Annotated in this window: 53 protein-coding genes and 3 pseudogenes (2 of these 56 running past the window's edge); 27 read left to right on the forward strand and 29 right to left on the reverse strand. The window is 70.8% G+C overall.

The features are described from left to right. A protein-coding gene (locus ACODT5_RS01835; RefSeq protein ID WP_422517390.1) for a response regulator transcription factor crosses the window boundary here: on the forward strand, positions 1-211 show its 3' portion. The gene continues 458 nt to the left of window position 1, outside the view; 211 of the gene's 669 nt are visible here — the last part of the coding sequence; the start codon falls outside the window, past its left edge; the stop codon is at positions 209-211. A gap of 107 nt (positions 212-318) precedes the next feature. Here the strand turns inward: ACODT5_RS01835 and ACODT5_RS01840 are convergent, their stop codons facing one another. Both ACODT5_RS01840 and ACODT5_RS01845 read right to left on the reverse strand, forming a co-directional pair. Beyond that, entirely contained in the window at positions 319-1005 is a 687-nt protein-coding gene (locus ACODT5_RS01840) for a peptidoglycan-binding domain-containing protein (protein ID WP_422517391.1), read from the reverse strand. A gap of 43 nt (positions 1006-1048) precedes the next feature. Further along, positions 1049-1738, reverse strand: coding sequence for a response regulator transcription factor (locus ACODT5_RS01845; RefSeq protein ID WP_422517392.1), 690 nt, complete (start codon positions 1736-1738; stop codon positions 1049-1051). 305 nt (positions 1739-2043) lie between these two features. Between ACODT5_RS01845 and ACODT5_RS01850 the strand changes: the two genes are divergently transcribed. From ACODT5_RS01850 to ACODT5_RS01870, 5 genes are read left to right on the forward strand one after another with little or no spacing between them, the layout of a single operon-like run. Further along, on the forward strand, positions 2044-4641 hold the full coding sequence (locus ACODT5_RS01850) for a sensor histidine kinase (RefSeq protein WP_422517393.1): 2598 nt from the start codon (positions 2044-2046) through the stop codon (positions 4639-4641). Then, the gene (locus ACODT5_RS01855) at positions 4638-5111 is read left to right on the forward strand and encodes a roadblock/LC7 domain-containing protein (RefSeq protein WP_422517394.1); all 474 of its coding nucleotides are present in this window, start codon (positions 4638-4640) and stop codon (positions 5109-5111) included. Before ACODT5_RS01850 ends, ACODT5_RS01855 begins: the two co-directional genes overlap by 4 nt. Next, positions 5092-5472 (forward strand): DUF742 domain-containing protein, encoded by a 381-nt coding sequence (locus tag ACODT5_RS01860; RefSeq protein ID WP_422517395.1) that lies wholly within the window; start codon positions 5092-5094, stop codon positions 5470-5472. Before ACODT5_RS01855 ends, ACODT5_RS01860 begins: the two co-directional genes overlap by 20 nt. Positions 5473-5488: 16 nt before the next feature. Next, positions 5489-6100: a GTP-binding protein gene (locus tag ACODT5_RS01865; protein ID WP_422517396.1), complete on the forward strand. Its 612-nt coding sequence runs from the start codon at positions 5489-5491 to the stop codon at positions 6098-6100. A 35-nt stretch (positions 6101-6135) separates the two neighbouring features. Next, a complete protein-coding gene (locus tag ACODT5_RS01870) occupies positions 6136-6564 on the forward strand; it encodes a roadblock/LC7 domain-containing protein (protein ID WP_422517397.1) in 429 nt (142 codons plus the stop codon). Between the two features lie 92 nt (positions 6565-6656). On the opposite strand, the pseudogene ACODT5_RS01875 reads toward ACODT5_RS01870, so the two are convergent. From ACODT5_RS01875 to ACODT5_RS01885, 3 genes and pseudogenes are all read right to left on the reverse strand, one after another. Beyond that, a pseudogene (locus ACODT5_RS01875) lies at positions 6657-7446 on the reverse strand (IS5 family transposase). 219 nt (positions 7447-7665) lie between these two features. Further along, complete coding sequence (locus ACODT5_RS01880; protein ID WP_422517398.1) at positions 7666-8943, reverse strand: D-alanyl-D-alanine carboxypeptidase family protein; 1278 nt, start codon at positions 8941-8943, stop codon at positions 7666-7668. 121 nt (positions 8944-9064) lie between these two features. Further along, on the reverse strand, positions 9065-10063 hold the full coding sequence (locus tag ACODT5_RS01885) for an alpha/beta hydrolase (protein ID WP_422517399.1): 999 nt from the start codon (positions 10061-10063) through the stop codon (positions 9065-9067). A 172-nt stretch (positions 10064-10235) separates the two neighbouring features. Between ACODT5_RS01885 and ACODT5_RS01890 the strand changes: the two genes are divergently transcribed. Next, complete coding sequence (locus ACODT5_RS01890) at positions 10236-10709, forward strand: Crp/Fnr family transcriptional regulator (protein WP_422517400.1); 474 nt, start codon at positions 10236-10238, stop codon at positions 10707-10709. 43 nt (positions 10710-10752) lie between these two features. On the opposite strand, the gene ACODT5_RS01895 is transcribed toward ACODT5_RS01890, so the two are convergent. The 5 genes from ACODT5_RS01895 to ACODT5_RS01915 all read right to left on the reverse strand — a co-directional run bounded on the left by ACODT5_RS01895 (position 10753) and on the right by ACODT5_RS01915 (position 14401). After that, positions 10753-11751, reverse strand: coding sequence for an ABC transporter substrate-binding protein (locus ACODT5_RS01895; RefSeq protein ID WP_422517401.1), 999 nt, complete (start codon positions 11749-11751; stop codon positions 10753-10755). A 52-nt stretch (positions 11752-11803) separates the two neighbouring features. Then, the gene (locus ACODT5_RS01900; RefSeq protein WP_422517402.1) at positions 11804-12682 is read right to left on the reverse strand and encodes an ABC transporter permease; all 879 of its coding nucleotides are present in this window, start codon (positions 12680-12682) and stop codon (positions 11804-11806) included. Beyond that, a complete protein-coding gene (locus tag ACODT5_RS01905; protein WP_422517403.1) occupies positions 12679-13617 on the reverse strand; it encodes an ABC transporter ATP-binding protein in 939 nt (312 codons plus the stop codon). Before ACODT5_RS01905 ends, ACODT5_RS01900 begins: the two co-directional genes overlap by 4 nt. A 132-nt stretch (positions 13618-13749) precedes the next feature. Continuing rightward, positions 13750-13944: a peptidoglycan-binding domain-containing protein gene (locus ACODT5_RS01910; protein WP_422517404.1), complete on the reverse strand. Its 195-nt coding sequence runs from the start codon at positions 13942-13944 to the stop codon at positions 13750-13752. Positions 13945-13957: 13 nt separating this feature from the next. Next, the gene (locus ACODT5_RS01915; protein WP_422517405.1) at positions 13958-14401 is read right to left on the reverse strand and encodes a hypothetical protein; all 444 of its coding nucleotides are present in this window, start codon (positions 14399-14401) and stop codon (positions 13958-13960) included. Positions 14402-15143: 742 nt separating this feature from the next. Between ACODT5_RS01915 and ACODT5_RS01920 the strand changes: the two are divergent. Next, positions 15144-15635: pseudogene (locus tag ACODT5_RS01920) on the forward strand (histidine kinase); the annotation flags it as partial. 477 nt (positions 15636-16112) lie between these two features. Here ACODT5_RS01920 and ACODT5_RS01925 read toward each other — a convergent pair. Next, complete coding sequence (locus tag ACODT5_RS01925; protein ID WP_422517623.1) at positions 16113-16787, reverse strand: response regulator; 675 nt, start codon at positions 16785-16787, stop codon at positions 16113-16115. Positions 16788-16878: 91 nt separating this feature from the next. Between ACODT5_RS01925 and ACODT5_RS01930 the strand changes: the two genes are divergently transcribed. The 5 genes from ACODT5_RS01930 (at position 16879) to ACODT5_RS01950 (ending at position 22256) form a co-directional block, all read left to right on the forward strand. Next, positions 16879-17508 carry a LuxR C-terminal-related transcriptional regulator gene (locus ACODT5_RS01930; RefSeq protein ID WP_422517406.1) on the forward strand — a complete coding sequence of 210 codons (630 nt, stop codon included), beginning with the start codon at positions 16879-16881 and terminating at the stop codon, positions 17506-17508. Positions 17509-17702: 194 nt separating this feature from the next. Beyond that, a complete protein-coding gene (locus tag ACODT5_RS01935; protein WP_422517407.1) occupies positions 17703-18281 on the forward strand; it encodes a GTP-binding protein in 579 nt (192 codons plus the stop codon). Positions 18282-18481: 200 nt separating this feature from the next. Continuing rightward, a complete protein-coding gene (locus ACODT5_RS01940) occupies positions 18482-20359 on the forward strand; it encodes a sensor histidine kinase (protein WP_422517408.1) in 1878 nt (625 codons plus the stop codon). Between the two features lie 5 nt (positions 20360-20364). After that, positions 20365-21585, forward strand: a complete 1221-nt coding sequence (locus tag ACODT5_RS01945; protein WP_422517409.1) for a sensor histidine kinase — start codon at positions 20365-20367, stop codon at positions 21583-21585. Continuing rightward, a complete protein-coding gene (locus ACODT5_RS01950) occupies positions 21582-22256 on the forward strand; it encodes a response regulator (RefSeq protein ID WP_422517410.1) in 675 nt (224 codons plus the stop codon). Before ACODT5_RS01945 ends, ACODT5_RS01950 begins: the two co-directional genes overlap by 4 nt. A 30-nt stretch (positions 22257-22286) precedes the next feature. Here the strand turns inward: ACODT5_RS01950 and ACODT5_RS01955 are convergent, their stop codons facing one another. Both ACODT5_RS01955 and ACODT5_RS01960 read right to left on the reverse strand, forming a co-directional pair. Next, on the reverse strand, positions 22287-23684 hold the full coding sequence (locus ACODT5_RS01955; RefSeq protein ID WP_422517411.1) for a sensor histidine kinase: 1398 nt from the start codon (positions 23682-23684) through the stop codon (positions 22287-22289). Beyond that, positions 23681-24415: a response regulator transcription factor gene (locus tag ACODT5_RS01960; protein WP_422517412.1), complete on the reverse strand. Its 735-nt coding sequence runs from the start codon at positions 24413-24415 to the stop codon at positions 23681-23683. Before ACODT5_RS01960 ends, ACODT5_RS01955 begins: the two co-directional genes overlap by 4 nt. Before the next feature lie 247 nt (positions 24416-24662). On the opposite strand from ACODT5_RS01960, the gene ACODT5_RS01965 reads away from it, so the two are divergent. Next, complete coding sequence (locus ACODT5_RS01965) at positions 24663-25142, forward strand: hypothetical protein (protein WP_422517413.1); 480 nt, start codon at positions 24663-24665, stop codon at positions 25140-25142. Here the strand turns inward: ACODT5_RS01965 and ACODT5_RS01970 are convergent. The 5 genes from ACODT5_RS01970 to ACODT5_RS01990 all read right to left on the reverse strand — a co-directional run bounded on the left by ACODT5_RS01970 (position 25123) and on the right by ACODT5_RS01990 (position 29886). Then, complete coding sequence (locus tag ACODT5_RS01970; protein WP_422517414.1) at positions 25123-25734, reverse strand: DciA family protein; 612 nt, start codon at positions 25732-25734, stop codon at positions 25123-25125. The genes ACODT5_RS01965 and ACODT5_RS01970 overlap by 20 nt on opposite strands. Further along, positions 25731-27050 (reverse strand): helix-turn-helix domain-containing protein, encoded by a 1320-nt coding sequence (locus ACODT5_RS01975; protein WP_422517415.1) that lies wholly within the window; start codon positions 27048-27050, stop codon positions 25731-25733. The genes ACODT5_RS01970 and ACODT5_RS01975 overlap by 4 nt, the downstream gene beginning before the upstream one ends. Before the next feature lie 432 nt (positions 27051-27482). Then, entirely contained in the window at positions 27483-27956 is a 474-nt protein-coding gene (locus ACODT5_RS01980) for a hypothetical protein (protein WP_422517416.1), read from the reverse strand. 309 nt (positions 27957-28265) lie between these two features. Further along, on the reverse strand, positions 28266-29024 hold the full coding sequence (locus tag ACODT5_RS01985) for a hypothetical protein (protein ID WP_422517417.1): 759 nt from the start codon (positions 29022-29024) through the stop codon (positions 28266-28268). Further along, positions 29017-29886 carry a ParA family protein gene (locus tag ACODT5_RS01990; RefSeq protein WP_422517418.1) on the reverse strand — a complete coding sequence of 290 codons (870 nt, stop codon included), beginning with the start codon at positions 29884-29886 and terminating at the stop codon, positions 29017-29019. The genes ACODT5_RS01985 and ACODT5_RS01990 overlap by 8 nt, the downstream gene beginning before the upstream one ends. Positions 29887-30634: 748 nt before the next feature. On the opposite strand from ACODT5_RS01990, the gene ACODT5_RS01995 reads away from it, so the two are divergent. Continuing rightward, on the forward strand, positions 30635-31093 hold the full coding sequence (locus tag ACODT5_RS01995; protein ID WP_422517419.1) for a GntR family transcriptional regulator: 459 nt from the start codon (positions 30635-30637) through the stop codon (positions 31091-31093). Positions 31094-31108: 15 nt separating this feature from the next. On the opposite strand, the gene ACODT5_RS02000 is transcribed toward ACODT5_RS01995, so the two are convergent. Next, on the reverse strand, positions 31109-31552 hold the full coding sequence (locus ACODT5_RS02000) for a formyltransferase family protein (RefSeq protein ID WP_422517624.1): 444 nt from the start codon (positions 31550-31552) through the stop codon (positions 31109-31111). 87 nt (positions 31553-31639) lie between these two features. Further along, positions 31640-32383, reverse strand: coding sequence for an IS6 family transposase (locus ACODT5_RS02005; protein WP_422517420.1), 744 nt, complete (start codon positions 32381-32383; stop codon positions 31640-31642). A 316-nt stretch (positions 32384-32699) separates the two neighbouring features. Between ACODT5_RS02005 and ACODT5_RS02010 the strand changes: the two genes are divergently transcribed. From ACODT5_RS02010 to ACODT5_RS02020, 3 genes are all read left to right on the forward strand, one after another. Next, complete coding sequence (locus tag ACODT5_RS02010) at positions 32700-33227, forward strand: hypothetical protein (RefSeq protein WP_422517421.1); 528 nt, start codon at positions 32700-32702, stop codon at positions 33225-33227. After that, the gene (locus ACODT5_RS02015; protein WP_422517422.1) at positions 33224-34177 is read left to right on the forward strand and encodes a hypothetical protein; all 954 of its coding nucleotides are present in this window, start codon (positions 33224-33226) and stop codon (positions 34175-34177) included. The genes ACODT5_RS02010 and ACODT5_RS02015 overlap by 4 nt, the downstream gene beginning before the upstream one ends. Positions 34178-35037: 860 nt before the next feature. Further along, a complete protein-coding gene (locus ACODT5_RS02020; protein WP_422517423.1) occupies positions 35038-35700 on the forward strand; it encodes a hypothetical protein in 663 nt (220 codons plus the stop codon). Between the two features lie 525 nt (positions 35701-36225). Here ACODT5_RS02020 and ACODT5_RS02025 read toward each other — a convergent pair. After that, positions 36226-37590: an IS701 family transposase gene (locus tag ACODT5_RS02025; protein WP_422517424.1), complete on the reverse strand. Its 1365-nt coding sequence runs from the start codon at positions 37588-37590 to the stop codon at positions 36226-36228. Positions 37591-37713: 123 nt separating this feature from the next. Here ACODT5_RS02025 and ACODT5_RS02030 point away from each other — a divergent pair, with 123 nt between their 5' ends. Further along, the gene (locus ACODT5_RS02030) at positions 37714-39141 is read left to right on the forward strand and encodes an IS1380 family transposase (RefSeq protein WP_422517425.1); all 1428 of its coding nucleotides are present in this window, start codon (positions 37714-37716) and stop codon (positions 39139-39141) included. A gap of 298 nt (positions 39142-39439) precedes the next feature. Next, positions 39440-40453, forward strand: a complete 1014-nt coding sequence (locus tag ACODT5_RS02035) for an IS4 family transposase (protein ID WP_422517625.1) — start codon at positions 39440-39442, stop codon at positions 40451-40453. Here the strand turns inward: ACODT5_RS02035 and ACODT5_RS02040 are convergent. Continuing rightward, positions 40427-41920: an IS701 family transposase gene (locus tag ACODT5_RS02040; RefSeq protein WP_422517426.1), complete on the reverse strand. Its 1494-nt coding sequence runs from the start codon at positions 41918-41920 to the stop codon at positions 40427-40429. The two genes, ACODT5_RS02035 and ACODT5_RS02040, sit on opposite strands and share 27 nt — an antisense overlap. A 106-nt stretch (positions 41921-42026) precedes the next feature. Between ACODT5_RS02040 and ACODT5_RS02045 the strand changes: the two genes are divergently transcribed. Together ACODT5_RS02045 and ACODT5_RS02050 are read left to right on the forward strand one after the other, a co-directional pair. After that, the gene (locus tag ACODT5_RS02045) at positions 42027-42590 is read left to right on the forward strand and encodes a hypothetical protein (protein ID WP_422517427.1); all 564 of its coding nucleotides are present in this window, start codon (positions 42027-42029) and stop codon (positions 42588-42590) included. A gap of 56 nt (positions 42591-42646) precedes the next feature. Further along, positions 42647-43420 carry an IS5 family transposase gene (locus ACODT5_RS02050; protein WP_422517428.1) on the forward strand — a complete coding sequence of 258 codons (774 nt, stop codon included), beginning with the start codon at positions 42647-42649 and terminating at the stop codon, positions 43418-43420. On the opposite strand, the gene ACODT5_RS02055 is transcribed toward ACODT5_RS02050, so the two are convergent. From ACODT5_RS02055 to ACODT5_RS02075, 5 genes and pseudogenes are all read right to left on the reverse strand, one after another. After that, positions 43401-43544 carry a hypothetical protein gene (locus ACODT5_RS02055; RefSeq protein ID WP_422517429.1) on the reverse strand — a complete coding sequence of 48 codons (144 nt, stop codon included), beginning with the start codon at positions 43542-43544 and terminating at the stop codon, positions 43401-43403. The two genes, ACODT5_RS02050 and ACODT5_RS02055, sit on opposite strands and share 20 nt — an antisense overlap. Then, positions 43544-43954, reverse strand: a complete 411-nt coding sequence (locus ACODT5_RS02060; protein ID WP_422517430.1) for a hypothetical protein — start codon at positions 43952-43954, stop codon at positions 43544-43546. Before ACODT5_RS02060 ends, ACODT5_RS02055 begins: the two co-directional genes overlap by 1 nt. 173 nt (positions 43955-44127) lie before the next feature. Beyond that, a complete protein-coding gene (locus ACODT5_RS02065; protein WP_422517142.1) occupies positions 44128-45660 on the reverse strand; it encodes an ISL3 family transposase in 1533 nt (510 codons plus the stop codon). Between the two features lie 149 nt (positions 45661-45809). After that, on the reverse strand, positions 45810-47303 hold the full coding sequence (locus ACODT5_RS02070) for an IS701 family transposase (RefSeq protein WP_422517426.1): 1494 nt from the start codon (positions 47301-47303) through the stop codon (positions 45810-45812). Between the two features lie 65 nt (positions 47304-47368). Further along, positions 47369-47980, reverse strand: a pseudogene (locus ACODT5_RS02075) (IS6 family transposase); the annotation flags it as partial. A 173-nt stretch (positions 47981-48153) separates the two neighbouring features. On the opposite strand from ACODT5_RS02075, the gene ACODT5_RS02080 reads away from it, so the two are divergent. Then, positions 48154-48492 (forward strand): hypothetical protein, encoded by a 339-nt coding sequence (locus ACODT5_RS02080; RefSeq protein ID WP_422517431.1) that lies wholly within the window; start codon positions 48154-48156, stop codon positions 48490-48492. Positions 48493-48671: 179 nt separating this feature from the next. Here ACODT5_RS02080 and ACODT5_RS02085 read toward each other — a convergent pair whose 3' ends face one another. After that, entirely contained in the window at positions 48672-49430 is a 759-nt protein-coding gene (locus ACODT5_RS02085; RefSeq protein WP_422517432.1) for a hypothetical protein, read from the reverse strand. Positions 49431-49515: 85 nt separating this feature from the next. Next, the gene (locus ACODT5_RS02090) at positions 49516-50022 is read right to left on the reverse strand and encodes a hypothetical protein (RefSeq protein WP_422517433.1); all 507 of its coding nucleotides are present in this window, start codon (positions 50020-50022) and stop codon (positions 49516-49518) included. 508 nt (positions 50023-50530) lie between these two features. Here ACODT5_RS02090 and ACODT5_RS02095 point away from each other — a divergent pair. From ACODT5_RS02095 to ACODT5_RS02110, 4 genes are all read left to right on the forward strand, one after another. After that, positions 50531-51928 carry a condensation domain-containing protein gene (locus ACODT5_RS02095; protein WP_422517434.1) on the forward strand — a complete coding sequence of 466 codons (1398 nt, stop codon included), beginning with the start codon at positions 50531-50533 and terminating at the stop codon, positions 51926-51928. Positions 51929-52021: 93 nt separating this feature from the next. Then, entirely contained in the window at positions 52022-55315 is a 3294-nt protein-coding gene (locus tag ACODT5_RS02100; protein WP_422517435.1) for a non-ribosomal peptide synthetase, read from the forward strand. Then, complete coding sequence (locus tag ACODT5_RS02105) at positions 55312-56514, forward strand: acyl-CoA dehydrogenase family protein (RefSeq protein ID WP_422517436.1); 1203 nt, start codon at positions 55312-55314, stop codon at positions 56512-56514. The genes ACODT5_RS02100 and ACODT5_RS02105 overlap by 4 nt, the downstream gene beginning before the upstream one ends. Beyond that, positions 56511-56775 carry the start of a non-ribosomal peptide synthetase gene (locus tag ACODT5_RS02110; RefSeq protein ID WP_422517437.1) on the forward strand. It continues 1751 nt past the right edge of the window, so only the first 265 of its 2016 coding nucleotides appear in the window; the start codon lies at positions 56511-56513; its stop codon lies beyond the right edge, outside the window. Before ACODT5_RS02105 ends, ACODT5_RS02110 begins: the two co-directional genes overlap by 4 nt.

The raw sequence follows: 56775 nt of genomic DNA on the forward strand, positions 1-56775 counted from the left end.
CGCGGAGCTGCTGGGCAGGCTGAACGACTCCGAGCGCCATGTCCTGGCTCTGGTCGGCGCGGGTCTGAGCAACGCTCAGATCGCGGACCGGCTCTTCCTGTCCGTCTCCAGCATCAAGGCGCGCGTCTCCCGCCTGCTGCAGAAACTGGAACTGGACAACCGCACGCGGGCAGCGGTCCTCGCGCACGAGCTGGACCTGCTGGGGGACTGAGCCCCCGGGGGACCCGGCCTTCCGGGCGGCGGGGCTCTCCGGGGCGGCGGGGCTCTCCGGGGCGGCGGGGGCTCTCCGGGGCGGCCGGGCCCTCCGGGGCGGCGGCGTCAGCCCAGGCCGAACGCCGCCCGGGTGTGCGGGCCGTAGACGCCCGAGGGGTCGCCCGTCAGACCGCGGTCGCTCTGCAGCTGCACGACACCGCGCCGGGTCCGGTCGTCGTACTCGCCGCTGACCTCGACGTACGTGAACCCCTGCCCGTACAGCCGCTGCTGGAGCGTGCGCACCTCGGCGCCCCGGTCGCCCGGACGCAGGGTGTCGTCGGACGGCGTCGGGGTGGGCGGACCGGGCGGCACGGGCCGGTCCGGGGAGTGCGAGCCCGGGTCGGTGCCCGGGCGGCCGCCGTCCCCGTCGGGGCTCGCGCCCTGCGGCGTGGAACCGTCGCGGTTCGCCCCGTTGGGGCTGCCCTGCGGGGTCGGGCTCCCGCCGGGGCCCGTCAAAGGCGAGCCGGCGCCGGGGGACGCGGAGCCCGGGCCGTGCCCACCGGCCGATCCCGACGCACCGGCGGGGCCGAGGTCTTGGCGCACCGGCCCATCGGGGGCGCCCGCGCCCCGGTCCGCCGCCGCCAGCCCGCCGCCGCCGCTCGCCAGGAAGAGCGCACCGCCGCCGAGTACCGCCAGGGCACCGGCCGCGCAGAGCGGAACGCGCCAGCGGGCCAGCCGGGAGCGGCGCCGCCGACTGGCGAGCCCGCCGACGTCCAGCGTCATCGTCGCCGGATCCTCAGACCGGTCGGCCATCGCCCACCACCGCCCTTTGTCCCTACATATATAAGTACATACGTTAGGGCAGGATACTCATGAGCCCACCCCGCCCCGCCAGCCCGGTCTCGTTCGCCACCAGGGCCGCCTGCGTCCGGTTGTCCAGGTGCAGTTTGCTCAGCAGGCGCGAGACGTACGTCTTCACGCTCGCCCGGGACAGGTGGAGTTCCTCGGCTATCTGCGCGTTCTCGAAGCCGTGCCCCAGCAGTTGCAGCACGTGCCGTTCGCTGGGGTTGAGCAGCCGGACGCGGTGGTGCGCGCGGGCGAATTGCGCCTGGCAGACAGACGGCCGTTCCATGAGCCCGCCGAAGACCTCGGGGGCGATGGCGCAGCCGTCGGCCAGGACGTGACACAGCACGGCGCCCAGCAGCCCGGCGTCCAGGTCGCGGGTGACGAACCCCCGGGCGCCCGCGTCCAGCGCCTCGTCGAGCCCCTCGTGTCCGCCCCCGGTGAGCAGGACGACCTTGGGCGGGCGCGGCAGGAGACCGCCGAGCCGGTCGGCGCGCAGCCCCAGGGTGCGGGCCAGGGCGAGGTCCATGACGACGAGTTCGGGCTCCGTGCTGCGCAGCAGCCGGGTCACCTCGGCGGGGGTGGCGGCTTCGGCGACCACCTCGAACCGGCCCAGCTCCTCCTCCAGGACGTGACGCAGCCCGGCACGGAACGTCGGCTCGGCATCGGCGATGAGAACGGTGCGCCGATTCTCCTGCTGCATTGGGTCCACCGATGCTCCGCGAAATTCCGCCGTCAAGTTCATGATCACATTGTCACCCGTGTCGACTTAGGATCTGCGTAACGAATTCTTAAATAGACTTAAGCATCGTCAGATTGCTTTCCCCGATGCAAATTGACAATGATTGACGAATCACCCGGATGGAGAACGGTTCCAGCCTTCTTCATATTCGGGACTTTGGTCCCGCACCAAAAGGGCCAAAGGCAGGTGTCCCGTGCCGTTGCATGCGCAAGCCTCAACACGACGTGAAGTGCGGCATCCGTCCTCCCTCCGAAACCAGGTCTCCCGTGATCCCAGCAGGCACCCGGCCACCTCTGCCCTGGCGCAAGCGCGTGCTCGCCGACCTCCGCGTACCGACCCGCATGCTGATCGTCGTCCTCGTCCCGCTGCTGGCGGCCATGGGCTTCGCCGGGCTACGCATCAAGGACGCGCTGGACGTCGCCGATACCTACGCGGGCACCGAGCGGATCGCGGAGACCAGCCGCACCGGCACCTCGCTGATCACGGCGCTCGCCCGGGAGCGGGACCTGGCCGTCGACCCCCGGGCACGCGCCGACGAGGCCGGCACCAAGGGCCCCGACCAGAAGGGCCGCGACGAAACCGACGCCAGGGCCCGCCAGTTCCTCAAGGAACTCGACGCACTGCCCGAGCACTCCGGCATGGAACGCCAGCGCAAGGTGACCAGCGCGGGCGTGGATTCCCTCCTCGGCCTGCGCAAGCTCGCCGATGCGGGCGCCACCGACCCCGCCGAGGTCGAGCACGGGTACGGCGGGGTCATCGTCTCGATCGCCAGCCTCTACAACCAGGTCGGCGGGATCGGCGAGCAGGCCCGCGGCGCGGGCTGGACCCTCTACACGATCGCCCTGAACACGGCGATGGTCACCAGCCAGCGGTCCGTGCTGGCCAGCGCGGGGCAGCCCGGCACGCTGAGCACCGGTCAGCAGGGCAACATCGTTGCCGCCCAGCTCGTGCGCGACATCACCGGGATGGAGTTCGGGCTCTACGCGCAGCCGGAGGAGGCCGCCGCCTTCCAGCGGATCCTCGGCGCCGATCCGGCCCGCGCGCTGACGGCCGCCCTCCAGAAGCTGGGCAGCAGCGCCGCGACCAGCCAGGTGACCGTCGCCAAGGCACTGCCCAAGACCTGGGACGAGGACCTGACCCGGACCGGCGACGAGCTGACACAGTTGCAGGAGAAGGTCGAGCGGCGCGTGCTGGCGGAGGCGTCGGCGCAGAATGAGACCGCGTACGACCAAGTGGTGACCGACCTGGTGATCGCCGTGGTGGTCCTGCTGCTGGCCGCTCTGCTGGTGTTCGCCACCTCCCGGCACCTGGTGCGCGGCCTGGGCTGGCTGCGCCGGTCCGCGGTCTCGGTGGCCGACGAGCACCTGCCGGAGGTGACCCGGCACTTGAGCGCGGGCAGCGAGCTCCCGGCCGCCCTGGAGGGCAAGGTGCTGGCGCCGCGGACCCGCGACGAGATCGGTGACGTCGGCCGCGCCTTCGACCGGGTCTACCTGGAAGCGGTCGGCCTCGCCCGGCAGCAGGCCGCCATGCGCGAGGAGGTCAACCAGCTCTTCCAGAACCTCTCCCGCCGCAACCAGGGCCTGGTCCAGCGTCAGCTGGCCGTGATCACCGAGCTGGAGGGCGGCGAGCACGCCCCCGACGAGCTGGCCCGGCTGTTCCACCTGGACCACCTGGCGACCCAGATCCGCCGCAACAGCGAGAACCTGCTGGTGCTCGCGGGCGCGGAGATCACCGCCGAGCGGCGCGAGACGACCGAGCTGCTGGCCGTCGTCCGGACCGCGGCCTCGGAGATCGAGGAGTACCAGCGGGTGACCTACCGGGCGGTCCCGCCGCTCGGCGTGGTCGGCTACGCCGCCGACGACCTCGTCCACTTGGTCGCCGAACTGCTGGACAACGCGGCCTCCTTCTCCAGCCCCGACACCTGGGTCGTCGTCAGCGGCCAGCGGATGCCGGACGGGCGGCTGCTGCTGGAGATCCGGGACCAGGGCATCGGCATGAGCGCCGAGCAGCTGACCGAGGCGGAGGACGTGCTGCGGCAGCCCGCCGGACAGCGGAACAATCTGAGCGAGTCCATGGGCCTGTACGTGGTGGGCGCCCTGGCCCGCAAGCACGCGGTGGACGTCAGGCTGTACGCGAACACCCCAGCCGGGCTGATCGCCGCCCTGGTGCTGCCCGAGGCGCTGCTCGTCCGGCAGGCCCCGTCCGCCGTTCGGCCCGGGCCCGGCCGGGCGCCGGCGCCGGTGCGGCCTCCGGGCCGGGAGCGTCCCGTGATCCGCGGCTGGGCCGTGCCCACCCCCTGGACCCCCGGCGGGCCGACCGGCCCGGGCAGCGCCCGCGCCGCGAAGGCCGCCGCCGCCCCGCGCCCGAACCCGGGCGCGGGAGCCGACCATCCGACGCTGCCGATCCGCGCGCTGGGCGGCCCCGGCGTGGGCGGCCCGCTGCCCGCGCCCACGGACTCCGGTCCGGCGGCCCCCCGTACCCCGGCCGCGCCGCAGCACTCGGGCGTTCAGGGCGCCGGTGTCGTGCCGTCGGACGGCTCCGGCCGGGCGGTGCACGTCCCGGTACCGGTCTCGGTACCCGTACCCGCGCCCGGTCCGGAGAGCGGCCCGGCCCACGAATCGACCAGTGCGGGCCTGCCCGTACGTCAGCGCCGGTCGCGCGCCGGGAGCATCACGGCGCCCGGCACCCCCGCCGCCCCCGACCCGTCTCCAGCCGGCCGCCGGGGAGCCGCCGGTCCCGGTCCCGACCCAAGGGAGATCCGGCGCCGGATGAGCGGGCTGTACGAGGGCATCGCCCACGCCGGTCCGGCCGGGGCGGAGCGTTCCGCCGACGCCGGACCGCAGCAGGAGGAGGAGAGCAGATGAGTCCGTTCGCAATCGAGGCGGCCCCGGCCCGGGAGGCGCTCGCGCCCAAGGGTAGCGAGCGGGTACGGGAGTTCCGTTGGGTCCTCCAGAAGTTCCTGGGCGACCTGCCCGGCGTCTTCGACGTGGCCGTGGTCTCGGCCGACGGGATGCTGCTCGCCCGGGCCACCGCCCCGCAGTCGCCCGATCCGGATCTCGTCTCGCCCATCGCCAGCGGGCTCGCCGCGCTGGCGTACGCGGCGTCCGAGCTGCACGGTTCCGGCCCGGTGAGCCGCACGGTGCTGGAGATGCAGCACGGGGTGCTGGCCGTGGTCACCGTCTCGGACGGCTCGCTGCTGGCGGTGGCGGCCCACGCGGGCACCGACCGGGCCGTCCTCGGCTACGAGATGACCCGGCTGGTGCGCAGAGTCGGCCACGTCCTGACGCCCGAACTCCGCTCCACGCTGAGGGACCATGCCGCAGTCGCCGACTGACCCGGTCAGACCGCCCGCTCCCCCGCCACCGGCCCCCGCGCCGATCGCCCCCCGCCCGTACACCATCACGGCGGGCCGGACCGTGACCCGGCTGTCGCTGCCGCTGGAGGCCCTGGTGCAGACCATGCCCAGCCTCTGGCCGGGCACCGGGCACCCCGAGCACGACCGCATCCTGGAGCTGTGCGTCCGGCCCACCTCGGTGGCCGAGGTGTCCGCCCGGCTGCCCGTGCCGGTCGGGGTCGCCCGCGTCCTCCTGTCGGACCTGTCCGGCATGGGCCTGGTCTCGGTCACCGAACCCTCCGGTGACGAGCCGTCCACCGCGTTGATCGAAAGGGTCCTCAGTGGACTACACAGCATCTGACCAATACCAACGCCAATTGACGGCGACGGCGGACCCGACCGCCGCCCGGTCGGCCGCCAAGATCGTCGTGGCCGGTGGCTTCGGCGTCGGCAAGACCACCCTCATCGGCAGCATCTCCGAGATCGTGCCGCTGCGTACGGAGGCCGTCCTGACGGCCGCCTCCGAGTGCGTCGACGACCTCAGCAACACCCCCGCCAAGCGGACCACCACCGTGGCCATGGACTTCGGCCGGGTCACCCTGGAGGGCTCCCTCGCCCTCTACCTCTTCGGCACGCCCGGCCAGGATCGGTTCTGGTTCCTGTGGGACGACGTGGTCACGGGCGCGATCGGGGCGATCGTGCTGGCCGACAGCCGCCGGCTGGCCGACTCCTTCCCCGCGGTGGACTACTTCGAGGAGAACGGCGTCCCTTTCATCGTCGCGCTCAACGGCTTCGGCGGGCACCAGCCGTTCAGCCCCGGCCAGGTCCGGGGCGCGCTGCAGATCCGCGACGATGTCCCGGTGCTGCTGACCGACGCCCGCCAGCGCGACGCGGTGAAGGAACTGCTGATCCGGATGGTGGAGCACGCGCTGGAACGCCGGCTCGCCGTCCCCGTCGACCACGGCCCCGCCCTGGCCGCCACCGGCTGACCCCTCCCCCGCCCCCTCCTCCTGGAGCACCTCCCATGCAGTCAGCCAACCAGCGGGCCGCCGAGATCACCCGCGCCGTCCACGAGCGCTGCGCCAGCACCCCCGGCGTCGAACGGGCCGTCCTGCTGTCCGCGGGCGGGCTCGTGCTGTGCACGGACGAGGCGACCGACAAGGCCGACGCGGAACGGCTCGCCGCCCTCGCCGCGAGCCTGATGTCCCTGACCCGGGCCGCCTCGCACGCCTACGACAGCGGCTGGGTGGCCGCAGCCGTGATCACCATGCGCAACCACCACCTCTGCATGGCCCCCGTCGACGACCAGACCTCCCTCGTGGTCCTCGCCGACTCCGCCCTCGACACGGGCCAGATCACCTACACCGCCGCCCTGCTGGCGGCCGACGTGGCCTCCCTCCTGGACGACGGCGCCCGCGACCACCTGGGCCGCTTCTTCCTCCTGCCGGGCTGAGCCGGGGCGACCGGGTCGGTGCCGGGCCAGTCCACACGGGACCGATGAGAGTACGACACCGGGACCAACGGCCATAAGAGCTCGTAACACGATCATGCATCGGGCTTGTTGAGGCGTCGCCAGCAGATGAGGCTGCAGGCGAGGGAGGTGAAGGCGTCGTGGAGTTCGGTGCGGCGTTCCCAGCGGACGGCGAGTCGTTTGAACCGATGGAGCAGGGCGAAGGTCTGTTCCAACAGACCGTAACGGAGCTTGCCCATGCCCTTGATGTTCGGGGCGCCTTTACGGGAGATGACGGGCAGGATCCGGCGTTTACGCAGTTCATCGCGGTTGGAGTCGTAGCCCTTGTCCCCGAGCAGAGCCTCGGGATGTCGGCGGGGCCGGCCGCGACGACCTGCCACCGGTGGGATGCCCACGACCAGGGCGAGGGTCTGGGTGACGTCGGTGGTGTTCGCCGCAGTCGTGATGACTTTGAGCGGAGTGTCGCGTCCGTCACAGATCAGGTGGTGCTTGCTGCCCGTCTTCCGCCGGTCGACCGGCGACGGACCGGTGTCAGTGCCCCCTTTTTCGCGCGGATGTGGGAGCCGTCCACGCAGGCCCTGGACCAGTCGAGGCGGCCGGCCGCGTTCAACTCAGCCAGCAGGATGCGGTGCAGCTGGTCGAAGGCCCCGGCCTGCTGCCACCGCTCCAGCCTTCGCCAGCAGGTCTGGCCCGAGCCGAATCCCAGCTCAGGGGGCAGGAGTTGCCAGGCGATGTCGTTGCAGAGCACGTAAAAGATGCCTTGCAGGCACAGCCGGTCAGCTACCGGCCTCGGCCCTGCCGACCTCGTAGGCCAGGGCGGCACAGCAGCGGCTCGATACGTGCCCACAAGTCGTCGTACACGATCCACGGCCGAGTACCCACACCACCGCGAACGGCCGAATCGTCACACTGGTCACGGCCGACCAGCACATCTCACCAAGATCCTGTTACGAGCTCTTATGGCCGACCTCCCGAGAATCGCACCCAGGGGCCATTCCCCGTCGGTACCGGGGCCGAAGTCCCGCCCGTCGCGGACCTTGAGCTCCGTACCGACGGCCGCCGCAGGGCAGCGACCGCGGCCCTTCACCGCTTTTCGCGTCGCCGCCGCGCCAGCAGCAAGCCCGTGCCTCCCGCCACGGCCGCCACCCCGGCCTCGACCGCCGTCCAGCCGAGCGGGCCCGGGCCGGAGCCGGAGCCGACGGAGGCGGTGGCACCGGAGGCGGGCGGGGCCGCCGGGGCGTCGGGGCCCGGGGCGGCCGGGTCGAGGGTGCCGACCGGGGTGGCCTTGCCGGCCGCCGAGAAGCCCCAGTCGAGGAGTGCCCGCATCTCCGTGTAGATCTGGTCGCGCCGGTTCTCCTGGGGGTTCATCACGGTCACCACGACCGTGTGTCCGTCCCGCTGGGCCGCCTCGGCCAGGGTGTTCCCCGCGTTCGTGGTGTAGCCGTTCTTGCCGCCGATCAGGCCCGGGTACGTGGCCACCCCTTCGACACCGGACAGCATGCGGTTGGTGTTGGTGATGCCGAACGGCTTGTCCTTGGCGTCGGGCCCGCCGGGGAACTGCGCCGACGCGGTCGAGCAGTACTCCTTGAAGTCCTTGTCCTTCAGGCCCTGCCGCAGGAACAGCGCCAGGTCGTACGCCGAGGAGACCTGACCGGGGGCGTCGTAGCCGTCGGGGCTCCGTACGTGCGTGTCACCGGCTCCCAGCTCCGTGGCGCGCTTCTGCATGTCGGTGACGGTCTTGTCGACCCCGCCGTTCATCGCCGCGAGCACGTGCACCGCGTCGTTGCCCGAGCGCAGGAACACCCCGCGCCACAAGTCGGGCACCTGGTACGTCCCGCCGGGCACGATGCCGACCGCGCTGCTGCCCGCGCCCATCCCTCGGAGGTCTTCGGCGGTCACCTTGCGGCTCACGTCGCGCGGCACCGCGGGCAGCACCGTGTCCGCGAAGAGCATCTTCAAGGTGCTGGCCGGCGGGAGATGCCAGTGGGCGTTCTTCGCCGCGAGCACCTGGCCGGTGTCCGCGTCGGCCACCACCCAGGACAGCGCCGAGAGCCCTGCCGGGAGATTCGGCGCACCCGCGCCCACCTGGTCTCCGGGCAGCCCCAGCCGCTCCCCGCCCGCCTTCGACATCTCCGCGGGCGGCTCCTTCTTCGCCCCGGCCCAGGGCGCACCCTGCGCCGGCGACTTCCCCGGCGTCGGCGTGGGCCCGGCCGCCCGGGCGGGTACGACTCCCGCGCACGCCACGAACGCGGTGACTGCCAGCGCCGCCAGAGCACGCTGGGCCCGTGGCGGTACAGGCCGCCGGTTGGCCGGCGTCACGGAAGGCGCGGCTCCGGTCGGCTCCTCGGATATGGCCGTCATGGGCATGCCCCTTCCGTTCGATGGCCCCGATTCTTCAATGCACGCCGCTCGGGCAGATCGTTTCATCCGGCGAAGGTCCTGCGATCGACGGATCAGTCGGCGACGGATCACCGGTGGCGGGTCACTTGGCGGCGACCGGGCCGCGCATCAGGCCGCTCATCCACTTCAGGTCGCCGGTGAACAAGGTGTCCGTGTACTTGTACCCGTCGTGGCCGCCATCGAAGGACGTCACCCGGGTGTCTATCGGCCCCTTGGTGACGTCCTTGCGGAGCTTCTCGACCCCGGCGGTTTCCTGCTTCCCCTCCTTCGTGCCCATGAGGAAGGAGATGTGGACCTTGGGGCCGCCCTTCTTGATCAGCTGCTCGGCCAGCCAGGACGGGCTGTTCTCCTGCTTCTCCTTCGGGTGGCCGTTCCACAGCGGCGAGTCGGGTGCCGCGTCCGGCCCGCCCGCGATCGCCACGCTGAACCGGTCGGGATGCTGGAGCACCATCTTCATCCCCACGTACCCTCCGGAGGAGGAGCCGAAGAAGCCCCAGCCCTTCGGGTCGGCGTAGGTACGGAAGTTCTCCCGCACCAGGTCGGGCACGTCGTCCGATATCCAGGTGCCCATCTTGGGCCGTCCCGGTATGTCGCTGCCGTCGTAGTAGGTGTCCTTGTCGGCGTTCAGGACCGGCATGATCACGATGAACGGGAGGCTCTCGCCCTTGTCGGCGGCCGCCCCCATCCGCTCCTGTAGCTGGAACTCCTTGGAGAAGAAGTAGTTCGTCGGATAGCCCACGGCGCCCGGCAGCGCCATCAGGACCGGGAAGGCGCTGTTCTTGTACTCGGGCTGGCCGTACTGCTTCGGCACCCAGGCCCACACCCGGCCAGTGAAGCCGGACTTCGACCCCGTCAGGTCGGTGCGCACCACCCGGGTCCCGTCCGGCAGCTCCCGCTGCGTCGTCCACTCACGCGGACGGGTCGGCATCCGGACGTCGCCGGTGTTCTCCTTCGGCTTCGCGGACTGCCCGGAATCCTTCGGCGCGAAGGAGACGGGGTCGCCCGCACTGGAGCAGCCGGACAGCGCGGCGACGACGGACAGGACGAGAGCCGCGCAGAGCGTGGCGGGACGGTACTTCACTCGGGCTCCGGGGCAGACGGACGGATCTCGGACGGGCCTCGAACGGATCTCGCAGGTATAGATCGATACAGCGACATTTCGGTTCCCTCAAACCGGAGCGAATAGGGCCGAAGGCCTCTGGAGCGTCGGAGCGGTCCGTTCCACAATCGACCTCACACTCTGGGAGGTCACCATGCTTTCCTCATCCCTCACCCGGATCTCCGCGCTCGCGCCTGAGGACCGCGCCCGGCTCACCTCACTGAGCCACGAGACCGGATTCCCCGCAGGCACCCACCTGTTCAACGAGCGGCACCGCGCCGATCGGTTCTGGATCGTACGGACCGGCTCCGTCGCCCTCGACCTGCACGTGCCCGGCCGCCGGGCTGCCCCGATCGAGAGCCTCGGGCCCGGAGACCTGCTCGGGCTGTCCTGGCTGTACCGGCCGCACGCGTGGCAGCTGGGCGCGGAGGCCGCGACACCTGTGCGCGCGTGGGAGTTCGACGCGCGGGTCGTCCGGGCGGAGATGGACGCCGACCCGCAGTTCGGCGCGGCCGTCGGCCACTGGGTGGGCCAGGTGAGGGCCCACCGGATGCACACGGCCCGGGTCCGGCTGCTCGACCTTTACGGCCCGTACGGCAGCGGCAGCGCGGTGCGCACCCGGTTCTGACCACGGCGGGGAGCTGGGCGCGCGCCCGCGCACCCGCCTCCGGTCAGCCATCCTTCGCCGCGCTCGCGACCAGTTCGGCGGCCCCGCGCTGGGCGCCGTCGAGCAGGCCCGCCTTCGCGTAGGCCTGCTGCTGCGCGGCGATCTGGGCCCCGTCCGGCTTGAGGTCGGGGCTCCAGCCGTACGGGGAGGTGGCGCGCAGCACCGCGACGTCCTGGCCGGTGGCCTTGGCCAGGATGGCGAGGACGTCCTCGCGGGTGGCTCCGCCGTTCTGCAGGTCGGCCGAGGCCTTGCGCAGGGCGGTGAGGAACTTCCGGGCGGCGGGCGTGGCGTCGAAGCCGCCGCCGAAGACCGCGCCGCTCGCCGTCGTGCCCTGCGGCGGGATGGCGAGGGGGTGCCCGACGCCCTTCTCCTCCATGGCGGTGGTGAAGGGGGCTGGGGCCATCGCGGCGCTGACCGCGCCGTTGGCGAGGGCGCCCTGCATGTCGGGGATGGCGACGTTGACGACGGTGACGTCGTCGATGCCGAGCCCGGCCTGCCCGAGCGTGGCCGCCAGCTGGTAGCCACCGGCCGCTCCGGCGCCACCGGCCACGGCCACCTTGTGGCCGCGCAGATCCTCCGGCCTGGTCAGCTCGCCAGAGTCCACCAGCTTCTTCGCCACCTCCAGCGTGGTCGGTGAGGGGGAGGCGCCGGTGGAGGCACCCATGGAGGCGGCGATCTTCACGTCCAGGCCCTTGGCGGCGGCGTTGAACAGTCCGGCCGAGAATCCGGCCGCGACCACTTCGACCTTGCCCGCCCCGGCGAGCGGTACCGCGTCCTGGCCGGTCTTGACCTTCTGGAGCTGGACGTCGAGGCCCTCGTCCTTGAAGTACCCCTTCGCCTCGGCCACGTAGAGCGGGGCGAACAGGGTGGAGGGGACGTGGGCGACCCTCACCACCGGGGCGGCGGAGGACCCGGCGGACGGCGCACCGGCGCCCGCCGTGCAGGCGGTGCCGGCGGCGAGGGCGAGTACCGCGAGGGCGGCGGGGAGCAGACGGCGACGCACGGAGGCGGTCCTTCCTTACAGGGGGGGGCAGCGAGGGGGCGGGCGGTGGAGATCAGCGCGCGCCCGCGCGCCACGGCATGACCAGCCGTTCGGCGGCGAGCAGGAGCAGCGAGAAGGCGGTGCCGAGCAGGGCCACGGCGAGGATGCCCGCGTACATGCGCTCGGGCTGGAAGAGCGTCCAGGAGTTCCAGATGAGGTAGCCGAGCCCGCTCTCGGAGGCGACGAACTCGACAGCGACGACGACCACCACGCCGAGCCCGGCGGCCGTGCGCAGCCCCGTCATGATCACGGGCGCGGCGCCGGGCAGCAGCACGGCGCGGAGCAGCCGCAGGCCGCGGGCGCCGTAGGAGCGGGCGGTTTCCACCATGCGCGGGTCGATCTGGCTGACCCCGGCGAGGGTGTTGATCTGGAGGACGAAGAAGACGGTGATGGCGACCGAGAGCACCTTCGGGGTCTCGGAGAGCCCGAAGACGAGCAGGAGCAGCGGGAGCACCGCCACCTTCGGTACGGAGTACAGCGCGGTGAAGAGAGGGGTGAGGGCGGCGCGGACGTACCGGGAGACGCCCATGGCGAACCCGGCGGCGACGCCCGCGACGGCCCCGAGCGCGTATCCGGAGAACAGCCGGGTCACGGTGGCGCCCGCGTGGCCGCCGAGCTCGCCAGAGGCCACCAGGCCCGCCGCGCAGGCGGCGGTCCGGGAGGGGGCGGGGAAGAGCATCGGGTCGACGAGCGCCAGCCGGGCGGCGCACTCCCAGGCCGCCAGCAGCCCCACGGGCACGGCGGTGCCGAGCAGGACGGCCGTCCGGGCCCGGCGGCGTACCCTCCGGGTCTCGGCTGCTACGGCCTCGGCGGCGCCCGAGCCCCCGCCCCCGCCCCCGGCGGACAGCAGGGGTTCGGGAAGGCGTTCAGGCGCGGCTGCGGGGCGGCTCATCGCCGCGGTCCCGCGCTGGCGGCGTCCCGGCGACCCGCAGAACCGGGCACCTCAGAACCGGGCGCCTCGGGACGGTCCGCGCAGTCCTCGCGGGCCCGGCGTTCCGGACGGGGCGGCTGGTCCCCGCCCTGCCCCGGACTGGCCTGTTCGGCGGCGGTGCCGCTCAGGCTGCTCCACACCCGGGCCCGCAGCGCGGCAAACGCGGCCGTGTCCTGGACGCCGGACGGGCGCGGGCGGGGCAGCGGGACGGGGAAGGAGTCGACGAAGCCGCCGGGCCGTTCGGACATGACGAGCACCCGCTCGCCGAGCAGCAGGGCCTCGTCGAGGGAGTGGGTGACGAGCACGACGGTCTTCTTCTCCTCCTGCCAGAGCTCCAGCAGGTGTTCCTGCATCAGCCGACGGGTCTGCGGGTCGAGGGCGCCCAGCGGCTCGTCCATCAGCAGCAGCGGGCTGCCGGAGGCGTAGGCGCGGGCGACGGCCAGCCGTTGGCGCATGCCGCCGGACAACTGGTGAGGGTAGGCGTCGGCGAAGTCTGTGAGGCCGGTGCGGGCGAGCCAGTGCGCGGCCCGCTCCTCAGCGGCGCGGCGCCGCACCCCGGCCATGCGCAGGCCGAAGGCGGCGTTGGCGCGCACCGTCAGCCAGGGCAGCACTCCGCAGTCCTGGAAGACGAAGGCGGCGGCGGGCCGCCCGTCCCGCGAGCGGGCCGGGACGAGCAGGCCCGACGACGGGGTGACCAGGCCACCGAGCATCCGCAGCAGGGTCGACTTGCCGCAGCCGGAGGGCCCGACGACGCAGACGAACTCTCCTTCGTTGACGGTTAGGGAGACGTCGCGGAGCACGTGGACCGCCTCGCCGCCGGGGGTGACGAAGTAGTGGTCGACGTGCTCCGCCCGGAACACGGGTGGCGGGTCGGGGCGCGTCGCGGAGGCGTTCATCGCCGCAAGCTACCAACCGGACCGGGCGGTCTTCTTCCGTCTTTCGGCCCCACTGAGTCGCCGAAGGATGACGAACGGACCGGAGGAAAGGAAAGGAAAGAAAGGAAGGGAAGGGAAGGGAGATCGTCCGGCTCAGGGCGCGAGTCGTTCCAGGGAAGCGCGGGTGGCCGGGCCGTAGCGGCCGGGCGGATCGGCGGCGACGGCCGCAGCGACGGCGGACCACTGCTGGAACTTGCGCACCGCCGCCGTCGTGTCCTCGTCGTAGGACCCGAACCGGTGGCCGTGGTAGAGGCCGATGGAGTAGAGCTTGCGCTGCATCAGCGTCACCGACTGCCCCTCGTCACCCGGCCCGAGCGTGTCCGCCGTGGCACCGGAACCGGAGCCGGAGCTCTGCCCGCCCGTCGGCTCCCCCGCCGGTTCGGCGGTGGGCGACGGGTGGGCCGGGCCCGGCGTCCGGGTCGGCCCGGCGGACAGGTCGCTGTGCGCGGCCGGACCGGGGGCCGGAGACGGAGTCGCGGGCCCCGCGCCCTCGGTGGCGGCCCGGCGGGGCCCCGGCGCCCCGCCGGGCCGGGTCGGTGAGTGCGCGGAACCCGTCGCTGCCCACGGCGACGGCGATGAGGACGACGGCGACGACGATCGCGGCCGCGAGGACGACCGCGCGCAGTGGGAGCCGCGGCCGCGGGGGCCGGCGGCGGCTGGGCAGGCGGACGGTGTCGAGCACCAGCGGCGTCGTCCCGGCCCGCTCGTCCCGGGGCGCACCCCCTGGTCCCATGGGGGTTTCCATGGGACCAGTCTTGCCGAACCGCCCTTAGCGGTGATCCAAAAAAACCTTAAATATCCTTAAATCGGCACCGGGAAAAGGACATATGACGGAAGGTGAATATCCGGCCATCCTCAGTCGACATCCATGCGACGAAACACCGGTATCGTACGGACCAAAGAAGACACACTTCGGCCCGTGCGGGCCCGGCGGGTGAATTCCTGTCACTCCGCTACGCCGGGAAGACGAGAGGCCCCCGCCGTGGAGCACCCGAGCCGCAATCATTCCGCCCACCACTTCACCTACGGCTGGACGGGCGACACTCCCGTGTACGACCGTACCGTCGCTGACCTGGGCGATCCCAGGGTCGATTCGGTCGTTCCCGGAGAACTCCTCCTCACTTGGGAGGAACACCTTGGATATCTTCCGGTGCAGCCGTAAGGCCGCCCGCAAGACTTTCCACACGACCGGCACATCGGGACTTTGGTCCCGGCCGCGACGAGGCCAACGGCCCCTTTCTGTCCCGGCCCGGTCTGCTCTAATTCTGACAATGCCCAAGACCCCAGCCGGAATACGGTCCCTGCCGCGCGCGTGCCGCTACATCGCACCCTCGGTGGCCCTCTGGAGCGCTTGGAACTGGCTGGGCCACATGCCCGGCGGCCTCCTGTTCTCCGACCGGCCGGCCGTCGCGATGGCCCTGTGCTGTCTGCTCGTCGTCGGCATGGTCCGCTACGCGGGCCGTCCGGTCGTCTTCGCGACGCTCGCCATGGTCGGCCACCTGCTCGCCGACACCCCGGTGATCCTCTCCGTGGCCCTGTACGCGGCTGGGGTCCGGGTACAGGGCCGGCGCACTCTGGCCGCCCTCGCCGTGGCGGGAGCCCTGGTCTCGATCGCCACGCCGGTCATCGGCTACCTCTCCTTCGACGCGCGGCAGGCCCTCGTGGACCTCGCGCTCACCCTGGGACCGCTGTTCGCGGGGCGCGCGTGGGGCAACCACGAGCGGGCCGCCGCCGAGGCCCGGGAACGCGCCCGGGAGCTGGAGTGCGCCCAAGCCGCCCTGGTGGAGCGGGCGGAGGCGCGGGAGCGGTCCCGGGTCGCCCGCGACCTGCACGACATCGTCGCCCACCGAGTGAGCGACATCGTGCTGGCCGCCAACGCCCTCGACGCCACCTCCCGCGCCACCCTGACCCCGGCGGCGGCCCGCACCGTCGACCGGATCCGGGACAGCGGACAGCGCGCCCTGGAGGAGCTGCGCGAAGCGCTGCACCTGGTCCCGGCCGCCAACCTCGCCTGCCCGGCCGAGCGAGTCCCCGAGCTGGTCGCCCATGCCCGGCGGGGCGGCCTGGACGTGACGCTGCATCAGGAGGGGCACGCCGAGGTGCTGCCCACACCGCTCCAGCTGGCCGCGTACCGGGTGATCCAGGAGTCGCTGACGAACGTGACGAAGCACGCGGTGGGCGGGGCGGTGACGGTCCGGGTCGTCTGCGACGTCGAGGGGATACGGGTGGAGGTGCGCGACACCGGCGGCGTGCGGCTGCCCGACCGTACCCTGCCCAGCGGCGGCAACGGGCTGGCCGGGCTGGCCGAACGGGTGGGGCTGCTGGGGGGCACCTTCGCGGCCGGCCCGGACGGCGACGGCTTCGCGGTGACCGCCGCCGTCCCGCACCGCCCCGCGCGAACGCCAGCCGACCCGACCGACCCGTACAGCCAGACCGACCCGGCCCCCGGCCGCTCCTCACATCCCCTGCGGTCCGAGCCGGTTGACGAACCGGGCGAGCTGCACCCGGCTGGCCAGGCCCAGCTTCCCGAAGAGCCGGCCCACGTGGTTCTTGACCGTCGCTTCGGTGACGCCGAGCCGCTCGCCGATGGCCGCGTTGGTCAGACCGAGCGCGATCAGCCGCAGCACGGAACGCTCACGGTCCGTGAGCGTGGCCAGGAGTCCGAGGTCCTCCGCCGAGGCGGAGTCGTCCTCGCGCAGGGAGTCGAGCAGGGTCCGGGTCACCACGGGGTGGAGCACGGAGTGCCCGGCGCGGGCCGCCCGGATGCCCTCCAGCAGGTCGTCGACCGCCATGTCCTTCAGCAGGAAGCCGGACACCCCGAGGGCGAGGGCCTCGCGCACCCGGGAATCGTCGTGGAAGGCCGTCATGATGAGCACCCGCGGCGGCTCGGGCGCCGCCAGCAACCGCCGGGCGACGACGAGTCCGTCCTCGTCGGGCAGGACCAGGTCGACGAGGACGACGTCCGGCCGGGTCCGCGCCGCTTCGGCCGTGGCCGCCGCCGCGTCGCGGGCGACGGCCACCACCTCCATGTCCCCGGCGGAGCCAATGATCTGTTCCAGGCCCGCCGCGGTGATGACGTTGTCCTCGATGACCAGCACTCTGATCAGCAACAGCGGGCTCCCGACGATCACGGCGTACCGTCAACGTAACCCCCGGCCGCCCCGTACCGGCCCCCTCCTCCTTCCCCTTCCTCGCCCCTCCCCCCGTTCGGAGCAGCACGCGATGATCACGGTCCTGCCGGTCAGCGGCGATCACGAGCTGCGCGCGGTCCTGCGGCACGGTCTGCGACAGGCCGCCGACGTCAACCTGATCGGAGAGGCCTGGGACGAGACCACCGCCCGGGAGCGGATCCGCGTCCTGCTGCCGGACGTCGCGGTCGTGTACGCCGACGCGCGGATCGACGGGTTCGCCCTCACCCGGGAGCTGCGGCGCGTGCCGGGTACGCCGGAGGTCCTCCTCGTCGGCTCGCCGGGTCCGCGCATCGTGGCGGACGCGGTGGCGGCCGGTGCGTCAGGAGTGCTGGCCGTGAGCGCGCTGCACAAGGACCTCGCGCGGGCGGTACGGTACGTCGCGGCGGGGCAAGCGTTCTTCTCGGCGGAGATGACGGCGTACGTCGTCTCCCTCGTCGCCCACCGCCCGCGCGCAGTGCGGCGGCCCTCGGCGGCCGCACTGGAGTCACTGACGGACCGTCAGCACGAGGTGCTGGATCTGCTCGCCGCCGGTCTATCCAACGCGGCGATCGCCGACCGGCTGCACCTGCAGATGGGCACCGTGAAGACGCACGTCAGCGAGATCCTCACCCGCCTCGGCGCGCACAACCGGGTCGAGGCGGCCCGGATGCTCTTCCCCTGACCCCTCTTCACGTACCCGTACCCCGCAGCCAACGGCGACCTTCGGTGGATGCGCCTACACCTTTAGTCGATGAACGGCCCCCGGAGCGCTGCATACGCTGATACGGAGCTCACTCCCCCGCTACGGCGCCCGCTCCCCCAGCCGAATCCAACCCCGAAACCACCCGGAAACCCCCGCCCGGAAACCAGGCCCCCGTGACCCGATCGGCCCCGCTCACCTCCGCCAAGGTCGTCGTCGCCGGTGGATTCGGCGTCGGGAAGACCACCCTGATCGGCAGCGTCTCCGAGACCGTCCCCCTGCGCACCGAGGCCGTCATGACCTCGGCCGCGGCAGACGTGGACGACCTCGCGCGGCTGTCGGACAAGCGGACCACCACGGTGGCCGTGGACTTCGGGCGGGTGACTTTGGAAGACACCCTCGTGCTTTACCTCTTCGGGACTCCAGGACAGGACCGGTTCTGGTTCATGTGGGACGACGTCGTGCGGGAGTCGATCGGCGCGGTGGTCATCGCCGACAGCCGTCGGCTGGCCGACTGCTTTCCGGCCGTCGGCTACTTCGAGGAGAGCGGGGTGCCGTTCGTCGTCGCCCTGAACGGCTTCGACGGGCAGCATCCCTACCGGTCCGTGGAGGTCCGCGGTGCGCTCCGGCTGGCCCCGGAGGTGCCGATCCTGCCGATCGACGCCCGCCGCCGGACCGCCGTCGAGAACGCGCTGGTCCGTACCGTCGAGCATTCGCTGGCGGTCCGGCTCGCCGCCGTCGGCGACGGCCGATGACGGCGGGTGAGCGCTGGGGCCGGTCGGTCCCGGGGCTGTCCACTATCGGACCGGGGTTGACGCCGTTCGGCGTCGGCCGGCGGTCCGATCGGCTGCCACCCTGGGACGCGCCGCCGCCCGCACCACGTACCGAACGCATCACACGCGCGGCACCCGCACCACACCACGGCCGGACCCCGGGCCGGAAGACGTTGGGACCCATGAGCACCTACGCACTGCACCACAGGCGGCTGGGCACCCAGGTGGCGATCGTCCTCCTGCTCCCCCTCTGCCTGGCACTCGGGCTCGCGGTGACCGTCGTGCGGGACGCGGTGGAGCACCACCACGACACGGTCGTCACCGAACGCCGCGCCTACCTCGCGATGGCGGCCACGGCCGTCACCCGCGGCCTGGAAAACGAGCGCGGCGCGCTCGCCCTGGCCGGGGGAAAGGTCACCGACCAGGTCAACCGGCGCCGCCAGGAGACCGACGGGGCCATCGAGAAGTTCCACGAGGACGCCAAGCCCAGCGCTGCCGACCGCACCCTCGCACCCCGCCTCGCCCGCGCCCGCACGGCGCTGAACGGGCTGACCACCGCGCGCGCGGCCGACCTCACCCGGCCCGCCGGACTGCCGGAGGCGGTCGCCGCCTACCACGACGCCGTCGAAGCGCTAGGCTCCCTGGCCTTCGCCCCCGCGGACGGCACCACCCCGCAGGCCACCGACGCGGCCCGGGCCGTGCGCGCGCTGGCCGCGGGCACCGCCGCGCTGTCCGCGCAGCGCGCCCTGATCGACGGCGCACCCGACACGACCGCCCTGTCCGAGAAGGACATCGCCTTCCTCGCCCAGCAGGACGGCCAGCGGCGCTACGCGGCGCGGGAGTTCCGGGCTACCGCCGACGCCCTCGCCGGGCCCGGGCAGAGCGCCACCGCGATCGACGACGGCTGCCTGGCGGCGCCGCTCGCCCGCACCGCCGACGGCAAACGGCCCGCCCGCGCCGAGTGGGGCGGCTGCGCCACCCGCGTCCTGGACCGGATGCACGAGGTCTCCTCGTCCCTGCTGGAACAGTCGCTGCGAGCGGCGTCCGCCGCCCGGGCGCACGCCTGGGAGGCGCTGCTCACGCTCGTGGCGCTGGTGGCCTGCGCCGTACTGGTGTCCGCGGGCGTCGCGGTGCTCGTCGCGCGGCGCCTGGTGCGCCGCCTCCAGCGGCTGCGGCGGGCCGCGCTCAAGGCCCAGCACGAACTTCCCGCCCTGGTCGCCCGGGTGTCCCGCGCCCCCGACCCGGGCGCGCTGGCCCTCGACGTGACCCCGGTGGACCTCGGCGCCACCGACGAGGTCGGGGACGTGACCCGGGCCTTCGACGCCGTGGTGCGCGAAGCCGTCACGCAGACCTGCCGCCAGGTGGTGCTGCGCGCTGTCGTCCACGAGCGGCTCGCCGCCATGTCGCTGCGCTCGCACGTCCTGGTCCACCAGCAGTTGGACCTGCTCGGCCGCCTCCAGATGTCCGAACGGGACCCCGACGCGCTCGAATCCCTCTTCCGCCTCGACCACCTCGCCAACCGGATGCGGCGGCACGGGGAGAACATGCTGCTGCTCACCGGCGCCGCGCCGGGCCGCGGCCACGGCCGTGACGAACCGTTGGTCGACGTGTTGCGCGCCGCCGCCTCGGAGGTCGACGAGTACACCCGGGCGGTCGTGCGGCTGCCGGTGCCCGCCGTCGCCGTACCGGCCGAGGCGGTCAGCGTGCTGACGCACCTGCTGGCCGAGGTCATCGACAACGCCACCCGGTTCTCCCGGCCGGACCTGCCGGTCGACGTGTCCGCCGAGCAGCAGCCCGGGCAGGGGCTCGTCGTCCGGGTCCGCGACGAGGGCACCGGCATCCCCCGGGAGCGGCTCGACGCCCTCAACATGCTTCTCCAGGGCGCCCCGTCCGCCGACTGGATGGAGTCGGAGCAGATCGGGCTGCACGTCATCGGCAGGCTCGCCGCCCACCTCGGCGCCCGCGTCTGCCTCGACTCGTCGGGCCCGGGCACCACCGTCGCCGTCCACATGCCGGCCGGACTGACGGCGCCGGCCCCGGCAGACCGTCCACTGGAGTGACCCGCATGCCCGCCCACGTCTACCGCCTCGCCCAGAAGAGACTGCGCGCGCTCGGCCGCTGCGACACGCCCTCCCCCCGTCACGACACCCTCCAGGACGCCGCCCTGGCGGTGCTGGTGGGGGCGGCCAGCTGCCTGGCTCTGGGCGCCGTCCACGGGACCGGCCTGTTCCCCGGGTACTGGGCCAGCTCGGCGTGCGCGCTGGTGGCTGCCGGGAGCCTGCTGTGGCGGCGCACACGTCCCGAGCTGTGCGTGCCCGTCGCCCTCGCCGCGACCCTGGCGTCCGACGAGGGCACCGCGCTGATTGCCGCCGTGTACGCGACGGCGGTGTACGGGCGGCGCTGGCGCGGCGCCGTTGTCGGCGCGGCGGCCCTCGGCTACCTGTGCACGCGTCCGCTGGTCGGCGACTTCGTGGACGACGCGCGCTGGCAGGTGTACGTCACCGTCCTCAACTTCGTGGTGCCCGCGCTCTACGGTTTCCTCGTGCGCCGCCAGCGGGAGCTGAAGGAGCGGCTGCGGGAGCGGCTGGCGAGCGCGGAGTCCGCGACCGACAACGCGGCCCGGTTCGCCATCCTGGAGAAGCGCACCCAGCTCGCCTTCGAGATCCACGACACGGTCGGCCACCACGCCACCTACCTGGTGATGCGCGCGGGCGCCGCGCAGCGCAAGAAGGGGCTCACGCCCGAGGTGGCCGCGGAGTTCGGGGCAATCCAGGACGGTGCCATCACGGTGATGCAGGAGCTGCGCGGCGTCATCAACGTGCTGCGTGAGCCGGACGATCCGGACGAGCCGTTGCGCGGGCACCTGAGCTGCAACGAGTTCCTGGAGGGCCTCACCCGCAACATGCGGGCCATCGGCATGGACGCCTCGCACGCGGTCGAGGGCCGGCCGCGCGACCTGGGGCCGCGGGGCGAGTCCCTGCTCTACCGGGTCAGCCGGGAGGCGCTCACCAACGCCGCGAAGTACGCGCCGGGGGCGCCGGTCCGGGTCCGGCTGACGTACGGGCCGGGCACGGTCTCCCTCCGGGTCGTCAACGGGCGGACCTGCGAGCGGCCGGGCGCGTACGGCTCGGGCGGGCTGGGCCTGCGGGGGCTGGCCGAGGCCGTCAAGGCGGTCGGCGGCTGTTTCAACGCGGGGCCCGTGGCCGAGGGCGGGTACAGCATCCAGGCCGTGATCCCGCTGCCGGGGCAGCCCGAAATCTCCGAGAACGAAGGACGCACCTTGTGAGCATCCATGTGGTAATCGTGGACGACCAGGCGATCATCCGGTCTGGCCTGCGGATGATGATCGAATCGGGCGAGGGGTTCGACGTTGTCGGCGAGGCCGTCGACGGAGCCGACGCCATCATCCAGGTGAAGACCCACCGGCCGGACATCGTCCTCATGGACCTGCGGATGCCGCACGTCGACGGCCTCGCCGCGACGCGCAAACTGCTGGAACTGCCGGACCCGCCGCGCGTGCTGGTGCTCAGCACCTACAGCGCCGACGGCCAGGTTCTGGAGGCGCTGGAGGCCGGAGCGAGCGGATTCTTGCTCAAGGACCTGCGCTGCGAGGAGCTGTTCTCCGCCCTGAATGTGGTGGCCACCGGCGGCCACGTCTTCGCCCCCGAGATCCTGCGCAGCCTGGTGCGGCAGGCGATGCGCCGCGTCCCGGTGCGGGTCGACAGCGTCAACGCGAAGGTGGCCTCGCTGAGCGACAGCGAACGCAAGGTGCTGCGGCTCATCGGCATGGGGATGACGAACGAACAGATCGCGCGGGAGCTGCACCTGGCGGGGACGAGCGTGAAGACGTACGTCTCGCGGGCCTTGGCCAAGCTGAAGCTAGAGAACCGCACACAGGCCGCGGTGGTCGCCTACGGCATGGGCCTGACGACGGCGGCGGACGCCGCGGACCGGTAGCCCCGGCCACTCGGCCCGGGGTTGCGGTGGTCAGCGCGGCGCCACGGACACCGTGTGGCGGGCTACGGACCGGCGCCCGCCGCGCCGCGTGCGGGGGCGGCGGCGTGTCGGGCGGGGGGCGTGGCCGATCCGGACCCGGACCTCCGCGCCGCCGAGCACAGAGCGTCCGATGCTCACTTCCCCGCCGGTGGACTCGGCGAGCTTGCGCACGATGTCGAGGCCGAGGCCCGTGGAACCCGGCCGGCCGCCCTCGTTGCCGCGACGCAGCGCCGCCGCTGGATCGGCGATCCCGGGACCGGCGTCCGAGACGAGCACGATCAGCGCGTCGCCGCCGCGGTGCAGGTCGACGGAGAAGCCGGTGCCCTCGGGGGTGTGGCGGAAGACGTTGCCGAGCATCACGTCGAGTGCGGCAGCCAGATCGGCCCGGGCCACTGGTACAGCGGCGGGCTCGTCGGTGCCCGCGACGCGGACCGGGCGTCCTTCGTCCTCGGCCAGCGCAGCCCAGAAGTCGAGGCGTTCGCGCACCACGGCGGCGGCGTCGCAGCCGATGCCGGGGACGGGTCCGGTCCCGGTCCCGGTGCACGGGCGGTGTTCGCGGGCGGTGCGGATGATGGTGTCGACCTCGCTCTCCAGTTTCGCCACCGCTGCGCGCGTCTGCTCGGCCGGCTGGCCGCCGCCCAGCGAGGCCGCGTTCAGCCGCAGCGCCGTGAGCGGGGTGCGCAGGCGGTGCGAGAGGTCGGCGGCGAGTTCCCGTTCCGCCTCCAGCAGGCTGATTACCTGCTCGGCCATCAGGTTGAAGGCCTGGGCCGCGGTGCGTAGTTCCGTCGGGCCCTCCTCCGGGACCCGGGCATCCAACCGTCCCTCGCCCAGCGCGTGCGCGGCTTCGGCCAGCCGTTCGGCGGGGCGCACCATCCGGATGCCGAGCCGGTCGGCTACCACGGCCGAGCCCGCGACGAGCGCGAGGGCGACCCCGGCCAGGACCAGCCAGGCGGTGTGCACCCCACGGGTGAGGTCGCGCGCGGGCACGAACACCTCGACCACCGCCATCCGGGAGGCGCCGAGCGCGGTGGGCTGGAGGATCGCCCACCCGCCGGAGACCTCTACCCGCACCATGCGGCCCTGCTGCTCGGCGGCATCGACGTCCTGCGGCCGGACCCGGGTGCCACCGAGGTCTGCGACCGCGATGCCCGGGACATGCACGGACATCCGGCCTTCGGCCCCGGCCTCTGTGCTGGCCAGGGCTCGGGCGAGCTGCTCGCGTTCGGTGGTGATGGACAGCACCGGACCGATGGCGGCGCTCTGCCGTTCGGCGGCCGAGAACGCCCGGTCGCGGGCCATGTCGCGGACGGTCAGGGCGAGCGGGACGGCGAAGGCGGCGACGACCATAAGAGTGACCGCGAGGCACACTCGTACCAGAGCCCATTTCATGCGCTGTGGGCGCTCGTTCCGAAGCACGCCGTCGTTCCGGGCTCCTCCAGTTTGATGCCGACCCCGCGGACCGTGTGGAGGTAGCGGGGTCGTGCAGCGGTCTCGCCGAGCTTACGGCGCAACCAGGAGAGGTGGACGTCGATGGTCTGGTCGTCCCCGTAGGCCTGGTGCCAAACCTCCGACAGCAGGACCCGCCGGGGGACCACCGCACCCGGGCGGTGGGCGAGGAAGGCCAGCAGGTCGAACTCGCGCCGGGTCAGCTCCAGCATCTGGCCGCCGAGGGCCGCCCTCCGACGGATGGGGTCGATCCGCAGTTCGCCCACGGTGATGAGGGCCGGTTCCTCGACCTGGCCGTCTTCGGACGAGGACCGGCCGGCCCGGCGCAGGACGGCGGAGAGCCGCGCGGAGAGCTGTTCGACCGAGAACGGTTTCGTCAGGTAGTCGTCGGCGCCGCGGTTGAGCAGCCGCACGATTTCTGATTCGTCGTCACGGGCGGTAGCGATGATGACGGGAACGTCGGTTATTCCGCGCATCATTTTCAGGACTTCGGAGCCGTCGAGATCAGGCAGGCCGAGATCGAGGATGACGACGTCGATGTCCTGGGCGGTCACCTCACGCAATGCTTCGATTGCCGTTCCGACACTTCGCACCACGTGACCGGATTCAGTCAGATGACGGATGAGGGCCGAGCGCACGAACAGGTCGTCTTCGACTACGAGCACACATGCCATGGCCAGAAGTGTACGTCACGCATTCCTGGTCGCGAACGGCAGCAAAGCTTTGTCAATTTCGGCCCCGACAGCGCAGTTGACCCTGCTCGCGGTCTCCACTTCAGGGCCTCCGCAGTGATTCTCTTTGCGCCGCCCGGAGGGTGCTGGCTACGCTGTCGGAATGCAGAGAGGATTGCTTCGCAGATCCGTATGGCTGCTGGCCATGGGAACAGCCGTCGCGGTTTCCTGGTGGGGCATCCGAAGTGTCATGTCCGGGGCTGCCGACGATCCGCCGCAGGCACTGCTGATCACGGCTGGCTCGCCGTCTTCCGTACCGCCGGCGAAGTCCATGCCGTCCGCCGCCTCTCCCTCGCCGTCGCGCACCCCGGCCGCCTCGGGCTCCGCCGGTGCGAAACCCCCGGAGGGCCCCTCCCCGGATCCGGACGCCCGGCCGGGTGCGAGCGCCCGAACCCCGAGCGCTCCGCAGAGTCCGGGGGCTTCTCCCTCCCCCGCGGTGTCGCCGCCGATCAGCACGCAGTCCCGCGTCACCGAGGGCGGCACCGTCACGCTCGCACTCGGGAAGGACTCCGCCAACCTGGTCACGGCCACGCCCGCGCCCGGCTGGGCCGTGCAGCGCTGGGAGGAGGACAAGTGGATCCGAGTGACCTTCACCCGCGGCTCGAATGCGGTCTCCGTGTTTTGCACCTGGCACGATCACGCGCCACTCATCACCACCGATCCCGCCTGACTTGCCCGCCGGACCGGGCCCGCAGACCGGCCCGGTGCGCGGCCAGTGCCCTGCGGTAGCCCGCGGAGGGCTCGCCTCCACCATCCGGCGCGCGGCCTCCCTGTACGGGGCCATCGGGTACCGGGCTGTCCGGTACGGAGCCTCGCGGTACGGGCCCGGCCGGTTCCAGGACCCGTATCTCCCGCACTCGTTCGCCGCCCGGTGCTGTGGTAATCCGCCGCAGCAGTTCGTCCCCGAGCAGCCTGAGGTGCACGGCGTAAGCCGGGGCATCTGGCAACAGGTCCAGCCTGCCTTCCGCCTCGGCGAATCCCACAGCCCGTACGTGCCGGGCCAGTTCCGCTGCGATCTCGGGCCAGCGGGCGAGTATGTCGTCGGGTCCCCAGTTCGGGGCCCAGGCCCGCTCGGTCACCACGCTGCGCACCACTGCTCCCAGTGGCTCCGGGTCCCGTCCGGCTGCGGGGTCCCTGCCCCGCGGCGCGGTCCGGGCTCCCGGCTCACCGGCTGCCCGGGCCGCCGCGCGGGCGGCCTCCAGAGCAACCTGGGCGAGGTCGGTGGCGAAGCCGCGCGCGAAGGGATCGGCTGGGGCGGTCACGGCCGCCCGCCCCGGGGATCGGTGAGCGTCAGCAGCGAGGTGGCCCGCGCCAGCTCGAGCACGCGCCGCACGAGCGCCTCGCCGTACACCTCGGCGGCCCGCTCGCTGCCCCAGGCCCATACGGCGGAGCGCACCAGCGTGCTGTCGCCCAGCATGAACTCGGCCCAGGCCGTCTCGCGTAGCAGGGCCACTTCGGCGGGAGCGAGCGACTGCCGCCCGCAGCGCTGCCGTGCTGAGGGCGGGGCGGGGCGGAGTCCGATGAGTGGCCGGGGCGCCAGCGCCGCCTCGACCAGGTTCCGTACGGCGCGGGACCGCGGTGGGTTCGGGGCGGGCTGCCAGCTGCGGTGCCGACGCTCGGCGGCGGCCCGGGAGTCGCGCCAGTCCTCGACGGCCGCCGCCCGCTTGTGCGGGGTGTCGAGCAGGGATTCGGCCCCCTTGAGCAGGGTCGCCAGGAGTCCGGAGGGGCGCCGGACGTCGTTGGCCTCGCCACGGGCGTGCAGCCAGGCCAGGACCTCGTCGACGGTCCAGCCGGCGTCGGCGACGTGGCGCACGATCCAGGCGATCCGGGGAGTGGAACAGCCGCCCAGCCAGCCGACCCGGCGGATCAGTTCGGCCGCGAGCCGGAAGCGGCGCCCGACCTCGTTGAGTCGTCCTGGGGTGGTGGCGCTGCGGGGGGAACGCCCGCTGGCGAGTGCTGTCTCAGGGGGCAGGCGAGTATCACCGGTGGGGGAAGTACTTGGAGTAGCGACCCCCATTGGGGTGCAACGGGTGGTGGCCGGACGGCAGCGCGGGCGCCGGGCCGGACGGACGGCCTTGCGCCCCAGCGCGGCCATCTCGGCCCGCCCCGACTCCGCTATCCCAACCGGCCTGCGCCGGGCCCCGGAGCCGACGACGCGGACACCGAGTTCGCGGTCAAAGGCCGCAGGGACGATCCGGACGAACTCGCTCGCACGGCGGCCCTGGGACCGGACCCGGGTGCCCCGCTCGACGTAGGCGAGCAGACCTGCCTGACGGAGCATCTGGAGGTGGTACTGGATACTGCGCTCGCTCAATCCGAGCCGGCGCGAGAGGTGCCCGACCCCGGGACGGCAGGGGGAGAACCGGACGAGTTCGTTCGCGACCCGCACGGTGGTGTCGCCGAAGGCGGGTCCGTGGGTACGGCGGGGGCGGTAGTGCCCGCCGCCGGCGACCCAGTGCACGGCCTGCATCCAGCCGTAGCCGTCCGAGGCGATCCGGCCCGTCGTGGTCGACAGCCACTGCCCGGGTTCGGGTGTCCACAACAGGCCCTCCGCGCGGGCGGTCCCGGGCGCGCTCACCGGGCCGCTTCCCGGTGAGCAGCGGCCGTCAGACGCGCGGGGCGGTGGACCGTCCGCCCGGCTGACGATGACCGAAAGGTGGCATGCCGGACACGTCCTGATTGAAAAATGGCATGGCGGTGGTGCAAAATGATGAAGCCTTCTCGTACGACGAGAGCAGGGCGAAGCCGACTCTCGTACTTTCTCCTCGGGTGTTCGGCAGGAACGGTTCGAATGCCGAGACGACCGGGCGCAATCCGGTCGTCGGATTCCTTCGGAAGGCCTGCGAAGCCTTCCGAAGACCTGGGACGCCGGGCGGGTGACTGCGAACACCTCCACCACGGCGTTTCCCCAACGGCTGAGCCGTCGTAGGTCTACGTCATTTCGGCCTCCCCGTCACCAGAGGGGCCGAAATGACGTAGGGCCCCGTGAGCGGTACGACGATCCCCGCCCTCACCGCGCGGACCCGGAATTCCCGCCACGCCGCCGACGCGAGGCCAGTGCGGCCACCGCGTCGGGCAACTGGGACGCCCACAGCCCCACCGGGATGCGGAATGCGGAGCGCCCGCCCAGGTATTTGAGGTCGAAGGAGGCCCGCTGGTCGGGCGAGGTCACCAGGTGGACAGAGTCGTCCAGCACCCACAGCGCGGTTTCTGAGGTGGTGGTGGGGTCGGCCGCGGCCCGCCGGGCGGCGTCGACCGCCGACTGCTGCCACAACTCCAGTTCCTGGCGAGCGCTGCGCGGGCGACGCGTACCGGGCCAGACGATCTGGCAGACGAAGGCGTAGACGCGCAACGCCACGATGTCTTCCTCGAAATGCGGCTCACTGAGCACGCCCTGGTCCCGGGCCTTCCAGGCCCACGATTCGCTGAGCCCCGCGGCAGCAGCAACAGCACTGCTACTGAGCTTTCCACTGGGCAGGGACATAGGGCGGCACCTCCGTCACACGTCTGTTGGCCAGCGTGAACAGGATGATAACGCAGAAAGAGATGAACTCTCGCGTCACTAGAAGCGCGCATGCCAGGCCAATCCGCGGCACCTCTGGGAAGGCCTGAAAAATCATCACCAAGAGCGTCTAAATTAATTCCAGGATCTAATGCCACAAGGAATTACGATGCGCGGAGAACATCGATGGAACACTCGTTTGACAGATCGTTTGTAACAGCGTTGCAGTCATCGTTGCAGCCATGGGCAAATCACGGAAGGGGCGCACGCAAGGCCTCTCCCTTCCCCGGGTCAGCCCCTCGCGACGGGCCTCTGCAACGGGCCTTCTGCTTCCAGTGCGTCAAGGAAGATTTCGATCCCGGCGGAGACCACCTGCGTGCCACGCCGCCCGAAGTCCGCCTCCTGGAGCTGAATCTTTAGTCCGGAGGCCAGCGCGTACGTGTGCCGACCGACCCGGTATGTGGACGGCTGGGTCCGTTCCTGGTCCCAGAGGTGGCTGGTGCCGAATTCCTCGGCCATGGCGATGAGCGCGCCGACGTCACCCGGCATATGTCGCAGGGCTGCGTCCACATAGTGCCCGATGGCCAGGTGCGGGTTACCGGTGGTGCGTCGGTCGCGATTGACCCGTGCCTTGAGCCGGCCGAGTACCTCGGGCGCGATGCGGAAACCGTGCGCGCGCCACTGGGAGGAGCGGAGTTTGGCATCGGCGTAACTCGTGTGCACGGCGCCGTGCGCCCACGGCCCGGTCGGCCCGGCGACCGGTGCACCGAGCTCCGCGTCACCCGGTACGAACGGCACAGCGGCCAACGCGGGTGCGGCGGCCGCCGCACCCGCGGGCTCGCGCTCCGGGGCCGGCGCCGCGGCCCGGACCTGTTCTCCGGTCGGGGACGGGACGGGGGCGTGTTCGCCGGAGCCCAGGAACGAGCGTCCGGCCACCGCGTCCGCCCCGGCCAGCAAGTCCTTGACCAGGGAGCTGCCCTGGATCCGGAAGTAGGCCGGGGGGCGCCGCTTGCCCCGAGCCTCCCGGCCGGGAGGCGGCGTCTCAGACATGGGGCACATCGCCCTCGATGCGATGCGGCGTCTCCCACTCGTGCGGGGACTGCCCCATCCTGCGGAGGATCTGGACCATCAGCTCGCCGTACATCTTGCCGGGCGTGTGGCTGGCATAGCGGACAACGGCGGGAACACCGAAGGCGAACGAGTCGCTGATGCGGTTGTCCACGCGGATGTCCGTCCGAAAGGGAGCCAGGTCGGTGTCGAGCATGCCGTTACGGATGTTGACCTCCTGCATCTTCCACTTCGACGGCGGATTCGACCGGTTGATGATCGCTCCGAGGTACTGGGGGTCACACTCGCCTCCGGTGCGGTCCTTCACGTAGCGCACGGTGCCGCGGGTGGCCGCCGCCCCCTTGAGCGCCGGGTACTCGGGCACGCACACGGTGAGCACGTAGTCGGCGGCGGCCAGCGCGGTGGCCGACATCGACGTCACGGCGGGTGGGGTGTCGATCACCACGAAGTCGAATTCGGAGGCGACCTCCAGGAGCATCCGCCGCAGCACGGGGGTCGCCTGGTACCCCTTCTTATGGATCAGATCCTGGGCCGCCGTCATCGTGGACTCCTCGCAGGCCAGCAGGTGCAGCGAACCGGCCCCCTCGAAGTCGGCGAGCAGTTCGCTGCGGTCGAACCAGATGGCGGGCAGGTCCATGCGCATACCCTGGAGCCGGCCCTGGATGACCCAGCCCAGCGAGCGGGCGAGCTGGTCCTCGCTAGAGAGGTTCAGACCGAGCGCCGTGCCCGCCTGAGCCTGTGGATCGAGATCGACGACGAGGACCCGTTGCCCGGCCAGGGCCAAGCCCGCGCCCAGGTTGACGGTCGAGCTCGTCTTGCCGACGCCGCCCTTCTGCGTCGCCACGGAGATGATCTTCACAAACGCCCTCTGTGGTCGGCGGCGCGCTGCTTCGCACCCTTGTCACGAGACCGAGGCGGCGCCACATTTCCTGTCCGCTCTCTGGGATCACGCATGTTCCGCGCCTCGTTCGCTACGAATGGGTTCGTGATCTTCCAGTGTCACGGGAATAATAGAAGGACCATAACAGCAGCCGCTCACCTTCTCCGGCGGCAGGGGGCCTTCTCGTTAATTCGCAGTACGACCCGGGCAAACATTGGCCATATTCACGATATTCGCCCCGCCGGGCCAGTAAGAGGCGTCTGGCCCTTGCGGATCGGCGGCGGACCCGGTAGCACGCAGGACTCCGGGACCAAAGTACCGTCCTCTACGGGAACTTAGACCCTCGGCGAATTCTTTCCTCCCGGCACACATGCCGGACCTGCTGCCTTTCATGTGCCGCAGGTCCGTGCGCTCCGCCGTCCGGTCACCCCGTGCGCCTCCGGACTGTCGTCATGCGGCCAGAGCGGTCCACCAATGGCCCGAACTGCCCATACCGAAGGAAAGGCGCGAGTGTCCGAAAAAGGACACTGCGACTGAATACGCCGGGCCCATTCAGTATCAACTCAGGAATCCAGGACCTACGGCCCTTCCCAAGATCTCGAAACTGGCATCACCCTGTAAGGGAATTCCATCAGCTCGCCCGATTTCTGGGAGGACGAATAGTGTGCAACGAGCCCCCCGGCCGGCAGAACGGCACCAACGGGGCCGGCCGATGAGCGGCCCCGCAGTCGGCGCGCGGCGACGATCGGGACCGGGTCCCCGCTACCAGAGCGTCGCGGACGCTCTCCAGCAGTCGCGCGCCCCCGCCCCTACTGTCGGGGAGATCGCCCGCCTCTACGGGGTCTCCCTCACCACCGCGCAGTTCGCCCGGCGGGCACTGCACACCCGGCAGGGCGCCGCGCGCCGCCGGGTCGTCAGCATGCCCGCGGTGGTCCTGGCCCACGGCGACGGCCTGCTGTGGCACCGGGTCGCCGCCGACCTCCAGCGCCGGATCGGCTCCGGCCGGATCAGTCCGCAGATCCCACCGCGCGCGCGGCTGGCCGCCGAGTACGGGGTGAGCGTGCACACCGTGAACAGGGCCGTCGGCGAGCTTGTCTCGGAGGGCCTGCTGCACATCGCGCGGGGCGCAACCTGGGTGGCTCCGCATCACCGGGCACCGTACGAGCCCTGACGGGGGAACCGGCGGTCACCCGTCGCACGGCGCGTCGCCGCCGGCTGCCAGGGCCCGTACCGCCCTGGCCACCTCCGGCGTGTGCACGGCGAACGCCCCCAGGTCGGTGGCACGGGCGTATCCGGGACGGTGCCGGTACTCCCCCAGCCGGGCCAGCGCGGCGGCCCCGTAGTAGCTGTCCCCCGCACGGTCCGGGTCCGGTGGCACGGGCAGCAGTGGTACACCCTCGGCAACAGCGGGGAGTGTCTGTTCAAACAGCGCGTGGCAGGCCCGTATCCCGCGCAGCATGACCTGGTGGAAGCGATCCTCGGGCCCGATAGTGAAACGGCGCTCGGCGAGCACGGGCCCGGTGTCGATACCCGCGTCGATCTCGTGCAGCGTGGCCCCGTACGCGGGGTCGCCGTGCAGCAGCGCGAACAGGACCGCGACGGACGGGATGCCGCGGTGCGCGGGAAGCAGGCCGTTGTGGAGGCGTCGTCAACTTGGTGGGGTGTTGAACGGTCAGTTCCGGATCAGGACGTGTCAGCCGGCGATACCCGTCCGAAGTCAGCCGATGGTGGGCACGCCGGTGACCGTGTTCCAGACGGTGAAGCGGTGAGCCATCTCCTGTCGGTAGTCACGGGCTGTCATCAGGTGGCGGCGGGGCCGGAAGTGGGGCGAGATGAAGCTGAATGCCCCCAGGAAGCGTTGCGCGGCTCCGGCGGAACGGAAGTACTTCATTGACCGTTCTCGCTCGCGGGTGGGTTGGTGGGAGTTCTCGGCCCGGTTGTTCAAGCCCTTGTGCGAGCGGTGCTCGACCGAGGGCATCGTCTCGCGCAGGGCCGCCCCGTAGGAGCGGAGCTTGTCGGTGACCACCACCCGGGGTACCGAGGCGGTCTTCTTGCGCAGCTTCTTGAAGAACCGCCTGGCCGCAGCCGCATCCCGGCGGGACTGGACCAGGATGTCCAGGACGTTGCCGTCGGCGTCGACGGCCCGCCACAGGTACTTGCGCTCGCCGCGGATCCTGATGAAGACCTCGTCCAGGTGCCACTTGTCGTCCGGGGCCGGGCGGCGGTGCCGCAGCCCCCGGGCGTACTCGGGGCCGAAGGTGATCGACCACTGCCGGATCGTCTCGTGGGTGACCTCGATCCCGCGCTCGAGCATCAGCTCCTCGATGTCGCGCAGGCTCAGGGTGAACCGGTGGTACAGCCACACGCAGTGACCGATGATGTCCGCGGGATAGCGGTAGCCCCGGTACGACGATGTCTCCACGAACGACCCCTCCCCAGCGGCGATCAACCTGATGATCATGCCGGAGGGAGGGTCCCCCGCTCAACCTGACAACGCCCCAGAAACGGACTTAACGACCTCTCAGACAGAGGCAAGCTCAGGAACTGGCGGATCTTCCAGCACGCCCTCTGCAGCCTCAACTGGCACACCGCGACGGCTACCGCTGGGAGTGTCACTGGCCAGACCAGCGGCGGCGTGGCGCTCTGTTGCGCAGGAATGCCCATTGTACGTTATGTCTGCTTCCAGCCGATATGTGGATGTTGTCCACATGCACTCTTAGTGAAGGAAAAACATGCCAGAGGCCCGGTCCCTGTGGGGGACTGTTCTGCGTGTAGCCATGCCCGCGTTGGCCATTGCGGGCGTAGTGTTGCCCGCTGCACCAGTCGCGGCTGCCCATGCTGTCGGTGTTCATCCCGTGTTGGCCTCCGGTGCCGCGCGGCCTGCGGATCCTTGCCCGAGCGGAGAGGCACCGCCTTGCGGGGCTACCGCCGTAGATAAGCAGGAAGCGCTGACGGACAAGAAGACAGCTGCGACTGAGAGGCCTACCGCTGATCAGAAGATCGCGGACTACAACAAGCAGGCCACAAAGTGCAAGCCGTCGGCCTTGCCGCCAGCAGGAGAGACCCCGACGGACAACTGCCTGACGGGCCTGCTCGGTGACCCGGGCCGGTACCTTGGTACGCCCGACCGGGTTGCAAGCATGAGCAACCAGCAGACGACCCTACAGAACTTCCGGCAGCAGCCGAATCAGAACGCTACGGCCGTAGTGAACACCACCTGCGAGCAGTTCGGGGCGTCGCTGCCCGAGGTAAAGCCCGAAAACGTGAATATGTACACCGCTCTGTGCAAGGAGAGTGTCCGGTGAAGGTTTTGTCGATCCCCGCCCGACGGCGTGGCCTCATCCTGGTACCGGCGGCACTGGGCGTGCTCCTAGGGGTCACGTCCTCCAGCGCACTGGCCGTACCGCACCCTGTCAGAGAAATGCCGCAGGCGCAGGCGCTCGATGCCAGTGGTAAGCCGATGGCATCGGTCCGCCCGATCCTCGACTACTGCAAGACCAGCGGCAGCAACTGCTCGTTCCAGATCGATCCGGACCAGACCGAGCAGTTTTACACCGCAGCGAGGTCCATGGGCAATGCAGTGATCAACTGTACCAACAAGGAAATTAAGATCACGCGCAAGCTGGAGCTGAAGACCCGCAGCACCGACAACCTCGGCGGTAACATCACTGGCTCAGCCGAGGCATCCGGGAATGTCTCCTCTGCAGCTGAGTCTGCCACGAATAGTAACACCTCCAGCGAAGGTAGCTTCACCACACCCAACTTCGAACAGGGTCCCACCTCCACCAACTCCGGTAGCAGCCAGTCGGGCAATGCCGGTTCGGCATCCGGTTCACAGGGCGCATCGGCCGTCTTCACGGGCGGATTCGGGGTGAACTACTTCCACGAGTGGCAGCGGGAACAGACCGAGGAAACCAAGTATGAGCTGACTCTCGCAGCAGGAGACGCGGCCTCCTTCTCGGCCAGTCACGCCATGCAGCGGGTGAACGGAAAGCTCACCACGGGAAACGGAGCGACCGTCCGCAACGTCACGGTCGATGGCCCCTCTACGGTCAACACCAGCACGTTCATCGCGCACACCTTCACCGTGCCGGGCGACACCTGTCGACGGGTGCGACCCCAGAACCAGAACGACGCCGCGGCCCCGACCCGCTCGGCTACCGAAGTCGGCCAGCTCCCCGCCGGCGCCCAGCCCAAGGGCCGCCAGGTCATCCACCCCACCAAGAAGCAGGCGCCGAAGGCCTCCAAGAAGTAAACATCCAAGGCGGTCCAGCAGACCGAACCAGTTCTTACCTCCCGGGCGCCGCAGATAACCTCCACTATTGAACCGAAACTCTTGAGGTTCCTTTCCGCGTGGCCGTGACCTGCGGCGATGGTGGCGATGGAGCGGCAGACCAGGAGTTTCGGATCAATAGCTGCCGCGCCCGGGCACACACTTCTACCTTGCGCCGCCTGTCTCATCCGGGCCCAAAGTACGGCTGAACTCACCTTCGCGTAAAACAGGGAACCCCGGCAGGACCTGGCCCCGTCCGTCCGGACTGTGATGCCGCCGGTCTGGTTGCCCCACGACTACATTCTTCGCGCAGCCTGGAGTGCAGTTCGCATGCGCGCCTTTGCGCCCTGGCATTACGGCAACGAGGGCACTGGAACTCCGGCTGCTCATGCCCAGACCTGCAGGACGCACACATCGTCGTCGACAGGGAAGGCCATCTGGTCGACAGGACATCCATCTCGCACCTGAAGGTGTCCCGTGCTCACTACCAGAGTAAGCAGTGAGCTGGCAGCAACACCGCCAGCAGGGCACGAATGCCCAGAGACCGACTGAAATCACCATGTGCATTCCCGATAAAATCCTCCCCGACACCACACGCCCTGACCGGTGCCTGAGTCGAACAACAGCGCGGGCGCCGGTGAGCACCCCGACCTATTGATCGAAACTCCTGGTCTGCCGCTCCATCGCCACCATCGCCGCAGGTCACGGCCACGCGGAAAGGAACCTCAAGAGTTTCGGTTCAATAGTGACAGTCCCAACTCGATCGCCTGACTGCCACAGGGAAGAACGCCTCACCAACCTGCCCCGCCCCGCCGAATCCTCTGACAGGACGGTATTAAACCGTGAGAATCAAGAACCCGCCAGTCGTCGTCCTCGCAATGGCACTGGCATCACCTCTTCTCGCGATCACCTGCACCACAACCGCACACGCCCAGATGGATCCCCCCCGCGAGAACTCTCATCTTTTCGGCTGCAGCACCCCATACATCACGCCGTCGAATACTGAATATGCGTCTGGTGAAATTTGCTGGAAAACCAGGGACAACAAGACGTCATGGATTCTGAGGGTTGCGGCCTGGGAGGAAGGTAACGTACGGAACGAAAGGCGCCCAGGTCAGAATGGCGCCCCGTACCTTAATACAATTAACTTCTGGGTTGACACCCCTTCCGGCAAGCGTCTGCTGCTTCAGAATGCTGGCCCCGACATGGATCGTTACATCAACGACGGGCGCGGGGAAACTAGGGATATCGAGCTCGGACAGACTGAAGCCCTGCAACCGAATCAAACTTACACTTTCCACTACAACGCCCAAAAAAATACGAAGTACAGCCAGTACGATAACTCGGGACATGAGATGTACACCCGCCCGGACAGGCGAACGGTATATAATACCAATTCGAAGATCAATGACGCCTATGGGAGATATCAGGGACTCGGTGGTCAATACACCTTCAGGACCCATGCGCTCGACGAGACGAGTGACAATAACTATCGGAGCCAGTAGGGCGGAGTCTGTCAACTTGTTCGAGTCGGTTTGTTGGTGCTTTATTGATCAGAAACTCATTGGGTGTGACTGTTTAGTACTCCAGCCGTAGTTCGTGATCTTCATGCCTGAGTGCCTGGTGATGATGGGCTCAGGGGTTCGAGTGCGTGTTTCTGGGGTCCGAGAGGCATGAAGAGAGGGGCCCTCTGGAGAGTTTTTCGTTGCCACGAAACACCCCGGAGGACCCCGTGCCGCGTTTGTACCAACTCGCCTGCCCCGCCGACAACTTCACCACTCGTGCGTGTGCGTGTCTGCCGTGCTGGTTCGGCAACGTCCCGTCGTGGGCGCCCTCGGAGTACTGCCACCGGCAGATGCTCGACCAATGCCACGAAGTTAAGGACCAGTTGACCTCGGCTATTCAGCGGAATTGCCCTGTGGGCGGGACTGATCACGCAAAAGGTGCCCTGACCTGCAAGGATTCGAGTGTCTAGATCGAATCTGAAGCGCAGACACGGCAGCTGTAGTTCGTGACGTGTGAGGTTCCTGTCATGTGACGGCTGCTGCGGTGACGTTGTTCCAGTGGCGGTGGTAGTTGGCGGCGCGGTGCTGGTGTTGGCGGCGCCGGTGAGACCACTGGAGTGCGTGTGCGGGGTCGGTGTCCTGGCGGGGCCGGGGCAGGGTGAAGCTCCGGAGCAGGGTGAGGAGTTCACGTGGGCTGACGGGCACCATGTCGTCTTCGTCGTCGGGCTTGCCCGCGGTGCGCCGGCGTTCATGGAGGGCGCCGATGGCGAGGAGCGCGTAGGCGATCATCGACATGAGGGTCCAGCGGTGCCAGGAGGTCCAGGAGGTGGTCTGGCCGGTGTCGAGGTGGGCCAGGCCCTTGGCTCCTTGGAAGTCCTCTTCGACGCGCCAGCGGCGGCAGACCGCGCTGACCAGCATGGATATCGGCTGCTGGGCGGTGTGCCAGGTGCGGTAGAAGGAGAGGGTACCGCTGCGGCGGTGGCGCCGGATCAGGACGTGGCTGTGTCCGGCTTCCTGGCCGGGTGGTGTGTCGTCGGCGGCCACGTCGATCACCGCCCAGTCGTAGAGCCGTTCGCCCTTGGTGCCGTTTCCGGTCTTCATCCGCATCCAGGCCCGCTTCGGTATCCGCTTCAGCAGTGCGGTGACCTGCTCCTTTCCGCCGCCGGGCGTGGTGACGCAGTGGCTGGTGGGCACGGCCATCGCGTAGCCGTAGCCCAGAGAGCGGATCCGGGTACGCAACTCCCGGCCGCCGTAGACCTCGTCCGCGGCGACCGTGGCGGTATGGATGCCCGCGGCGTGCGCGGCGGCGAGCATGTCGCCGGCCAGCTGCGGCTTGGTGGCGAACCCTGTCTCCTCGGGCACCCCGACCAGATCGCGGCGCTCCTCGTCAGCGGCCCATGCCTCACCGAGATACAGGCGGTGGTCGATCAGCGCGTGCCCTTCCGCGCTCACATAGGACAGGTGTACCGCGACCTGGCACAGACCGATCCCGCCCAGCGCCCCGGAATACTGCCTCGCCGCGCCGGCCGCGTCGGTGGAGGACTTCTCATCACCCGTCTCGTCCACCACCAACATCACATCCTCCGGGCCGAGTTGCTCCACCGTCCAGGCCGCCGCAGACCGGCGTATCGCCGCGTCGTCGAACCGGGCCCGGGACAAGAAGTGCTGCAGGACGTGCGGGCCACCGTGCCCGATCGCCTCGGCCAGCGACCAGCAGTTCGCCGACTCCTTCACCACCAGCAGCCCCTCGACCACATTCCGGCAGGTCATCCGGGTCTCCCGGCGAGGGAAACACCCGGCCAGCCGGCCCATGAGGACCTCAAAGGAACCGGCCCACACCTCATGCACTACCGTGGCCGCTGCGGCCACCGCGTTCTGATTCGTCGTCACAAACGATCACAATGCCGGTGGCCGTACCCATGCCCACAGGCACCCACCCACCACGCTGACCAGCGACGACGCCCTACACCTCACGAACTACAGCTGCCGTGGCAGAGCGGGGGCACCTTTCTGGTGGCGAAGACTACAGGGTGGGATGAGCGGCTCGCCGTACGGGCCGACGGGCGGGGTCTGGTCGGGCATGCCGGTGCGGTGCTGCTGCGGAAGCTGGCGGACCGGGTCGGCCTGACCGACGCGTTGTCCGGTGTGCTGCCGTCGGGGACGGGTGCGGGGTGGCGGGAGCGGGCGCCGGTGGTGGTCCAGCTCGCCGTCGCGATCGTGCTCGGCGCGAGAAACCTGTCCGAGGCCGAGCAATTGCAAGCTCACCACCAGCGGATATTCGGTCCGCCGGTATCGGACTCCACCACTCGCCGCGCCCTGGCCGCCATGGACACCGCCACCGCGAACGGCATCGCCCGCGTCCGGGCCCGGGTCCGCCGGCATGTCTGGACCCTGCTGGAACTACGGCCTGGTGGATTCCCCTGGCTGACCGTCGCGGGGAAACGGCTGCATCGCTGGGTAGTCATCGACATGGACGCCACGATCATCACGGCGGAGTCGAAGAAGCAGGGTGCCACCGCGACCTGGAAGAAGAGCTTCGGCTTCCATCCGCTGGCGGCCTGGTGCGCGAACACCGGCGAGTGCCTGGCGATGCTCCTGCGACCGGGCAACGCCGGCTCGAACACGGTCGCCGATCACTTGCGGGTCCTGTCCGGCGCACTCGCCCAGATCCCGGGCCAGGCGACTGCGAAGATCCTGGTCCGCGTCGACGGGGCCGGCGCCAGCCATGAACTGCACGAACACCTCGCCGCGTTGAACACCCGCCGCCGCACGGTCCGTTTCACCACCGGCTGGACCATCACAGAAGCCGATGAGAAGGCCATCGCGAAGCTGCCCGAGACCGCGTGGGAGACCTCACTGAAGCAGGATGGCAGTGTCCAGGAGGGCTACTTCGTCGCGGAGCTGACCGGGCTGAACACCCGGCCCGGCTGGCTCAAGGGCATGCGCCTGATCGTCCGCAGGGTCCGCCCCTCGGGCCGGCACGTGAGGGACCTGACCGCCTTCGAGAAGAAGACCGGCTGGAAGTACAGCGTCACCGCCACCAACATCAGCAAGATGACCCGGATCCCCGGCTCCCACCAGGTGCAATGGCTCGACGCGGTGGCCCGGCACCACGCCGTGGTCGAGGACCGGGTCCGCACGAACAAGGCGATGGGCCTGCACAACCTGCCCTCGAAGTCCTGGACCGTGAACCAGAGTTGGATCATCACCGCAAACCTGGCGGCCGATCTCGACGCCTGGCTCCGCCTGCTCGGCCTGCACGACGAGTCCGATCTCGCCGAGGCCGAGCCGGACACCATGCGCTTCCGGCTCTACCACCTGCCCGCCCGACTGTCCCGACACGCCCGCCGCCGCTGGCTCCGCATCGAATCCACCTGGCCATGGGCGACCGCGTTCACCACCGCCTGGACCAGGATCACCGCTCTCCCGGCCATCACCTGACGACCGGCCCCACCCCGACAACGACCAGAACGGAGGAGACCCGCACCGAGCCACCGGGAGACGTGGAACCCCGGCGCAGCCGCAGCGTCACGCGACGACCCCGAACCCGTACCACAGGCACAAACCGGGGTGAACCGATCACCTCACGGAAGCGGCATCACCGCTGACGGATCGAGGTTGACTTTGTCAAGCACGAGCGCCAGATGAGACGGGCCTCTGCTATCCAGGGGATCGACCAAGATCTTCCTGAGAGAACAGAGGCCCAGTGGCACATCCTGTCACGTACGGAATCGATGATGTGTTCGCGCCTGGGCATGTCGGTGAATTGACGCAGGTCATCCCGACCGAGCTGGTGGATGCGGTGTTGGACGAGACCGGGACTCGCGAGCGTCGGCTACGCCGTCTCCCCTCACGCGTCGGGGTGTACTTCGTGCTCGCGCTCGGGCTGTTCGAGCACCTCGGCGCCGGGCTGGTGTGGGGCAAGCTCGTGGCCGGACTGACCGCTGCGGTGCCGCAGACGTCGGAGAAGGCCCTTCGCGATCTGCGACGGAGGATCGGCGTTGCCCCGTTCCAGCGGCTGTTCGACGTACTGGCGGGCCCGTTGGCCCAGCCGTCCACCCCCGGAGTGCGCTACCGCCTCTGGCGGACGGTCGCCTTCGACGGCTGCGGGAGTCTGAACGTCCCTGACCACGAGCGCAACCGGTCCTGGCTCGGCCGTACGGAGCGCCGCCACGGCCCTTCCGGTTACCCCCGGCTGATGCTGATGACCTTGTGCGAAACCGGAACCCGCGGGCTGATCGCCGCCGTCTTCGGCCCCGCTTCGAAGGGCGAAACCGACTACGCACACGACCTGGTCAACCACTTGACCTCGGACATGCTCCTGCTGGCGGATCGCGCCTTCGACAGCAACAGGCTGCTCGCAGACATCGCGGCTCAGGGGGCCCAGTTCCTGATCCGCGCCACCAGCACCCGCCGCCCGCCGGTGCTTGCGCTGCTGCCCGACGGCTCTTACCTCACCCGGATCGGCGGCGTTCGGCTGCGGGTGATCGAGGCCGAGATCCGCTCCCGTACCGCCGACGGCGACGACTTCGGCGGAACCTACCGCCTGCTCACCACGCTGAGCGACCACCGCACCGACCCAGCAGACCGCCTGGTCGGTCTCTACCACGAGCGCTGGGAGATCGAGACCGCCTACCTGGCACTACGTCATACCCTGCTCAAGGGCCGCGTTCTACGGTCGAAGGACCCAGTGGGCCTCACCCAGGAGATGTGGGGACTCCTGGTACTACAGCGGCGGATCTTGCTGATGTGATCGGGTTGGTTCGATTGGGCGAAGGTGTGCGGGCAGGGGGTCGCCACGTCGCTGGTAGTGGCTGATGGCGGCTGCGGTCTGGTGCTCGACTCGCCAGTGGTGCTGGCGCAGGAGCTCGGCGTCGTCGTGGCGGACGGCCAGGCCGGTGAGGGCGAGGAGTCCGGCGATGGCCGAGAGGGTCAGCCGGATCATCGGGCCGGGTTCGCGCGCGCGGGAGGTCGGGACCGCAGGTACCTCGGGGAGCGCGGGGGCGGCTGCGGCCAGGTCCGTTGTGCCGCTTGGGAGTTCGAGGGCATCGCTCGGGTGCCGGGCACTCTGGACGGTGAGGAAGGCGTGGGCGAGCATCGTGCAGGTGATGCTGCGGTGCCATGGGGTCCACTTGCGGACCTGGTACTGGTCCAGACCGGTGAGCTGTTTTCCCTGCTCATTGTCCTCCTCGATCTGCCATCTCACGCCTGCCTGCCCGATCGCCGCACCGGCCGGGGTGCCCATGGGGGCGTGGACGAGGAAGTAGGCGTACTCGTAGTCGAACCGTCCGCCGGCGAGTTGCTTCTGGTGGGTGGAGCGTCGGATCAGCAGCTGGTGTTCGAATCCGTCGGCCGGTTCCTGGCCGGTGACCGTCACCGCGAACAAGGTCCAGTCGTAGTAGCGCAGACCCTTGGAACCCTCCCCGCAGGAGCGGCGTTCCCACTGGTCACGGCGCTTCGCGTAGGGCAGCAGGTGGTCCGCGCGCTTGATCCTCGCGGTGCCCGGGGCGGGGCTGCCGGGCGGGCCGGCCAGCGGCAGAGTGACCGGGACCGCCAGCACGTAGGACAGGCGTTCGCGATGCAGGAAGTCGCGCAGGCCGCCATCGCGGCCGTAACCGGAGTCGGCCACGACCCAGGAGAACAGCACCCCCTCGGCCAGGGCCTGTTCGAGCATGCGAACCGCCAGCTGCGGCTTCGTGGCGAACGCGACCGCGTCGGGTACCCCGGCCTCACGGCAGCGGGCCCGGTCGTCGGTCCAGGCCGCGGGCAGGTACAGGCGGCGGTCGATGTAGGTGTGCCCGCCGGGGGCGGCGTAGGTCAGCATCACCATGACCTGGCAGTTCCGTACGTCGCCGGTCACCCCGCAGTGCTGCCTGGCGACCCCCACCGACCTGGTCCCCTTCTTCTGCACCTGCGTGTCGTCCAGGACGAGCGTCGCGGCCGGGTCGCCCAGGTGTTCGGCGACGTAGGCACGCAGCTCGCCGAGCAGGGCGTCCGCCGACCACGAGGCCGCGTTGAGGAACTTCTGGATCCGCGACGGCGTGACGTGGCCCGCGCGTGCGGACATCGTCCAGGCGTTCTTCCTGCGCAGGTCCGACAGCAGCCCCTCGACCAGATCCGCGAACACCTCCCGCGGCTCCGGCCGCGCGAACAAGTGCCCGAGACCACCCAGGAAGACCGCTAACTCCTCGGCCCACTCACCGAGTTGTTCTTCTGTCACAACAGCCAGCATGACCGCTCAACGACACAACCGATCAGCAGTCACATGATCTGCCGCTGTAGTACTGGTCATCTACCAGGCCCTGCGCTCGATGATGGTGACCGCGGTGGAGACAATGCCCGGTTGCGATCCCGACCGGGCCGGCTTCACCGTGGCTCTGGAGGCCGCGCGCGACACGGTCATCAGCGTCGCCGGGACGACCGCAGCCACAGCTCCGGGCGGACGCCCCGACCTCGTAGGACATATTGGGACTCGTGTCCTGCGGGCGTTGTTGTCCAAGCGCCGGATGCGACTGTCCGCTCGCATCGTCAAGTGCGGAACGTCCCGCTACAACATCTGGAACCGCGATGACCGACCTCGCGGCAGCAGGCCGATCACCGCCATCGTGATCACCGTGCATCCACCGGCTCTCCCCACCGCGCACGCCCCAGGCCGGGCCGCCTCCGGCCGCTGGGGGCAGGTCTGCCGGATCTTGGCGGAGAACTCCAACCAGGCCATGCACGCCCGCGACATCGCAGGAGGTCTTGGCCTCACCAGCAGCGGACGCGTGCTCAGCGGCTTCAACGCGCAGCTCTGCTACTGGGCGCGCAACGGCCGACTCATCCGCACGGCACCGAGTACGTACAAGATCCCTCTTCCAGGGGTCTTGACAGCGTCAACTGGTCCTTAGGGCTTGCAGAACAATAAGTTACGTGCTCCCGTTCTTGACACCGCAGCTCAGTCAGGGTGTTCGAGAGCGAGTTAATGATCTGCAAGCCCTTAACTTCGTGGCATTGGATGCTCGACGCGCTGCGCTATCTTGCCGACAACGGCGGCAAGTGGCGCGCGCTGCCCGAGCCGTTCCCGCCGCCGCGCAAGGTCTTCGACTTCTTCCGCCGCTGGGTGCGTCAGAACGTGTTCGCCCAGATCCATGCCGCGCTGGTCAAGAAGGTCCGCCTCCGGGCGGGCCGGTCCGAGCAGCCGACGGCCGCGATCATCGACGCGCAGTCCGTGAAAGGGGCCGAGACGGTGGGTTCCTCAACGCGGGGCTTCGACGGCGGCAAGCAGATCAATGGGCGCAAGCGGCACATCGTCGTCGACACCCTGGGTCTGGTCCTGCTGGTGGCCGTCACCGCCGCCGATGTGAACGACCGGACCGCCGCGATGGCCCTCTTCCACCGCCTCACCCTGCTGTTCAGGCAGGTCACCAAGGTCTGGGCGGACCACGGCTACGACGGCGAACTCGTGCCCTGGACCCGCCGGCACCTCGGTCTCGACCTGGAGATCCCCGACCACCCCGGCCGCCGCAAAGGTCGGGGTTTCAAGGTCATTCCCAAACGCTGGATCGTGGAACGCACGCTGGCGTGGATCACCCGGCGGCGTCGCTGCGTGCGCGACTACGAGCGCCGCCTGGACCACCACGCGGCATTCGTGCTGATCGCCGTGGGCATCGGGATGAGCCGCCGCCTCGCCGGCCGCGCCGACGCCCCCTCCCGACAGGTCAGCCGGGCAGCCTGGTGAACTTCCCGTCGCCCCGCTTCACGATCCACCCCTTGGCCGCGAGCCGGGAACACACATCCCGCGCCCGCTGCTGACGCGCCGGCGTCGTCTCCCATCCCAGATCCTCGGCCACCTGCCGGGCCATCACCGGCCCCTTCGCCCCGCGCACGAACACCAGCACCGCCCGATACATCTCCGGCAGCACCCCTCCTCTACGCCCGGCTCCCACACCGGGACCGGCCCGCGCGCCACCGCTGAAGTCGGCTCCCCGGCCGCTGCGGGCTCCGCCGCCCCAACCGGCAAGGAAGCCCCGACCGCGTCGGCCACCTCCTCCACCTCCGTCAGCACCGGACTCAAGGAGGCCGCGACCTCGGTCAGTTCCGGCCGCTCCTCAAGGGCCAGCCGCACCCGCCGCACCGCGTCCTCCTCGGCCGCGGCCTCCGCCAACCAGTAATCAACCTGCTCCTGAGCCTCCGCGAGCAGCACCTGCCACTCCGTCGCCTTCCCCCGCGCCACCTCGGCCTTCGCCGCCATCAACGACATCACGGACACCATCGAGACCTCCCGCACGCACTCGGAACCGTCCTACGCCTCACAAACTACAGCTGCCGTGTCAGACCCCAGCGGGAGCCGGACGCGCGATGGTGCCGCAGAGTGGTCGGCCACTCTGCGGGGGAGTGTCATAGATCAGGCTCTGGCCCGTAGTCGGTGGTGACGGTGGGTGTCCGTCAGGGCAGGAGGATGCGGTGGCGGAGAAGGTCGAATCCGGCGCGCCCATGCATCTGCCTCATGATCCTTTTGGTCCGGGTGTTGACGCCTTCGGTGCGGCCGTTGTGGTAGGGCAGGGTGAGGCCGGCGTTCACGGCGGACCGGTCGATTTCGAGGCCGTTGGTGAGACTGCGCAGGTGGGGCAGGTCGAAGGCGCGGGCGGCCGTGATCCACTCGGTGAGTTTCACGTCGTTGCCCTCGGCCGGTTTCAGTAAAGCGGCGAAGCCGCAGACGAGATCGGCGAGTGCAGTCATCTCCGGGCAGGCCGCGGCGATCTTCTCCACCAGGGTCGTTTCCTTCGGACGCAGGTTTTCGGGGTCGGTGAGCAGGAGGCGGCTGGCGTGACGCACCGTGGTGACGGGGCGGTCGCCTTCGGCGCGGCCCTGGTTGAGGTACCGGACCAGCAGATTGGCGCTGCCCGTGTAGCCCAGCTCCCGGATCTCTTCGAGGAGGTGGGTGACCGGGACGGCCGGTTCCTCAGCACGGCGCCGTCGCAGGTGGTCGCGGTAGGGGTCGACGAGGGTGGGCCGGTAGGTGGGGGCGATGCGCAGGGCCTGGGGCTCGGGCATGCGGGCGTAGCGTTTGATGGTGTTCAGGGCCAGGCCGAGGCGGCGGGAGCAGTCGAGCAGGCCGACGCCCTGGCCGAGGAGATCGTGGACCTTGTTCCAGCGTTCGCGGGTGGTCTGTTCGCGTACTCCGCCGGGGCGGGGCGGGTTGATGGTGGCCCAGCATCCGGCATGCGCGCGGACCTCGAGCTGGGCTTTGTCGCAGAGGTTGCGCCAGAGGTGCCATCGGTCGCTGACCTGCACCGCGTCGGGCAGGGCGCGGCGGACGGCCTGGGCGTAGGTGGCCGAGCCGTCCCGGCACACGACCTCGACCCCGGGATGCTCGCGCAGCCAGGACTCCAGGGTGGCCATCTCGCGGTCGGGCAGGACCGCGACGCGTCTGCCGGTCTCGGCATCCGTGATGATCGTGGCGTAGCGATGGCGGCGGCGCAGGGCGAAATCGTCCACGCCGATCACCCGCGGGACCGCCTGCTTGGGCAGCGGCAGGCGCCGCAGATGGCGCAGTGCGGTGCTGCGGGAGACGGGCACGGCCAGCAGAGCGGCCAGGCGTGCGGCCGCCCGGCCGCATAACTCCCGCGCCACCTGCGATATCTGCCCGGCGAGACGCACAGTGCGGCGCTGATGACGCTTCAGCACTCCGGGAATCTGCTCACGGAAGGTCTGCCGGGAACAGCCCAGAACCGGACAGACCAGCCTTCGTACGCGCAGGTGGACGACGACCGGGCGGCCGTCGACCGGCACGTCCCACACCGTCCGGTGGTGATACCCGTGCACCCTCGCCGTCGGCGTCCGGCACACCGGACACGCCACCGCCACATCCCGCGTGCGGGCCGTGACCACCACCTTGCCACCGTCGTCCCTCACGTCCTCGACGACCAGTGCCGACAGGCCGGAAAACACCGTCCCGATAAGGGAGTTGACATCCATCACAAGATCATGATCGCGGATGGCTACTCGGCGTCACCACCGACTACGGGCCAGAGCCGAGATCGGCTCTGTCCCGTAATCGGTGGTAGCGCCGCGTGCTGATCATTGGTAAGCATTCAGAAGGTCGGGGGCGGGGTCGTTGCCCAGTACTACAGCGGCGGATCTTGCTGATGTGATCGGGTTGGTTCGATTGGGCGAAGGTGTGCGGGCAGGGGGTCGCCACGTCGCTGGTAGTGGCTGATGGCGGCTGCGGTCTGGTGCTCGACTCGCCAGTGGTGCTGGCGCAGGAGCTCGGCGTCGTCGTGGCGGACGGCCAGGCCGGTGAGGGCGAGGAGTCCGGCGATGGCCGAGAGGGTCAGCCGGATCATCGGGCCGGGTTCGCGCGCGCGGGAGGTCGGGACCGCAGGTACCTCGGGGAGCGCGGGGGCGGCTGCGGCCAGGTCCGTTGTGCCGCTTGGGAGTTCGAGGGCATCGCTCGGGTGCCGGGCACTCTGGACGGTGAGGAAGGCGTGGGCGAGCATCGTGCAGGTGATGCTGCGGTGCCATGGGGTCCACTTGCGGACCTGGTACTGGTCCAGACCGGTGAGCTGTTTTCCCTGCTCATTGTCCTCCTCGATCTGCCATCTCACGCCTGCCTGCCCGATCGCCGCACCGGCCGGGGTGCCCATGGGGGCGTGGACGAGGAAGTAGGCGTACTCGTAGTCGAACCGTCCGCCGGCGAGTTGCTTCTGGTGGGTGGAGCGTCGGATCAGCAGCTGGTGTTCGAATCCGTCGGCCGGTTCCTGGCCGGTGACCGTCACCGCGAACAAGGTCCAGTCGTAGTAGCGCAGACCCTTGGAACCCTCCCCGCAGGAGCGGCGTTCCCACTGGTCACGGCGCTTCGCGTAGGGCAGCAGGTGGTCCGCGCGCTTGATCCTCGCGGTGCCCGGGGCGGGGCTGCCGGGCGGGCCGGCCAGCGGCAGAGTGACCGGGACCGCCAGCACGTAGGACAGGCGTTCGCGATGCAGGAAGTCGCGCAGGCCGCCATCGCGGCCGTAACCGGAGTCGGCCACGACCCAGGAGAACAGCACCCCCTCGGCCAGGGCCTGTTCGAGCATGCGAACCGCCAGCTGCGGCTTCGTGGCGAACGCGACCGCGTCGGGTACCCCGGCCTCACGGCAGCGGGCCCGGTCGTCGGTCCAGGCCGCGGGCAGGTACAGGCGGCGGTCGATGTAGGTGTGCCCGCCGGGGGCGGCGTAGGTCAGCATCACCATGACCTGGCAGTTCCGTACGTCGCCGGTCACCCCGCAGTGCTGCCTGGCGACCCCCACCGACCTGGTCCCCTTCTTCTGCACCTGCGTGTCGTCCAGGACGAGCGTCGCGGCCGGGTCGCCCAGGTGTTCGGCGACGTAGGCACGCAGCTCGCCGAGCAGGGCGTCCGCCGACCACGAGGCCGCGTTGAGGAACTTCTGGATCCGCGACGGCGTGACGTGGCCCGCGCGTGCGGACATCGTCCAGGCGTTCTTCCTGCGCAGGTCCGACAGCAGCCCCTCGACCAGATCCGCGAACACCTCCCGCGGCTCCGGCCGCGCGAACAAGTGCCCGAGACCACCCAGGAAGACCGCTAACTCCTCGGCCCACTCACCGAGTTGTTCTTCTGTCACAACAGCCAGCATGACCGCTCAACGACACAACCGATCAGCAGTCACATGATCTGCCGCTGTAGTACCAGGAAGCGTTGCGCGGCTCCGGCGGAACGGAAGTACTTCATTGACCGTTCTCGCTCGCGGGTGGGTTGGTGGGAGTTCTCGGCCCGGTTGTTCAAGCCCTTGTGCGAGCGGTGCTCGACCGAGGGCATCGTCTCGCGCAGGGCCGCCCCGTAGGAGCGGAGCTTGTCGGTGACCACCACCCGGGGTACCGAGGCGGTCTTCTTGCGCAGCTTCTTGAAGAACCGCCTGGCCGCAGCCGCATCCCGGCGGGACTGGACCAGGATGTCCAGGACGTTGCCGTCGGCGTCGACGGCCCGCCACAGGTACTTGCGCTCGCCGCGGATCCTGATGAAGACCTCGTCCAGGTGCCACTTGTCGTCCGGGGCCGGGCGGCGGTGCCGCAGCCCCCGGGCGTACTCGGGGCCGAAGGTGATCGACCACTGCCGGATCGTCTCGTGGGTGACCTCGATCCCGCGCTCGAGCATCAGCTCCTCGATGTCGCGCAGGCTCAGGGTGAACCGGTGGTACAGCCACACGCAGTGACCGATGATGTCCGCGGGATAGCGGTAGCCCCGGTACGACGATGTCTCCACGAACGACCCCTCCCCAGCGGCGATCAACCTGATGATCATGCCGGAGGGAGGGTCCCCCGCTCAACCTGACAACGCCCGCCAAGACCCGTGACCAGTGGGAACGCCGTTCCCTCGGGGAGGGTGCCAAGGGTGAACGCCTCTATGACTGGACCGCGTTCGCGGTCACCGTCAAGGACGAGGCCCCGTCCGAGGGCTTCGTGCACTGGCTGGTGATGCGCCGATCCCTGCACCCCAACCGGCGCGGCAAGGACGGACAACTCCACCGGGAGATCGCCTACTTCCTCATCCACGCCCCCGACGACACCACGCTCACCGAGATCATCAGCCGGGCCGGCGGGCGGTGGCGGATCGAGGAGGACAACGAGATCAACAAACAGCTCGTCGGCTTCGCCCAGTACCAGGTACGTAAGTGGACGCCCTGGCACCGTCACATCACCGCTTGCATGCTCGCCACCGCGTTCCTCACCGTCCAGCACGCCGCCCTCGCCGATCCCGAGGAGGAAGATCCGGGAAAAGACCCGACGGCCGGAGAGAGCGAGACCACCGGCTAATCCCCGGCCCGCTGCTGCGGCCCTCCCGCCAGACCATCCGACACTGCCTCGCCACCACCCGCCTCAACCCCCACCACTCCATCGAAACCGTCCTGACCTGCGAGTACTGGCGCCGCCTCCACCAAACCCGCGCCACCGTCAGCCACTACCGACGCCGCGGTGACCCCCTACCCCGCCGCCTACGGGCCTGGGCCGACCACCAGCCGACCCCACCGATCACCGACCCTCAAGATCTCCGGCTGTAGTACTTGGCGCCCCTGCCGCTTCTTCGCCTCAGCAGCACGGCGGGTGGCCTCGCGCAGCGCCTCGGGCCGCATCACCACCCCCTTCCCGTCGACCTGGATGACCAGCGCCGTATCGGCCGTGCACGGCAATGCGATCTTCTCGCGGTAGAAGACGTCGATGTCGGCGGCGGCCTCGACGACCAGGCTCTCGGCCCGGCGCTTGCCCAGCACCTTCCCGCACCGGTCGCCGATCGCCTCGACGGCCTGGTCGAAGGAGGAGCGGATCGCTTCGCGGACCGCGAGGCGTTTGATCCCGTGGCTGTGCCGGCCGCGCGGCAGCGACAGCTCCGCGTCAGCGGGGTGCACGTTGGTGAGGCCGCGGCTGCGCCAGGCGCACCGCGTCACGGTCACCGTGCCGAACAGGCAGGTCAGCCGGCGTGCGTGTCCGGTTTCACGGTACGGGCGCAACACGCCGTCCGCGCCGGCGACCTCCCGCGGTGGCGGGTTCTGTTCCTCGTGCCGGGCGCGTAGGTCGAGGTGATCCTGGAAGAAGCGGCGCAGGATCTCCCGGCCGTCGGTCTCGATGAGTTGTTCCACCGCGGCATGGTCCAGTCCGGCGGTCTCGGGTGCCGACAGCCGTGCTGTCAGCGACTTCACCGCCTCCATCGAGCAGGCAAACGGGTCAGGGGCATGGCCGGTGTCGTAGCGTTCCATCACAGGGGGCTCTTCTTCGGGTCGTTCGTTTTGGTTGGCACCTACGAATGTAGGAAGAAGAGCCCCTTGAACACCGGGAGTTGACTCACCGCGTCTGTCGGGCCTCCGTCCGACGACCCGACACGGTGAACAACCCGGCCGTCTCCTCCTCCAGCCAGCCCCGCTCGACCAGCCGCTTCAGCTTCGACCGCGTCGTCTCGATCTTCGACGTCTGCGCGGGCAGACCGATCCGCGGAACGACCTGCTTCGCCTGCACCGGCCCAGGCGCGTCGTCGACCACGTCCACGATGTCCCGGTAGACCGGCGGGAGATCCGCACTGGTCATCCCCTCCCGCCAGACGCTCACGGTCTGCACCCCGACCACTCCGCCCCCGCCCACCGGATCGGCCTCCACCGGTGGTGCGACCGCGTCCACCGCGATTCCCTGGGCCGCGAGTTCCTCCAGCGTCTCCCGCGTCACCGTCAACCGGTCCAGCCGCCCCCGCTCCGCCCCCAGCCGGCCAGTCAACACGGCGATCTGCCCCTCAAGATCCTCCACCCGCGCCCGCACCGCCGCCTGCCGCGCTTCAAGTTCCCCGAACAACGAGCCCATCCGGCACCGCCTCCTCTACCCGCACGGTAGAGACCACCGCACCCCACCCACACCCAAATCAGCAAAACCCCAGCTCAGCTGTCCCCGAGAAGGAGCCGCACCCATGTGAATTGGCCAGCAGAGTCACTCCGGGGGTCACCTCAGTCCAGAACCGATGCCCCTTCGCGGTCATCGGCCATCTGGGCATGCCGTTCGGTCCGGTCGGCCGTCTGGTGCTGGCCGCCCTGGGGTCGGAGACGGTGGCCCACGGCCAGCCGCCCGGTGCGCGGGAAACTGAGCGGAACCGGTACCGGTGGGCGAAGATCAGCCATTCGCACCATTGGTGACATCCCGCCGATCTTCGGGCCTTTGGTCCCGTTTGGCGGCGGGGACCCGCGCACGCACGTGCACCCCACCCCGGGAGCCCGCCCGGCGGGAGCGCACGGAGCGGGCCCCCGCCAGGGAAAGAGTGTCCGGAATCACCCCATCCGTTTTGACCATTCCGTGGGGTGGGCCAATGGTCAGTCAAATGTTCACGGCACGTTCACAGTTGTGGACCATCACCGCCCAATACCTCGACCGCTACCGACATCACGTGTCCGACCGGACGCCCCGGGAGGGGAACGGTCAGGCACCCGGCTTCCCGCTCCCCGTCACCGGCGCCCAGCGCCGCTTCCTGCTCGCCCGGCTGCTCTCCGCGCACGGGCGCCCCGACCTGGTCCCGCTGTTCTTAGTCCTCCCCCGGGGCGCCGTCGACCTCGCACGGCTCGGCTCGGCCTCCGCGTACGTGGCCGCGCGCCACCCCGTGCTGCGGACCCGGGCCGCCGTGCTGGGCGGCGTACCGGTCCTGCGGACCACGGCGCCGGAGGAGCCGTCGGCGTACGTCACCAGGGTGCGCGGGGCGGGCGGCAGCGCTACGGGCCGTGCCGGCGACGCGTTGCGCGCGGCCCTGGCCGGCTGGCAGCCGGGGCCGCCGCTGCGTCTCTTCCTGGCCGCGGCCGATGACTCCGCTCCGCACGGGGACGGAGAACGGGAGGTCCTCGCCCTCGTCCTGGACCACGCCGTCTGCGACGAGCAGTCCCTCGGCGTGGTGGTCGGGGACCTCGCCGAGGCCTACACCTTCGGCCTCGGCCCCCGCGACCTGCCCGGCTCGCACGCCGCGGACGCGCTCACCTCCTACCACGACGCCGTGCACCAGCAGCTCGACGCGGAACACCGGGCGACCACCGAGTCCGCGTTGTCCTACTGGGTCGGACGGCTCGCCGGTGCCCCGCTGCCCGGACCCGCCGACGTGGCGGGACCTCGCGAGGTATCCGGTGTGCTGCGGGCGGCACTGCCGTCCGGGACCGGCTCCGGCTCTGCGGCCGGCAGCGGCGGCGGGCGCGGTCAGCTGTTCCCCGCGCTGCTGGGCGCGTGCGACCGCGCCGCGCGGGTGCTGCACGGGTACAGGCCGCAGGACCCGGCCCCGCTGCTCGGCTACCCCTGGGGCGGACGGCCGCCGGGCGCCGAGGGGCTGGTCGGCTGCTTCCTCAACACCGTTCCGTACCGGGTCCCGGGCCCGGACGCGGACCCCGGCGCGGCCTTCGCGACCTGGTGCGCCGACCTCGACCACGCGGGCACGCCCTTCGACGATGTCGTGCGCGCGGTCCGGAGCGCGGGCCTGCCCTGGAACGGCGGCTTCCACGCCCTGCTGACCTACGAGGACCGCGCGCGCAGGCCCGCACTGCGGTTGGGGCGGGCCGTCGGCAGCGAGACCCACATCGACGGGCGGCCCCTCCAGGCCCCGCTGACGGTCGCCATCTCCCACGGTTCAGCTCACGGCGCGGAGCCGGTGGTCCGCATGGCCTGGGAGCGCGGACCCTTCCCCGGCCCGGAGGCTGTGGCCGCGTTCGCGGCACTGCTGGACGCCCTGCCCGCCGACGCCTGAGCCCCGCGCCCGGCCACAGATCCGGGGCCCCGCGCCGCCCCACCTCCCCCTTCCCGTTTCCCCTTTCCACCCTCAGAGGAGCCACGAGTCGCCATGTTCGCCCTGTCCCCGTCCCAGGAAATCGTGTGGCTGCACGAGCAGTTGCTTCCCGGCAGCCGCGCCTACAACTTCACCGCCACCATCGACCTGTGGGGTCCCCTCCGGGCGCTGGCGCTGGGGCACGCCCTAGCGGACGCCTTCGCGCGCCACCGCGGCCTGCGCCTCGAACTCGTCCCGGGCGGTCCGGGTGAGCTCCCCCGCCAGCAGGTCAGCGAGGACGCCGTACCCCGGCTGCGCCGGGCGGACCTGAGCGAACTGCCCGACCCCGAAGCCGCCTTCGAGGAGCTGCTGCGGACCGAGGCGGAGCTCCCCTTCGACCTGCACGAGGCGCCCCTGATGCGCTGGACCCTGGTGCGGATGGGTGAGCTGCACCACCGCGTCGTCCACGTGGAACACCACCTGATCCACGACGGGCATTCCTTCGCGATCCTGCTGCGGGAGGTGTTCGAGGGCTACCGCTCCCGGCTGCGGGACGAGGACGGGGGTGAGGGCGAGGCACCCGGTGACCCGTCCGCTGCCACGGGGGCGACGGCTGCGCGGTCGTACGAGGAGTACGTCGCCGAGGTCACCGGCCTAGGCGCCCGCAGCCGCCGCGCCGACGCGCTGAAGTTCTGGCGCGGCCAGCTCGACGGAGCCTCGTTCGACCTGCCGCTACCCGGTCTCACCAAGCCCGGTGCGGAGCGACGCCACGCGGGCGGTCAGTTCCGCCAGGCCGTCGGCGCCGACCTCGCCGACCGGCTGCGGGCGCACAGCCGCGCCGAGGGACACACCCCCTTCACCACCCTGCTCGCCCTCTTCGCCGAACTCCTACGCCGCCACAGCGCCCGCACCGACCTGGTCATCGGCACCGCCGTCCGCAACCGCCCCGAGGGCCACGGCCAGACCGTCGGCATGTTCGTGAACACCATCCCGGTGCGGCTGCGGCCGGACGCCGCCGCCTCCGCGCGGGACCTGGTCGACGAGGTGACCGACACCCTCATCCGGTGCCTGCCACACCAGCACCTGCCGGTACAGGAGCTCACCCGGGCGCTGGGCTTGCACACGGATGACGGGACCGACAACCCGCTCTTCAGCGTCATGTTCAGCACCCACGACACCCCACTGCCGGAGATCGACCTCTCAGAGCTGGAAGTCTCGCTGTTCGAGGGATACAACACCGGCACCACCCGGTTCGACCTGGACGTGGTCCTGCTGCCCGACGACCGGCGCACGGTCGGTGTGCGGCGCGGCGGCGCCGGGATGACCCTGGTGTGGGACTATGACCGCGACCTCTTCGACGAGGCGGACGTCGCGCTCCTCGCAGGGCGCTTCCTCGACTTGCTGCGCGGCTACATCGAGGACCCGACGGCCGTCCTGGCCTCCCTCGCTCCGGCGGCCGAGACCGTCCAATCCACCGCACCCGACGCTGCCCCCGCGGGTGGCCGGCTGCCCGTCGCGGGCGACCTGCGGAACCCGCTCGCCGGGCATCCGCGCGGCGCCACCGCCGTCGTCGCGGGCGCGCACGCGCTCACCTACGCCGCGCTCGACCACGAGGTGACGACCCTGGTCGAGCGACTGCGCGTGGCCGGGGTCACCGAGGGGGTGCCGGTGGCCGCCGTGCTGCCGCGCGGGGTGGAGTCGGTGGTCGCGCTGCTGGCCTGCCTGCGCGTCGGCGCCGTCTACTGCCCGCTGTCGCCGGGCGATCCCGCCGCGCGGCTGGAAGCGCTGCTGGTCCGGCTGGGGCCCGCGCTGGTGCTGGCCACCCGGGAGAGCGCACTCACGCTCCCGGCGCGGGGACTGCCGCTGGCCCTGCTCGACACCCCGACGGACTCCGGCACGGACCCGGCCGGGCTGCCGTTCCCCCCGGCCGCGCCCGCCGTGCCGGTGCCCGGGGCCGCGTACGTCATCCACACCTCGGGCTCGACCGGCCTGCCCAAGCCCGTGGTGGTGGGCCTGGACGCGCTCGCGCACCACGCGCACGCCGTCGTCCGCCGCTTCGGGCTCGTCCCCGAGGACCGGGTGCTGCTCTTCGCGCAGCCCTCCTTCGACGTCGCGCTGGAAGAGGTGCTTCCGGCGCTGCTCGCCGGGGCCTGCCTGGTGCTGCCGCACCGTGACGTGCCGACCGGGCCGGAGCTGGCGGCCGTACTGGCCGCGCGCCGGATCACCGTCGCCAACCTGCCCACCAGTTACGTCCTGGCCGTACGGAACGAGCTGTGCGACGTCCTCACCGACGGGCTCTGGACGCCCCGGCTGCTCGTGCTCGGCGGGGAGCGGCTGCCCGCCGCCTCGCTGGCCCCGCTGCTCGCCGCCGGGGGCCCGCGCACCACGCTGCTCAACGCCTACGGGGTGACCGAGGCGACGATCACCTCTACCGTGCAGGAGGTGACGGCCGCGCTGCTCGACGAGGTCGGGCGGGCCGGGGACGTCCCACTCGGCACCCCCTTGCCCGGTGTCACGGTCCACGTCCTGGACCGGGCCGGGCACCACCCGCTGCCTGCGGGCGCGGTGGGTGAGATCGCCGTCGCCGGGCCGGGTCTGGCCGCCGGATACCTGGGGGACGCGGAGGCGACCGCACGGCGTTTCGTCACGGTGGAGGCCCTCGGCGGCGCCCGCGTCTACCTCACCGGGGACCTCGGCCACCTCGACAGCGCGGGCCGGCTCCGCTTCCTGGGCCGCGGCGACCACCAGGTCAAGCTGCGCGGCTACCGGATCGAGCTGGAGGAGGTCGAGGCGGCGGCATCGGCCGCGCTGGCGGGACGGCCCTGCGCGGTGGTGCTGGACGCCGCTGCGCCCGCCGGTCCCCGGCTGGTGGGCTTCGTCCGGTCCGCCGCACCCGTGGACCAGGCCGTCCTGCACCGGGAGCTGAGCGCCCGGCTGCCCGCCGCGCTGGTGCCTGGGCAGTGGATCGCGCTCGACGAACTGCCCGTGCTCGCGGGCGGCAAGCCGGACCGGACCCGGCTCGGGAAGCTGGCCGCCGACGCCGGGCGGGCCCACCCAGACGGCCCGGACTCCGGGCCGCGCGGCGCGGCGGACGACCCGGTGCTGGAGGTGGTGGGTGAAGGCTGGCGGCACGTGCTGGGCCACGACCGCTTCACACCGTCCTCGCATTTCTTCCAGGTCGGCGGGCACTCGCTGCTGGCCGCGCGGCTCGCCGCCTGGCTGGAGCCGAAGCTCGGCTACCGTCCGCCCCTGCACACCCTGCTGCGCCACCCGGTCCTGTCCGACCAGGCCGACGCCCTCCGCGACCCGGTGGAGCCGGAGTCCGTCACCGCCCCGAACCCCCTCGCCTCCCCGGAGCCGCAGCGATGAGCAGCACCGCCTCACCGACCTCGCCCTCGTCCGTCCTGGAGGAACCGCACCGCGAACTGACCGCCGCCTTCCGGAGTTTCGTCGCCCGCGAGCTGGTGCCGTTGTGGGCGGACCTGCCCGAGGCCTGTGATCAGCCCCCGGCCGATCTGCGCGACTGGGTCCGGCGGCGCTCCGCGGCCCTCGGCTTCTACGCGGGCGACTATTCGGAGGAACTCGGCGGCGCAGGCATGCCGTTCGCGGCCGTCGTCCAGCTGCACCACGCGGCGGGGGCCAGCGGCTGCCCGCTGGCCCCGTACGCCCTGGCCGGTTCCGACGGCCCCAGCCCGCTGCTGCTCGGCGGCACCGAGGAGCAGGTCACCCGCTACCTCGGACCGCTGGTGCGCGGCACGGCGGTGCGGTGCCTGGCGCTGACCGAGCCGGAGGCCGGGTCGGACACCTTCGCGCTGGCCACCACGGCCCGGCGGACCGGGGACGGCGGCTGGGTGCTGTCCGGGCGCAAGACCTTCGTGAGCAACGCCGACCGGGCCGCCTTCGCGCTCGTCGTGGCGAACGCCGGAGCAGTCGGAGTCGTCGGCGCTGCGGAGGCCAGCGGGCCCACCGCGTTCGTCGTGCCCATGGACACCCCGGGGATGCGGATCGGCCAGCGCCACGCCGGGATGTCCGGCGAGCCGCTGTTCGAGCTGCTGCTGGACGACGTACGGCTCGCCGCCGACGCGGTGGTCGGCGGCGAACCCGGGATCGGCGCCGCCCTCGGCCACGGCCTGGACAGCCTGACGCGCGGACGCCTCGTGGTGGCCGCGCAGTGCAACGGCATCGCCGAGTACGCCCTGGAGCTGGCCGTCGCCCACGCCCGGGAGCGCCGGGCCTTCGGGGCGCGGATCGGCTCGTACCAGCACGTGCAGGAGCACCTGGTGACCAGCCGCGCGGAGGTCGAGACCGCCAAGCTGCTCACCCTCGCCTGCGCCCGGCTCGCCGACGCGGGCACCGAGACGGCGGAGAACGCCGCGCTCGCCAAGCTCACCAGCTCCGAGACCGCGGTACGGGTGGTGGACCGCGCCCTCCAGGTGCACGGGGCGGCCGGCTGGGTCCGCGGCCATCCGCTGGAGTTCCTGTACCGGCACGTCCGGATGATGACGATCATCGAGGGGACCTCGGAGATCCAGAAGGTCATCGTGGCCCGGGCCATGGGGCTCGCATGACACACACCGAGGAGAAGAGCGACGTCGTGGAAGCCCAGAGGAAACCCCGGCCAGAACCACGGGGGGAACCCCGGCCCGACCGCCTGTCCGAGCTCCTGCCGGAAACCCGGCTCAGCATCGTGCGCGGGGCCCCGGCCGGGGAGCCAGGGCCGGGAGTGCTGGCCCGGTACGCGTACTGGGTGCGCACCGCGCCGCAGGCCGTCGCCGTCGAGGACGGGCCGTTCTCGTGGACGTACGGAGAGGTGGACGCGCTCGCCTGGC

The organism is Streptomyces tatrensis, from assembly GCF_049310065.1.
Classification (GTDB): Bacteria; Actinomycetota; Actinomycetes; order Streptomycetales; family Streptomycetaceae; genus Streptomyces.

Excerpts from the sequence above, each read along its gene's own strand:
- ACODT5_RS01955 (WP_422517411.1), bottom strand. The coding sequence starts at position 23,684 with ATGAAATGGGCTCTGGTACGAGTGTGCCTCGCGGTCACTCTTATGGTC.
- ACODT5_RS01855 (WP_422517394.1), top strand. The coding sequence starts at position 4,638 with ATGAGTCCGTTCGCAATCGAGGCGGCCCCGGCCCGGGAGGCGCTCGCG.
- ACODT5_RS02090 (WP_422517433.1), bottom strand. The coding sequence starts at position 50,022 with ATGGGCTCGTTGTTCGGGGAACTTGAAGCGCGGCAGGCGGCGGTGCGG.
- ACODT5_RS01980 (WP_422517416.1), bottom strand. The coding sequence starts at position 27,956 with ATGTCCCTGCCCAGTGGAAAGCTCAGTAGCAGTGCTGTTGCTGCTGCC.
- ACODT5_RS01985 (WP_422517417.1), bottom strand. The coding sequence starts at position 29,024 with ATGTCTGAGACGCCGCCTCCCGGCCGGGAGGCTCGGGGCAAGCGGCGC.
- ACODT5_RS01995 (WP_422517419.1), top strand. The coding sequence starts at position 30,635 with ATGAGCGGCCCCGCAGTCGGCGCGCGGCGACGATCGGGACCGGGTCCC.
- ACODT5_RS01945 (WP_422517409.1), top strand. The coding sequence starts at position 20,365 with ATGCCCGCCCACGTCTACCGCCTCGCCCAGAAGAGACTGCGCGCGCTC.
- ACODT5_RS02100 (WP_422517435.1), top strand. The coding sequence starts at position 52,022 with ATGTTCGCCCTGTCCCCGTCCCAGGAAATCGTGTGGCTGCACGAGCAG.
- ACODT5_RS02060 (WP_422517430.1), bottom strand. The coding sequence starts at position 43,954 with ATGGTGTCCGTGATGTCGTTGATGGCGGCGAAGGCCGAGGTGGCGCGG.
- ACODT5_RS02095 (WP_422517434.1), top strand. The coding sequence starts at position 50,531 with ATGTTCACGGCACGTTCACAGTTGTGGACCATCACCGCCCAATACCTC.
- ACODT5_RS01965 (WP_422517413.1), top strand. The coding sequence starts at position 24,663 with ATGTCCGGGGCTGCCGACGATCCGCCGCAGGCACTGCTGATCACGGCT.
- ACODT5_RS01905 (WP_422517403.1), bottom strand. The coding sequence starts at position 13,617 with ATGAACGCCTCCGCGACGCGCCCCGACCCGCCACCCGTGTTCCGGGCG.
- ACODT5_RS01870 (WP_422517397.1), top strand. The coding sequence starts at position 6,136 with ATGCAGTCAGCCAACCAGCGGGCCGCCGAGATCACCCGCGCCGTCCAC.
- ACODT5_RS01930 (WP_422517406.1), top strand. The coding sequence starts at position 16,879 with ATGATCACGGTCCTGCCGGTCAGCGGCGATCACGAGCTGCGCGCGGTC.
- ACODT5_RS02055 (WP_422517429.1), bottom strand. The coding sequence starts at position 43,544 with ATGGCCCGGCAGGTGGCCGAGGATCTGGGATGGGAGACGACGCCGGCG.
- ACODT5_RS02105 (WP_422517436.1), top strand. The coding sequence starts at position 55,312 with ATGAGCAGCACCGCCTCACCGACCTCGCCCTCGTCCGTCCTGGAGGAA.
- ACODT5_RS02065 (WP_422517142.1), bottom strand. The coding sequence starts at position 45,660 with ATGGATGTCAACTCCCTTATCGGGACGGTGTTTTCCGGCCTGTCGGCA.
- ACODT5_RS01900 (WP_422517402.1), bottom strand. The coding sequence starts at position 12,682 with ATGAGCCGCCCCGCAGCCGCGCCTGAACGCCTTCCCGAACCCCTGCTG.
- ACODT5_RS01960 (WP_422517412.1), bottom strand. The coding sequence starts at position 24,415 with ATGGCATGTGTGCTCGTAGTCGAAGACGACCTGTTCGTGCGCTCGGCC.
- ACODT5_RS02005 (WP_422517420.1), bottom strand. The coding sequence starts at position 32,383 with ATGATCATCAGGTTGATCGCCGCTGGGGAGGGGTCGTTCGTGGAGACA.
- ACODT5_RS01845 (WP_422517392.1), bottom strand. The coding sequence starts at position 1,738 with ATGCAGCAGGAGAATCGGCGCACCGTTCTCATCGCCGATGCCGAGCCG.
- ACODT5_RS01890 (WP_422517400.1), top strand. The coding sequence starts at position 10,236 with ATGCTTTCCTCATCCCTCACCCGGATCTCCGCGCTCGCGCCTGAGGAC.
- ACODT5_RS01940 (WP_422517408.1), top strand. The coding sequence starts at position 18,482 with ATGAGCACCTACGCACTGCACCACAGGCGGCTGGGCACCCAGGTGGCG.
- ACODT5_RS01860 (WP_422517395.1), top strand. The coding sequence starts at position 5,092 with ATGCCGCAGTCGCCGACTGACCCGGTCAGACCGCCCGCTCCCCCGCCA.
- ACODT5_RS02080 (WP_422517431.1), top strand. The coding sequence starts at position 48,154 with ATGCGCCGATCCCTGCACCCCAACCGGCGCGGCAAGGACGGACAACTC.
- ACODT5_RS02010 (WP_422517421.1), top strand. The coding sequence starts at position 32,700 with ATGCCCGCGTTGGCCATTGCGGGCGTAGTGTTGCCCGCTGCACCAGTC.
- ACODT5_RS01915 (WP_422517405.1), bottom strand. The coding sequence starts at position 14,401 with ATGGAAACCCCCATGGGACCAGGGGGTGCGCCCCGGGACGAGCGGGCC.
- ACODT5_RS01840 (WP_422517391.1), bottom strand. The coding sequence starts at position 1,005 with ATGGCCGACCGGTCTGAGGATCCGGCGACGATGACGCTGGACGTCGGC.
- ACODT5_RS02085 (WP_422517432.1), bottom strand. The coding sequence starts at position 49,430 with ATGGAACGCTACGACACCGGCCATGCCCCTGACCCGTTTGCCTGCTCG.
- ACODT5_RS01880 (WP_422517398.1), bottom strand. The coding sequence starts at position 8,943 with ATGACGGCCATATCCGAGGAGCCGACCGGAGCCGCGCCTTCCGTGACG.